Annotated in this window: 58 protein-coding genes and 1 pseudogene (2 of these 59 cut by a window edge); 40 read left to right on the top strand and 19 right to left on the bottom strand. The window is 36.2% G+C overall.

Annotation, left to right across the window (positions count from 1 at the left end; all coding sequences use genetic code 11):
* Nucleotides 1-411, bottom strand: the 5' portion of a protein-coding gene (locus LG296_RS10620; protein WP_107933257.1) for a uroporphyrinogen-III synthase. 405 nt of this gene lie to the left of the window's left edge; the window shows 411 of its 816 coding nt (coding positions 1-411); it begins with the start codon at nt 409-411; its stop codon lies beyond the left edge, outside the window.
* Between the two features lie 352 nt (nt 412-763).
* Between LG296_RS10620 and LG296_RS10615 the strand changes: the two genes are divergently transcribed.
* The 4 genes from LG296_RS10615 to LG296_RS10600 all read left to right on the top strand — a co-directional run bounded on the left by LG296_RS10615 (nt 764) and on the right by LG296_RS10600 (nt 6,126).
* Nucleotides 764-1,576, top strand: a complete 813-nt coding sequence (locus LG296_RS10615; RefSeq protein ID WP_107933259.1) for an N-acetylmuramoyl-L-alanine amidase — start codon at nt 764-766, stop codon at nt 1,574-1,576.
* 110 nt (nt 1,577-1,686) lie between these two features.
* Nucleotides 1,687-3,258, top strand: coding sequence for an alkaline phosphatase family protein (locus LG296_RS10610; protein WP_107933261.1), 1,572 nt, complete (start codon nt 1,687-1,689; stop codon nt 3,256-3,258).
* 186 nt (nt 3,259-3,444) lie between these two features.
* Complete coding sequence (locus LG296_RS10605) at nt 3,445-4,923, top strand: aldehyde dehydrogenase family protein (RefSeq protein ID WP_404426985.1); 1,479 nt, start codon at nt 3,445-3,447, stop codon at nt 4,921-4,923.
* 885 nt (nt 4,924-5,808) lie between these two features.
* Nucleotides 5,809-6,126 (top strand): hypothetical protein, encoded by a 318-nt coding sequence (locus tag LG296_RS10600; protein ID WP_235867584.1) that lies wholly within the window; start codon nt 5,809-5,811, stop codon nt 6,124-6,126.
* 32 nt (nt 6,127-6,158) lie between these two features.
* On the opposite strand, the gene LG296_RS10595 is transcribed toward LG296_RS10600, so the two are convergent.
* A complete protein-coding gene (locus tag LG296_RS10595) occupies nt 6,159-7,904 on the bottom strand; it encodes a B12-binding domain-containing radical SAM protein (protein ID WP_107933267.1) in 1,746 nt (581 codons plus the stop codon).
* A 209-nt stretch (nt 7,905-8,113) separates the two neighbouring features.
* Between LG296_RS10595 and LG296_RS10590 the strand changes: the two genes are divergently transcribed.
* The 3 genes from LG296_RS10590 (at nt 8,114) to LG296_RS10580 (ending at nt 10,363) form a co-directional block, all read left to right on the top strand.
* Nucleotides 8,114-8,548, top strand: a complete 435-nt coding sequence (locus LG296_RS10590) for a MarR family winged helix-turn-helix transcriptional regulator (RefSeq protein WP_202973771.1) — start codon at nt 8,114-8,116, stop codon at nt 8,546-8,548.
* Nucleotides 8,549-8,573: 25 nt separating this feature from the next.
* Nucleotides 8,574-9,200 carry a nitroreductase family protein gene (locus LG296_RS10585; RefSeq protein ID WP_107933269.1) on the top strand — a complete coding sequence of 209 codons (627 nt, stop codon included), beginning with the start codon at nt 8,574-8,576 and terminating at the stop codon, nt 9,198-9,200.
* Between the two features lie 233 nt (nt 9,201-9,433).
* Entirely contained in the window at nt 9,434-10,363 is a 930-nt protein-coding gene (locus LG296_RS10580; RefSeq protein ID WP_107933271.1) for a nucleoside hydrolase, read from the top strand.
* 52 nt (nt 10,364-10,415) lie between these two features.
* On the opposite strand, the gene LG296_RS10575 is transcribed toward LG296_RS10580, so the two are convergent.
* Nucleotides 10,416-11,030 (bottom strand): HD-GYP domain-containing protein, encoded by a 615-nt coding sequence (locus LG296_RS10575; protein ID WP_235867585.1) that lies wholly within the window; start codon nt 11,028-11,030, stop codon nt 10,416-10,418.
* 583 nt (nt 11,031-11,613) lie between these two features.
* Between LG296_RS10575 and LG296_RS10570 the strand changes: the two genes are divergently transcribed.
* Nucleotides 11,614-11,817 carry a hypothetical protein gene (locus LG296_RS10570; protein ID WP_107933275.1) on the top strand — a complete coding sequence of 68 codons (204 nt, stop codon included), beginning with the start codon at nt 11,614-11,616 and terminating at the stop codon, nt 11,815-11,817.
* Between the two features lie 172 nt (nt 11,818-11,989).
* Nucleotides 11,990-12,574, top strand: a complete 585-nt coding sequence (locus LG296_RS10565; protein ID WP_248283762.1) for an RNA polymerase subunit sigma — start codon at nt 11,990-11,992, stop codon at nt 12,572-12,574.
* 69 nt (nt 12,575-12,643) lie between these two features.
* Here LG296_RS10565 and qoxD read toward each other — a convergent pair whose 3' ends face one another.
* The 5 genes from qoxD to LG296_RS10540 form a co-directional block, all read right to left on the bottom strand.
* The gene (gene qoxD / locus LG296_RS10560; protein WP_107933277.1) at nt 12,644-12,925 is read right to left on the bottom strand and encodes a cytochrome aa3 quinol oxidase subunit IV; all 282 of its coding nucleotides are present in this window, start codon (nt 12,923-12,925) and stop codon (nt 12,644-12,646) included.
* Between the two features lies 1 nt (nt 12,926).
* Entirely contained in the window at nt 12,927-13,523 is a 597-nt protein-coding gene (qoxC, locus tag LG296_RS10555) for a cytochrome aa3 quinol oxidase subunit III (RefSeq protein ID WP_107933279.1), read from the bottom strand.
* A complete protein-coding gene (qoxB, locus tag LG296_RS10550) occupies nt 13,523-15,469 on the bottom strand; it encodes a cytochrome aa3 quinol oxidase subunit I (protein ID WP_107933281.1) in 1,947 nt (648 codons plus the stop codon). Before qoxB ends, qoxC begins: the two co-directional genes overlap by 1 nt.
* 60 nt (nt 15,470-15,529) lie before the next feature.
* A complete protein-coding gene (gene qoxA, locus LG296_RS10545) occupies nt 15,530-16,450 on the bottom strand; it encodes a cytochrome aa3 quinol oxidase subunit II (protein WP_107933283.1) in 921 nt (306 codons plus the stop codon).
* A 318-nt stretch (nt 16,451-16,768) separates the two neighbouring features.
* Nucleotides 16,769-16,909, bottom strand: a complete 141-nt coding sequence (locus LG296_RS10540; protein ID WP_181417970.1) for a hypothetical protein — start codon at nt 16,907-16,909, stop codon at nt 16,769-16,771.
* Nucleotides 16,910-17,074: 165 nt separating this feature from the next.
* Here LG296_RS10540 and LG296_RS10535 point away from each other — a divergent pair, with 165 nt between their 5' ends.
* The gene (locus tag LG296_RS10535) at nt 17,075-17,593 is read left to right on the top strand and encodes a hypothetical protein (protein ID WP_107933285.1); all 519 of its coding nucleotides are present in this window, start codon (nt 17,075-17,077) and stop codon (nt 17,591-17,593) included.
* Nucleotides 17,594-17,846: 253 nt separating this feature from the next.
* Here LG296_RS10535 and LG296_RS10530 read toward each other — a convergent pair whose 3' ends face one another.
* A complete protein-coding gene (locus tag LG296_RS10530; RefSeq protein WP_181417971.1) occupies nt 17,847-19,304 on the bottom strand; it encodes a M20 family peptidase in 1,458 nt (485 codons plus the stop codon).
* A 318-nt stretch (nt 19,305-19,622) separates the two neighbouring features.
* Between LG296_RS10530 and LG296_RS10525 the strand changes: the two genes are divergently transcribed.
* The 18 genes from LG296_RS10525 (at nt 19,623) to LG296_RS10440 (ending at nt 38,676) form a co-directional block, all read left to right on the top strand.
* Entirely contained in the window at nt 19,623-20,789 is a 1,167-nt protein-coding gene (locus LG296_RS10525; RefSeq protein WP_107933288.1) for an acyl-CoA dehydrogenase family protein, read from the top strand.
* A gap of 248 nt (nt 20,790-21,037) precedes the next feature.
* A complete protein-coding gene (locus tag LG296_RS10520; RefSeq protein WP_248283763.1) occupies nt 21,038-22,249 on the top strand; it encodes an MFS transporter in 1,212 nt (403 codons plus the stop codon).
* 104 nt (nt 22,250-22,353) lie between these two features.
* On the top strand, nt 22,354-23,904 hold the full coding sequence (locus LG296_RS10515) for a class I adenylate-forming enzyme family protein (protein WP_107933290.1): 1,551 nt from the start codon (nt 22,354-22,356) through the stop codon (nt 23,902-23,904).
* A 34-nt stretch (nt 23,905-23,938) separates the two neighbouring features.
* The gene (locus LG296_RS10510) at nt 23,939-25,978 is read left to right on the top strand and encodes an ABC transporter ATP-binding protein (RefSeq protein ID WP_268968868.1); all 2,040 of its coding nucleotides are present in this window, start codon (nt 23,939-23,941) and stop codon (nt 25,976-25,978) included.
* A gap of 50 nt (nt 25,979-26,028) precedes the next feature.
* Nucleotides 26,029-26,922, top strand: coding sequence for an ABC transporter permease (locus LG296_RS10505; protein ID WP_404426984.1), 894 nt, complete (start codon nt 26,029-26,031; stop codon nt 26,920-26,922).
* 41 nt (nt 26,923-26,963) lie between these two features.
* Nucleotides 26,964-27,869 carry an ABC transporter permease gene (locus tag LG296_RS10500; RefSeq protein ID WP_107933296.1) on the top strand — a complete coding sequence of 302 codons (906 nt, stop codon included), beginning with the start codon at nt 26,964-26,966 and terminating at the stop codon, nt 27,867-27,869.
* Between the two features lie 33 nt (nt 27,870-27,902).
* On the top strand, nt 27,903-29,528 hold the full coding sequence (locus LG296_RS10495) for an ABC transporter substrate-binding protein (protein ID WP_107933298.1): 1,626 nt from the start codon (nt 27,903-27,905) through the stop codon (nt 29,526-29,528).
* A 74-nt stretch (nt 29,529-29,602) separates the two neighbouring features.
* Entirely contained in the window at nt 29,603-30,571 is a 969-nt protein-coding gene (locus tag LG296_RS10490; RefSeq protein WP_235867588.1) for an MBL fold metallo-hydrolase, read from the top strand.
* A gap of 179 nt (nt 30,572-30,750) precedes the next feature.
* Nucleotides 30,751-31,515, top strand: a complete 765-nt coding sequence (fabG, locus tag LG296_RS10485) for a 3-oxoacyl-ACP reductase FabG (RefSeq protein WP_107933302.1) — start codon at nt 30,751-30,753, stop codon at nt 31,513-31,515.
* Between the two features lie 18 nt (nt 31,516-31,533).
* Nucleotides 31,534-31,983, top strand: a complete 450-nt coding sequence (locus tag LG296_RS10480; RefSeq protein WP_107933304.1) for a MaoC family dehydratase N-terminal domain-containing protein — start codon at nt 31,534-31,536, stop codon at nt 31,981-31,983.
* Nucleotides 31,980-32,378, top strand: coding sequence for a MaoC family dehydratase (locus tag LG296_RS10475; RefSeq protein ID WP_107933305.1), 399 nt, complete (start codon nt 31,980-31,982; stop codon nt 32,376-32,378). Before LG296_RS10480 ends, LG296_RS10475 begins: the two co-directional genes overlap by 4 nt.
* Before the next feature lie 85 nt (nt 32,379-32,463).
* A complete protein-coding gene (locus LG296_RS10470; RefSeq protein WP_107933307.1) occupies nt 32,464-33,639 on the top strand; it encodes a thiolase family protein in 1,176 nt (391 codons plus the stop codon).
* Nucleotides 33,640-33,677: 38 nt separating this feature from the next.
* Nucleotides 33,678-34,256: a TetR/AcrR family transcriptional regulator gene (locus LG296_RS10465; RefSeq protein ID WP_107933309.1), complete on the top strand. Its 579-nt coding sequence runs from the start codon at nt 33,678-33,680 to the stop codon at nt 34,254-34,256.
* A gap of 49 nt (nt 34,257-34,305) precedes the next feature.
* On the top strand, nt 34,306-34,767 hold the full coding sequence (locus tag LG296_RS10460; protein WP_107933310.1) for a peptidoglycan recognition family protein: 462 nt from the start codon (nt 34,306-34,308) through the stop codon (nt 34,765-34,767).
* A gap of 133 nt (nt 34,768-34,900) precedes the next feature.
* On the top strand, nt 34,901-35,221 hold the full coding sequence (locus LG296_RS10455; RefSeq protein ID WP_107933312.1) for an SCP2 sterol-binding domain-containing protein: 321 nt from the start codon (nt 34,901-34,903) through the stop codon (nt 35,219-35,221).
* Nucleotides 35,222-35,600: 379 nt separating this feature from the next.
* A complete protein-coding gene (locus LG296_RS10450) occupies nt 35,601-35,924 on the top strand; it encodes a hypothetical protein (RefSeq protein ID WP_107933314.1) in 324 nt (107 codons plus the stop codon).
* Between the two features lie 212 nt (nt 35,925-36,136).
* On the top strand, nt 36,137-36,916 hold the full coding sequence (locus LG296_RS10445) for a gluconate 2-dehydrogenase subunit 3 family protein (protein ID WP_107933316.1): 780 nt from the start codon (nt 36,137-36,139) through the stop codon (nt 36,914-36,916).
* Between the two features lie 44 nt (nt 36,917-36,960).
* Nucleotides 36,961-38,676 (top strand): GMC family oxidoreductase, encoded by a 1,716-nt coding sequence (locus LG296_RS10440; protein ID WP_107933318.1) that lies wholly within the window; start codon nt 36,961-36,963, stop codon nt 38,674-38,676.
* A 54-nt stretch (nt 38,677-38,730) separates the two neighbouring features.
* Here LG296_RS10440 and pabB read toward each other — a convergent pair whose 3' ends face one another.
* The 3 genes from pabB to LG296_RS10425 all read right to left on the bottom strand — a co-directional run bounded on the left by pabB (nt 38,731) and on the right by LG296_RS10425 (nt 41,408).
* Nucleotides 38,731-40,470, bottom strand: coding sequence for an aminodeoxychorismate synthase component I (pabB, locus tag LG296_RS10435; protein WP_107933320.1), 1,740 nt, complete (start codon nt 40,468-40,470; stop codon nt 38,731-38,733).
* Nucleotides 40,470-41,048, bottom strand: coding sequence for an aminodeoxychorismate/anthranilate synthase component II (locus LG296_RS10430; protein WP_107933322.1), 579 nt, complete (start codon nt 41,046-41,048; stop codon nt 40,470-40,472). Before LG296_RS10430 ends, pabB begins: the two co-directional genes overlap by 1 nt.
* 150 nt (nt 41,049-41,198) lie before the next feature.
* Nucleotides 41,199-41,408: a hypothetical protein gene (locus tag LG296_RS10425; protein ID WP_107933324.1), complete on the bottom strand. Its 210-nt coding sequence runs from the start codon at nt 41,406-41,408 to the stop codon at nt 41,199-41,201.
* 131 nt (nt 41,409-41,539) lie between these two features.
* On the opposite strand from LG296_RS10425, the gene purU reads away from it, so the two are divergent.
* Nucleotides 41,540-42,445: a formyltetrahydrofolate deformylase gene (purU, locus tag LG296_RS10420; RefSeq protein WP_107933326.1), complete on the top strand. Its 906-nt coding sequence runs from the start codon at nt 41,540-41,542 to the stop codon at nt 42,443-42,445.
* A 78-nt stretch (nt 42,446-42,523) separates the two neighbouring features.
* Here the strand turns inward: purU and LG296_RS10415 are convergent, their stop codons facing one another.
* On the bottom strand, nt 42,524-43,348 hold the full coding sequence (locus LG296_RS10415; RefSeq protein ID WP_107933328.1) for an EcsC family protein: 825 nt from the start codon (nt 43,346-43,348) through the stop codon (nt 42,524-42,526).
* A 211-nt stretch (nt 43,349-43,559) separates the two neighbouring features.
* Between LG296_RS10415 and LG296_RS10410 the strand changes: the two genes are divergently transcribed.
* The 6 genes from LG296_RS10410 to LG296_RS10385 all read left to right on the top strand — a co-directional run bounded on the left by LG296_RS10410 (nt 43,560) and on the right by LG296_RS10385 (nt 49,109).
* A complete protein-coding gene (locus tag LG296_RS10410; RefSeq protein WP_107933329.1) occupies nt 43,560-44,300 on the top strand; it encodes a hypothetical protein in 741 nt (246 codons plus the stop codon).
* A gap of 159 nt (nt 44,301-44,459) precedes the next feature.
* Complete coding sequence (locus LG296_RS10405) at nt 44,460-45,110, top strand: NAD(P)H-binding protein (RefSeq protein ID WP_181417972.1); 651 nt, start codon at nt 44,460-44,462, stop codon at nt 45,108-45,110.
* A gap of 248 nt (nt 45,111-45,358) precedes the next feature.
* A complete protein-coding gene (locus tag LG296_RS10400) occupies nt 45,359-46,858 on the top strand; it encodes a malate:quinone oxidoreductase (RefSeq protein WP_107933333.1) in 1,500 nt (499 codons plus the stop codon).
* A 174-nt stretch (nt 46,859-47,032) separates the two neighbouring features.
* Entirely contained in the window at nt 47,033-48,328 is a 1,296-nt protein-coding gene (locus LG296_RS10395) for an arsenic transporter (protein ID WP_107933335.1), read from the top strand.
* A 14-nt stretch (nt 48,329-48,342) separates the two neighbouring features.
* Complete coding sequence (arsC, locus tag LG296_RS10390; protein WP_107933337.1) at nt 48,343-48,765, top strand: arsenate reductase (thioredoxin); 423 nt, start codon at nt 48,343-48,345, stop codon at nt 48,763-48,765.
* Nucleotides 48,766-48,803: 38 nt separating this feature from the next.
* Nucleotides 48,804-49,109 carry a helix-turn-helix transcriptional regulator gene (locus LG296_RS10385; protein ID WP_107933339.1) on the top strand — a complete coding sequence of 102 codons (306 nt, stop codon included), beginning with the start codon at nt 48,804-48,806 and terminating at the stop codon, nt 49,107-49,109.
* A 198-nt stretch (nt 49,110-49,307) separates the two neighbouring features.
* On the opposite strand, the gene LG296_RS10380 is transcribed toward LG296_RS10385, so the two are convergent.
* From LG296_RS10380 to LG296_RS10355, 6 genes and pseudogenes are all read right to left on the bottom strand, one after another.
* Complete coding sequence (locus tag LG296_RS10380; RefSeq protein ID WP_107933341.1) at nt 49,308-50,312, bottom strand: hypothetical protein; 1,005 nt, start codon at nt 50,310-50,312, stop codon at nt 49,308-49,310.
* 235 nt (nt 50,313-50,547) lie between these two features.
* The gene (locus tag LG296_RS10375; protein ID WP_107933343.1) at nt 50,548-51,159 is read right to left on the bottom strand and encodes a methyltransferase; all 612 of its coding nucleotides are present in this window, start codon (nt 51,157-51,159) and stop codon (nt 50,548-50,550) included.
* A 35-nt stretch (nt 51,160-51,194) separates the two neighbouring features.
* Nucleotides 51,195-52,013 carry an MsnO8 family LLM class oxidoreductase gene (locus LG296_RS10370; RefSeq protein ID WP_404427984.1) on the bottom strand — a complete coding sequence of 273 codons (819 nt, stop codon included), beginning with the start codon at nt 52,011-52,013 and terminating at the stop codon, nt 51,195-51,197.
* A gap of 368 nt (nt 52,014-52,381) precedes the next feature.
* On the bottom strand, nt 52,382-53,659 hold the full coding sequence (locus LG296_RS10365) for an IS110 family transposase (protein WP_107937930.1): 1,278 nt from the start codon (nt 53,657-53,659) through the stop codon (nt 52,382-52,384).
* 116 nt (nt 53,660-53,775) lie between these two features.
* Nucleotides 53,776-53,967, bottom strand: a pseudogene (locus LG296_RS10360) (LLM class flavin-dependent oxidoreductase); the annotation flags it as partial.
* Nucleotides 53,968-53,984: 17 nt separating this feature from the next.
* The gene (locus LG296_RS10355) at nt 53,985-54,269 is read right to left on the bottom strand and encodes a DUF3219 family protein (protein WP_107933347.1); all 285 of its coding nucleotides are present in this window, start codon (nt 54,267-54,269) and stop codon (nt 53,985-53,987) included.
* A 465-nt stretch (nt 54,270-54,734) separates the two neighbouring features.
* On the opposite strand from LG296_RS10355, the gene LG296_RS10350 reads away from it, so the two are divergent.
* From LG296_RS10350 to LG296_RS10330, 5 genes are all read left to right on the top strand, one after another.
* A complete protein-coding gene (locus tag LG296_RS10350; RefSeq protein ID WP_235867589.1) occupies nt 54,735-55,202 on the top strand; it encodes a spore coat protein in 468 nt (155 codons plus the stop codon).
* A 26-nt stretch (nt 55,203-55,228) separates the two neighbouring features.
* Entirely contained in the window at nt 55,229-55,654 is a 426-nt protein-coding gene (locus LG296_RS10345) for a spore coat protein (protein ID WP_107933349.1), read from the top strand.
* Between the two features lie 249 nt (nt 55,655-55,903).
* Nucleotides 55,904-56,104 carry a spore coat protein gene (locus LG296_RS10340; protein WP_107933351.1) on the top strand — a complete coding sequence of 67 codons (201 nt, stop codon included), beginning with the start codon at nt 55,904-55,906 and terminating at the stop codon, nt 56,102-56,104.
* 150 nt (nt 56,105-56,254) lie between these two features.
* Nucleotides 56,255-56,911: a ribonuclease H family protein gene (locus LG296_RS10335; RefSeq protein WP_107933353.1), complete on the top strand. Its 657-nt coding sequence runs from the start codon at nt 56,255-56,257 to the stop codon at nt 56,909-56,911.
* Between the two features lie 152 nt (nt 56,912-57,063).
* Nucleotides 57,064-57,671: the beginning of an acetyl-CoA hydrolase/transferase family protein gene (locus LG296_RS10330; protein WP_107933355.1), read on the top strand. Its footprint extends 898 nt past the window's final position; the window shows 608 of its 1,506 coding nt (coding positions 1-608); the start codon lies at nt 57,064-57,066; the stop codon falls past the right edge of the window.

Genomic DNA, 57,671 nt, shown 5'->3' with positions numbered 1-57,671 from the left:
TTTATCTTTTAAATCATGGTCGTGCATTTCACGGAGTAAGCCTGAAATACTACCATCATCATCTCTCACAATAGGAACCAATCCTCTCTTTTTCAAAGCGTTTGCTGATTTATAACCTCGTATAGCAATATTCATCTTTTCAAGAGCTGCTTGCAAAGCTGCTTCTAACCCCATTTCAGCAGCGACTTCAAATAATTTTTCAAAGCCGATACCTGTTGTGAAAATGGCCCATTCAAAGTGACCGTTTATAATTTCTTTTACTTCAGAGCCAATAAAACTTGAATCAAAAAATACAGTTCCCTGTGCAGGGCGATGGACAGCACTTCCACCAAGCTGTCTAATAATATTTATTTGTTCATCTATTTTTCTTGTCCCTAATAACGCGATGCACTTGTGATTTAATCCACTCATCCAACATTCTCCTCATTAATTAATAATTCTATCTTAACAAAAAAATGAAAAAAAAAGAGAGTGTGTTAGGGAATAATACATTAAAGTACGAAATTAAAGCGAATTTTTTAACAAAGTGTGGAGTGCTTCATATTATAAATCATTAAGAGTGGATACATGTGGTATGCAGGAAGCTATTTAGCTGTATTAAGCGTGGGTATATTAATAAGTCAAAGACAAAAGATTATGGCTTATTGTTCCTTAAGGGTCTCTTTTAGCTCAAGTTTTTCATATTTATATAAATAGAATGGTGATTTTCTCATTCTAACAGTATGAAATTTTCAGCATATACTATTTCCAAGGGTGATGGAGAATGATAAAAGTTGGATATGATGCGGGACATGGTTATAATACGCCTGGTAAACGTACGCCAGATGGGGAAAGAGAATGGTCTTTTAATGACAAAGTAGCTCGTGCCTTTGCTAATGAATTAGCCCTGTATAAAGGAGTTATGACAAGAAGATTCGACGACCCTACTGGTCAAAGAGACGTCCCTTTAAATGAGAGAACAAATGGGGCAAATAATTGGGCAGCCAATTATTATATTTCCTTTCACCATAATGCTCTTGGAGGGCGATGGGGAAATCATACAGGCATTGAAACCTTCGTTTATACAACTCCGCAGCCTCGCAGTGTTGAATTAGCCGAAGCGATTCATCCGGCTGTGGTTAAAGCTTATGGTCTTAGTGATCGAGGCATTAAACGAGGGAATCTTCACATAGTTCGCGAAACAGCAATGCCAGCAATCTTAATCGAGGGTGGCTTTATGGATAGTTTGGTTGATATAACTAAGCTTCGTAATGATACAGTTCTTGCCAATGCAGGAAGGGCTGTCGCTCAAAGCTTTGCGAGGTTTGCTGGGTTATCTAGAGTAACAAGTCCAGAGGAGGAGTTAACTATGGCACAGTACGAGGAATTAAAACGATTAATCGAAGCTCAGGCTAATAGAATACAGGTTTTAGAAGCAATGGCTGGAGTTAGAGAACGTGCAGTTGCACCTGATCATAGAGTGGCATGGGAATGGGCTATAGATCAAGGCTTAGTTAATGGCTCTAATCCGAATAGACCATTAACTCGTGAGCAATTTGCTACAATCGAATATAGAAAAGCAACTCAAGGAATGTAATAGATAAAAAGATACAAAGATCAGCGCAATTTGTGTTGGTCTTTTTTATTTGTGCATGTAATTTCGTTTAAAACACATAATTAATATATTCTTTTAAAATAGGTGGTTACATGAAAAGTAAAATAATTAGTTATTTATTCATATTTGTCATTCTATTGGCAGTTGCTGGCGTTTCGATTTCAATGACCCCAACTAAAAACTTAGATGAAGTAGATATACACACATCTAATAAGCCAGTCATCTTGCTCACAGTAGATTCTCTTATGAGTGAGCCACTACAGAAGATTATTGAGGAAGGTGATGCTCCAGCCTTATCTTTTTTAATGAATAATGGTCATTATCTATCGGATGTTATAAGCTCTTATCCAACGATGTCTGTGACAATTGATAGCACAATCCTAACAGGAACCTATGCAGATCAACATAATGTCCCAGGGTTAATTTGGTTCAACAATGAGGGAAATCAAATGATCAGCTATGGAAGTGGGATGCGGGAAATATGGCATAATGGTGTGAAAAACGTAGTCAGGGATAGTATTATCAATTTGAATAATGAACATTTGAACCCAAAAATTAAAACGATTTACGAAGAGCTTGCGGACTCAGATATAAAAGCTGCATCTATAAATGGTTTAATTTTTAGAGGAGATACAACCCACCATTTGAATGTTCCCAGAATGCTATCATTCGTGAACCTCCTTCCAAAGAATATTGAGGTAGATGGACCGCAGCTTTTTTCTCTAGGGGCTTTATCACAATATAATTCGGCTAATGATAAGCATAAATTTATATGGAACCGTATGGGTCTTAATAATAATTTTACCGTAAGCGAATTAAAGTATCTAATAGAACAAAATAAATTGCCTCCCTTTACTCTTGCATATCTACCAGATCTCGATATGAAGGTGCATAAAAATGGACCAGAAGAGCTAAAGGCAATAAAGGACGTAGATCTTTCCATTCAAGAGCTTCTAAATCAATTTCCATCATGGGAAGAGGCGGTTAAAGAAGTAGTATGGGTTGTAATGGGCGATAGTGCACAATCGCTTGTTGAGAAGGACAAGAAAGAGGGACTAATTGATTTAAACGAATTACTGAATGATTTTTCATTTTGGAATAAGAAAAATCCAGAAGGGCAGTTAGCTATCGCAATAAATGAACGTATGGCCTATATTAACCTAATAGATGAGAATATGGATATTGACTCAATAATCGAGATACTAAAAGAGGACAAGCGAATTGGCTTTATTTCATGGGCTGATAATAATGGCAATTATGTTGCTAGTCCTGAAAAGGAAACCGTTCTATCGTTTTCAACAAAGGGAGACCAAAAAGATTTATTTAATCAAAACTGGCATCTAGAAGGTGATCTATCAATTTTGGATATTTCAATTTCAGAGGATGAAACTATTCAATATAGTAGCTATCCAGATGCCCTAGCGAGACTAAATGGAGCGCTGCATTCCCATGAGGGGCGATTTATAATAGTAGATGCCAAGCCTTCCTATGAATTTATTGAAGAGCATAGTCGTGATCATGCAGGGGGAGGGGCACACGGCTCGCTTCATGAGGTTGACTCAATTGTACCCCTAATAATTGCCGGAAGTGATGTGAAACCGAAATACAATCGCCTAGTTGATTTTAAAAATTGGTTAATAGAAATTGTTGGTCCATCAATATAAGTTTGGTGGGCTTTTCTTTTTCATATTTTTAAATTTTTATAATTGAATAATTGTGGTAATGGATTTTCATACTACTCTTTGATGGATGAGAACAGATAAATTTTTATCCTGATTACTAAGGAGAATGGCTAGAAGCTTTTGTAGGACAAGTTTTCTAGTAAGAATAAAATTTGGAGGTATATGAAATTGACTAAAGAACCGATTACAGTGGCTGCGATTATAAACGGTGAGAAAATACACACAGAAAAGAAAATACAGCGAGAAAATCCAACCCATCCAAATGAAATTGTAGGTTACGCGCCAAATAATACAAGAGAAGAAACAATTCAAGCTATTGATGCAGCTTTTAATGCTTTTAAAACTTGGGCATGGACTGATGTGGATGATCGTATTAATAGAATGAGAACGGCTATTCAAAAAATCAAGGATGCAACTCCTGAAATTGCTGAATTATTATCCCGTGAGCACGGTAAAGCACTTTACGATTCTCAGGGTGAAATCGCCATTTCTCTTATGTGGATGGAGTTTGCCTGTGATCATGTTAAAAAAGTGACAGCACCGGAAACGATGGAGCATGAAAATGGCAAGACAATAATAACGCATGATCCAATCGGAGTAGTTTCTGCAATCACCCCCTGGAACTACCCACTATCCCTTTCTACTATCAAAATTGCACCTGCTTTGTTAACTGGGAATACGATGGTTTTAAAGCCAAGCCCATTAGCACCTTTAGCGGTAAGTCGAGTTACAGAAATTATTGCTGATGAGTTTCCTCCTGGTGTGTTAAATCTTGTAAATGGAGATGCCGAAGTTGGTGTGGAGTTAACTTCAAATGAAAAGGTAGCAAAAATCGCCTTTACAGGTGGAACAAAGACTGCTAAGCATATTATGAAAGCTGCATCTGATACTATTAAGAAAATGACATTAGAGCTTGGTGGTAATGATGCAGCAATCGTCTTAGAGGATTTTGATGTAAACGATGAACGCGCTTTAAGAAGAATGGTCATTTCAAACTTTTTAACAGCCGGACAAATTTGTATGATTGCTAAACGAGTATATGTTCATCGTTCGATTTATGATGCTTTTGTAGAGAAATATATCGAAGCAGCCAATAAGTGGATACGAGTAGGGGACCCGTTTAACCCGGATGTTACTGTTGGTCCTGTTAATAATAAGAACCAAGTAGACTATGTGAAGAGCCTAATTGAAGATGCAAAAAGCAAAGGGGCAAAGGTTATTCCATTAGGTACAATTTTAAATCCAGAATTGATGGAAAACGGTTACTTCCTGCAACCGACTCTAGTATTAGATGCGGACTATCAGGATCCAATTGTAGTGGAGGAGCAATTCGGCCCTACTGTACCAATCCTACCATTTGACGATGAAGAGCAAGTAATTGAACTGCACAACGAAAGCATTTATGGTTTAACGAGCTCTGTTTGGGGGGAACAGGAGCATGCGATTAGTGTAGCCCGCCGTATTGAAGCAGGAACAACAATGATTAACACAGCTGCTGTTCAAGGGCTAGATGTTCGTTTCCCATTTGGTGGAGTTAAACAGTCAGGGGTTGGACGTGAATATGGTGAAGATGGTATTAAATCCTACACTGAAACACACGTCATTAACTTACCAAACAACTTAGAATTGCCGTATATTCCAGAATAAACATATCAAAGCATCTGTAAATTTTTGTAGATGCCTTTTAATATTAAGCGGAAAAGGGTGAGGAGAAAGTACAAGGAACGCTTTGCTACATTGTGGAGCTTAGAGTTATGTTGGAATGTCGTAAACGAGTGCGGATTGCTACAGTGTGGAGTGAGAATTCAGTTATATCGTAGCAATGGTGAATGGATTGCTACAGTGTGGAGTGAAAATTGAGTTGTATCGTAGCAATCATGGATATATTGCTACCATCCGAAGTGAGAATTCAGTTATATCGTAGCAATCAGGAATGTTTTGCTACCATGCGGAGTGAGAATTGAGTTGTATCGTAGCAATCAGGCTAGCTTTGCTACCATGCGGAGTGAGAATTGAGTTGTATCGTAGCAATCATGGATATATTGCTACCATCCGAAGTGAGAATTCAGTTATATCGTAGCAATCAGTCAAGCTTTGCTACCGTGCGGAGCGAGAATCCAGTTGTATCGTAGCAATCAGGCAAGCTTTGCTACCATGCGGAGCGAGAATTCAGTTGTATCGTAGCAATCAGGAATGTTTTGCTACCATGTGGAGTGAAAATTTAGTTGTATCGTAGCAATCAAACAAGCTTTGCTACCATGCGGAGTGATATTCTACTCGAGTCGTCGCTATCTCATCACAAGCATTAATATCATCCCTTCAATTGAATATATATTCAGTATAAAATAGTATATTTCCCTTAAATTCACACAGAATAAGTAATAGTTATTAAAATTTTATTTGTTTTGTAGCTCACCTGTGTTTCGAAAGGAAGTTGGATTTTTGAACCTGTTTCGAGGCGATGCGCATAAAATTTATTGTCATCTAAAAAAGAATTCCGCTAGTATAGCTAGTTCAAAGTATTTAAAGGAAATGAAGGAAGTACGAGATTTTTATCAATCCATTACGAGTGACATATTAAAGCTAATATTTTATCGGCTGATTAAGGAGAAAAATGGGTCGGGCATGATCCCGGTATATGTTTCTTCGATTCCATTTTTATTTCTTATCTTTTCTAATAGCTTACAAAAACATTTATTTGCGCAGGGGAGCAAGTATTGGTTAATTTTTATTGTGATTTATCTTGGGGGGATTACCTTCAGTTTATTCTTGCATTTTCGAGAGAAGGCTTGGGCTGCATCTCATATTGAAATCATTCAGGATATATTAACCGAACGTAAAGATAATTAGAGCCTTTCTCTTAAAGAGAAAGGCTCCATTTTTTATTGAATCGCTTTTTGTAAAGTTGCAAAGTAGGGAGCTTGTCCGATGCGGAAGTAAGTGAGTAAATAGCCATCAAGAGCAATAACCTGTCCGTTTTGGAAGGCATTATAATCAATCGTAAATGGAATGATAAGTGAATGTTTAAAGAATTCCTTTTCACTTAAGTCTAATTGAGCAAATTCTTCACCTGCAAGAGATGGTGTTTCTTTTAATAAGCTATAGATTTCTTTTTGTACGTCACGAGAAACGCGCTCGTCCCACCAAAGCTTTCGAGGCTGGAATTGCTGTCTTGAAAGATAGTCAAGCTGCATCAGGCTTCGTACAATTTTCAAGTTAACATTAGGCTGAGTAGCTAAAAATTCCTCCAAACGTTTAAATAAATCCTCAAGCTGATGTCCGATTCGAGACCAGCCCTTATGCTCCCAGTAAGTTCCGAAGTTTTGGAAGAAATCAAATGGTGTTTCAAACACTTCCGTTACCAGATATTCAATCGTATTATCCATGCGATGGTCATTCCAATATTTCTCTAGTACATCTTCTGCGTGCTTGATGCGAATAATTTCATCAAATGTCAGGACATTGTTTGAAAAGATCTCGTATGGTGCCAAATCCACATATGTGTAGCCGTATTGCTCAGCCTGTACGCGAAGCCCTGTTCCGCGCAATAGCTTTAAGAAGCCAAGCTGAAGTTCCTCTGGGCGCATTGCAAACACATCATTAAAGGTTTGTCTGAAGCTATCATAATCTTCTTCTGGAAGACCAGCGATCAAATCAAGATGCTGATCGATTTTACCGCCTTCTTTTACCATTGTTACAGTACGTTTCAGCTTTTCGAAGTTTTGACGACGTTTTACTAATTCATTTGTTAAATCATTAGTAGATTGTACCCCGATTTCAAAGCGGAACAGGCCATGGGGAGCGTTGTCATTCAAGAATTGAATTACTTCTGGGCGCATAATATCAGCTGTAATCTCAAATTGGAACACAACACCTGGTTTATGCTCATCAATTAAAAATTGGAACATTTCCATTGCATAGCTACGGCTAATATTAAAAGTACGATCGACAAATTTAATCGTTTTTGCGCCATTGTCCATTAAATAACGAATTTCTTCTTTGATTTTATCTCGGTTAAAGTAACGAACGCCGACTTCGATAGAGGAAAGACAGAATTGACATGAAAATGGACACCCACGACTTGTTTCGATATATTGAATTCGCTTTCCTAAAGAGGCACGATCCTCCTCAAAACGATAAGGGCTTGGAAGCTCACGTAAATCGACCTTCTTTGGCTGAGCATGGATTTTCATCTTGCCATCCAGTAAATAACAAATCCCTGGTACATCTTCTAATGGTACCTCTCCATTAATATGCTGCAGTAATATTTTGAAGGAAAGCTCACCTTCACCCATTACAATATAATCTACTTCAGGAATTCTTCGTAACCAATCGTGAACATCATAAGAAACTTCAGGACCCCCTAAAATGATTTTCGTATTTGGCGAAACTGTTTTGAGCATTCGGATGACACCGATTGTTTCTTCAATGTTCCATATATAGCAACTGAATCCAACAACATCTGGTTTATGCTGATATAAATCAGAAACAATATTAAATGCGGGATCTTTAATTGTATATTCAATAATTTTTGGGTCAAATTCAGGCTGCGCAGAACCTTTTAAATAACGTAACGCCAAGTTCGTATGTATATATTTGGCGTTCAATGTTGTAAGAACTATCTTCATGAATGAATCTCCTTTTTTGACACTTATCAAGATATAACTATACGATTTTTAATGGGTAACGTCTAGGGATTATGTATTTTCAGGAGGGAAGGGGGAGTATCTCCAAAAAAATAATGCTGCATTTTATGAGCTATTTGCTTGAATAATTGATTAGTTGTAATACAATTGACTAGTCAACTATTGTTTGGTCATTGGTTAGGAGGGAAGTAATGCAACAATCATGCGAGGAGATAAAACATATTTTTTTAATGCTTAAAAATATTGATAGACAAGTCACCCAAAACTTTGAAAAGCGAACTGGGATTAGTTTGACTAGATATGAAATGTTGCACACATTACTAACTAAAGGACAGCTTTCTCAAATTGAGTTGCAGCAATTCTTAAAGATTGACCAAGCTGCAATTACGAGGCACTTAAAAATACTTGAAGAGAAGAGTTTTGTAATTCGTACTCGGAATAAGCAAAATAACCGTGAAGTGATAGTACAAATCACGGATACTGGTAAAAGTGTATTGGGGGACTGTGATTTAGATAGAAAGCAATTTTTTGATGAAATGTTTAACAATTTTACCGATCAAGACATAAAGCATCTTCAACTATTAGTTAGAAAACTTAAGGATAACACTGAACTAAAATTTATATAAAAGAACACTGAAAGAGGTTTGAAAAATGACAACTACACTAAAAACAATTGAACAATTAATGCATGAAAGAAACTCTGTTCGTAAATATAAAGAGGGTGTTGTTATTCCACATGAAAAACTACATACTCTATTACAAAATGCAATATCAGCGCCTTCATCGAGCAACATGCAACCTTGGCGATTTATAGTTATTGAAGATCAACAGGTAAAAAAAGAATTACGTGAAATCGCAAATAATCAGGAGCAAGTTGAGACTTCTTCAGCAATTATTGCAGTGCTGGGAGATCTTGAAATGTACAAAAAAGCAGAACAAATTTATGATGCAAATTTTGAGCATGGTTTTATGTCAAGAGAAATTGCGGATTTAATGATTAAAAATTCACTGGCGTTATATGGAGGCTTACCTGAAGAGGTATTATCAAGACTTATTCATTTTGATACTGGCCTGGTATCCATGCAAATTATGTTGTTAGCTAAAGATATGGGATATGATACAGTACCAATGGGTGGTTTTGACAAAGTTAAATTTGCAGAGAAGTTTAACTTACCTAAAAATGAAATTCCGATTTTGTTAATCGCAATTGGCGAGGCTGATGCTCCTGCATATGGGTCATCACGTTTACCTCTCGAACAAATAATAAGATACATATAGGAATCTCATCTATAAAATCTAATATTATTTATTACAGAGCCACAATCCATTACCAAATGGATTTGTGGCTTTTGTTATTCATTTATTTACTATTTAAAGGTTGAAAAGCAACAACTTACATATGACTCACGATATGTGTAGTTAATTATCAATTTTAAGTTTATGTTACATTACAATTTTTGGAATTCTTCTAAAAATGCTGAATATATATGAGGTAGAGAGGGGGATTTTCTATCACAAAGAAAATACTTTTGTTTTGTGACCCTGGAATTGACGATTCCTTGGCAATTATGTATGCAATACTTGATCCGGAAATTGAATTGGTTGGAATTGTTGCAAGTTATGGAAATGTCACAAAGGATCAAGCTACAGCGAATGCTGCCTATTTGCTAGAATTGGCGGGCAGAAGTGATATTCCTGTTATTCCGGGTGCATCGATGCCTGTTACAGAAGAAGAAACTGTATTTTACCCTGAAATTCATGGGCAAGAGGGTATAGGACCGATTCAACCACCTGAAAATTTTCAATATCGGATTTATCCATTTGATATGATTCGTCACATTATAGAAAAATATAAAGATGAAGTAATAATTGTCGATACCGGTCGTTCCACAACACTTGCTACTGCCTTTATTCTATTTCCGGAATATATAGAAATGGTAAATTCCTTTTATGTTATGGGTGGTGCATTTTTTGTGCCGGGGAATGCAACAGCACTCGCAGAAGCAAACTTTTACGGGGATCCTACTTCATCCAATTTTGTGTTGAAGTATGCTCATAATCTTACTATTACTCCTTTAAATGTAACGCAGCAAGCAGTACTTACAGAAGAAATGGTACGTGCCATTTCCAATAACGATAAAAATATGTATGCCAATTTATTAGAGCCTATATTCCAATATTATTTTGATTTTTATAAGAAATCTGTGCCAGGAATTCAAGGTGCTCCAATCCATGATTTACTAACTGTTATGGTTGTAAAGAATCCTAGTATTGTTGAGTACATATATTATGACGCAACAGTAATCGAAGCAACAGAGGCAAAGGGAATGTCTTATATCGATTATCGACCAACAGCGGAAAAAGGAAAGACTAGGATAGCAGTTAAGCTTCATTATGAGGCATTTATAGAAGAGCTGAGAAAGGTTATGGTGCAGGATTAATAGCCGCTTTTAAGCTTAGATTGAAAATAAGGAGCAAACCAGTTGACTTCAACTATGTTTGCTCCTTATTTGAAATAAGATTGTTCTGATCGAATAAACTTAAAAACACTTCTACAAGCTCTGGATCAAATTGCTTTCCTTTGTTTTTTCGTATTTCATTGATCGCATATTCCAAATCAAGCTCGTCTCTATATACACGTTTCGTAGTCATTGCATCAAAACTATCAGCTATAGCTACTATCCGAGCAAAAAGGGGGATTTGTTTGCCCTTTAATCCCATTGGATATCCATTTCCATCGTATCTTTCGTGATGGTATAAAACGATATCTAATACACCGTTTTTATGAAAATTAACTATATGCTTAATCATATTGTGTCCAAGTATTGGATGGTTTTTAATGATTTCATATTCTTCATCTGTCAATTTATCTTGCTTAGTCAATATATTTTCTGGTATTCCTATTTTTCCAATATCGTGAAGCAAGGCACCTTTACGAATAATCTCGCAACTCAAATTTGGCAAATTCAATTTCCTTGCGATTTGAACAGAGTATTTTGCAACGTTTTCAGAATGATGCAGAGTGTAGTGGTCTCTGGAATCTAATGCATTGGCGAGCGCGATTGTTAACTCTAAGTTATCCTCCTCCACCTTTTGTACATATTTCATTAAACCGGTTGATATGAGCATTATTATTAAATAGGTAAGAAAATGAATAAGAAAAACCCCAAAGGTAGATGTAGAATCTGTTATCAAAAAAAACCTGCAAGTTACTATGATAAATGTAAGCAATATTAAAAACCAAAGAGGCTTATCATAGAAGCCAATACCTAAAAATATCACAGAAAATATATATAATATGTAGAAATTACTTCCTCCATGAATAATAATGCTGTTTAAAATTACAGCAAGAGAAAATACAAAATAAAAACAATATCGAAAATAGAGAGGGTTATATAAATGACTACTAAAAAAATTTTTTTTACTCATAAATCCTCCATCAAAGCTATAACTTTAAACCAACCTAAGCTAATTATGTCCCAACTCATTTAATACTATGTACCAGGTACACAAACAATTTAGGAACAATTCTGAATATTCACATTTGTTTGTGTACCTGGCACACAAACAGCACACAAACATTTTTGACTAATTAGTGGATAAAATGTGACGAAATTGTTAATAAAATGTGGCTAAATTGTGAAGGAGGTTGTATACTATATATAAATAGTCCAAGAAGGAGTGATTTTCAATGTTCAATTTATACACAAAACTTTCTGGGATGCTTGTGGCTCTAGGTATAATTCTTGTTATTGCTAGCTTTTATATAAACTTCTCAATATGGTACGGAATTGAAATCGCAAAATGTGGTGGAGCATTATTTATCATGTTCTTATTTTTACAATTACTGTCTGAACATGAATCAGAAAAATCTAATCGAAGTATAGCTAAATAGAAGAAAAATTATCAAAAGAATCGCTATAAAAGCATACCGATATTAGGCATGGTCATTCAGAAATAAGAATGACTCATGCCTCTTTTCATTTTCAGCCAAATACCACCAAAAGATTTATTTCCAAATACTGGATAAATAGTATAATGAGGATATTAATAAAAAGGGGCTTACTATGTATAGGTTTATTTCACTATTATTGGCTTTTATTTTCGTCATTACAGGCTGCGAAAACAATTCTATATCTATGGTATCGGGGGAGACCGAGGAGCAAGAAGCACAGCTAGAATCTGAACAATCACCAAATCCACAAGAAACGGAAATTATTGAAGAACCACAAACACCTGTAAAGCTTTTCGAATTATCTGGAGCTGAGGATTTGGCATACAGCAATTTTCAAAAGAATTTTGACTTATCCCATTTAAAGCAGTTAGAGCCACTATCAATTGCAAAGATCTATGTTCAGGCTGGAATCGATGAAAAGTACAATCTGCAATATGCTCTATACACTGATAGAGAAGAGCTTATTTCATGGAGCAAAGAAGAAGATGAGGCCATTCCAAAAGCTGATAGAGGAACGAAGGAGCAGCAACTGAAAACCTTTAACAACATTGACAATGGAAATTTCATTCAAACGAGTGAGTACGAAGGCTATATCGAGTATAATCCAAATCCTAAAGAGGGAAATGGTAAATCAGGATTTCAATTAGTCATGAATAAAGATGGGATATGGCAAGTGAGCTTTATGCCAATACAATAAATGATACGAAAACAAAGAAAAAGCAAGAGCAGCCTGTTATGAGGTGCTCTTGCTTTTTTAATTACAGTATTACATATCCCAAAGAAGAATTAGCAGCGTACCAAATACGGTAACGAGTGCAATTACTACAGCATAAAGGATATTTGTATAGATGGCTTTTCCATCCTTAGACTCTCCAGCATGCATGAATACAACAATTTGTAGAAAGGCTTGGATAAAGGCCGTTGCTAATAAAATCGTCATACCAACTGTGAAGGTCATATCAGTAAAGTAAACTAATAATGCAATAGCAGTTAAGACTAATGATGCAACAAAGCCTATAACCTGTTTTGCAGGGAATAATTCTTTCATATTACATCATTCCTTTCAGATAGATGAAGCTGAAGATAAAGATCCAAACAACATCTAAGAAATGCCAGTAAAGAGAGAAAATAAATGATTTATTTGCTGTTTCTGGTGTTAAACCACGTTTTTTAACTTGAAGAATAATAAATGTTCCCCAGAATAAACCTAAAGTAACGTGAGCACCATGTGTTCCTAAAGTTGTTAAAAGTGCTGCAGTGAAGGCACTTGTTTGATAAGTTGCACCAATATGGTAGTAATGCATAAATTCATAAATCTCTACGCCCAAGAAGCAAAGACCAAGGAGTAGGGTAATTGTAAAGAATGTTAGCATTGCATTTTTGCGACCAAGTCTCATTGCATGAATACCAAGTCCGATTGTAAAACTACTTGTTAATAAAACAAGTGTTTCAATTAGAACAGGCGTGATTTCAAAAATTTCAGCAGGAGCTGGGCCAGAACCAGTACGGCCTTCAAGCGTGAAGTATGCTGTGAACAGGGTAGCAAACAGCATAATTTCAGCACCTAAGAAAATCCAGAATCCTAATATATTTAACTGATTTTGTTGAGTACTATACTCAAGAGGCTGCGAATTATCGATATGCATTATTTTGCACCTCCAAGTTTTTCTTCAGTTTCAATGATTTCCTTCACCGAAATATGGCGTCCATGATCTTTCTCGAAGGAACGCATTGCCATACAAATGAAGATACCGATAAGTGAAATCACTGCTGGAACCCATAATGCGAAGATGAATGAGAATCCGGCAACGAAGAAGATCATACCCATAACGAATGGAATTCCACTATTATTAGGCATATGAATTTCTTCTATTTCACCCTTAAACAATTCGTGACCATTTTTCTTTGAGTCCCAGAATGTTTCACTTGAACTGATTTGAGGTGTTCGAGCAAAGTTGTATTCTGGAACTGGAGTGTGAGTAGCCCATTCTAAAGAGCGAGCATCCCATGGGTCACTACCGATATCTCTTGACGAGTTTTTAAAGCTATAGTAAATGTTATACACTATTGTCACAAATCCGATTGCCATTAAAGCAGCACCAGCGAATGACAGCATATTTAATGCACCAAAGCCAGTTGCTTCAGAGTAAGTGTACATACGACGTGCTTGACCGTCTAAACCTGTGATATACATAGGGAAGAAGGCAAGTACGAAACCAACTGTTAATAACCAGAACGTAACTTTACCGATTTTTTCATTTAAAATGAATCCAAAGAATTTTGGCCAGTAGAAAGTTAAACCTGCTAGCATAGCGAATACTACACCAGGAATAATTGTATTATGGAAATGGGCTACTAAGAACATTGTATTATGATATTGATAGTCAGCCGCTGACATCGCTAGCATTACACCTGTAACCCCACCAATAGTAAATAATGGAATAAAGGCTACTGAGTATAGCATAGGGACTGTAAAGCGAATTTTCCCTTTCCACATTGTAAATAACCAGTTAAAGATTTTAACCCCTGTCGGAACAGCAATCGCCATTGTAGTAATAGAGAATATGCTGTTTGTTAATGCGCCTTGACCCATCGTGAAGAAATGGTGAGTCCAAACTAAGAACGACAGAAGTGAAATCAGTACCATTGACCAAACCATAGATGAATAGCCATATAGGTTACGTTTTGAGAAGGTTGAGATGATTTCACTGTAAAGACCAAATGCCGGTAAGATTAAGATATAAACCTCAGGATGTCCCCAAATCCAGAAGAAGTTGGCCCAAAGCATATCCATACCACCGTTATCTGTAGTAAAGAAATTTGTTGCAAATAAGCGATCTGTTGTCCCCATTAATAGTGCAACTGTTAATACAGGGAATGCGAAAACGATAATTACGTTAGCAATAAATGCCGACCAAGTAAACATTGGCATTTTCATTAGTGTCATACCAGGTGCACGCATTTTTAAAATCGTAGTACACATGTTAATACCAGTCATTAAAGACCCAATCCCTGAAATTTGGATCGCTAGCATATAATAATTCGTCCCTACAGATTCACTAAAATCGTTACCTGCAAGAGGGAAGTAGGAAGTCCAACCAGCGTCTGGTGAACCACCAATGACGAATGAGATATTAAATAACATTGCTCCGGCAAAGAATAACCAGAAGCTTAAAGCGTTTAAGCGTGGGAATGCAACATCTCGTGCACCGATTTGTAATGGTACGATTAGGTTCATAAATGCAAAGATAAATGGCATAGCCATAAAGATAATCATAACAACACCATGAGTTGTGAAAATTTCGTTATAGTGTTGTGCATCTAATAATTTCATATCCGGTGCAGACAGCTGAGCACGCATCATAATGGCATCAGCACCACCGCGGAATAACATAAGTAGGGCAGAGACTAAGTACATAATCCCGATTTTTTTATGGTCAACAGTTGTTAACCATTCGCGCCATAAATAGCCCCATTTTTTGAAATATGTTAAGCCTGCAAGAATACCAATACTAACTAAAGCAATGGCAACCATTGAGGCATAGATCGCTGGACTTGGATGAGGTATGGCAAATCGTTCTAAGAATTCCATCCTTTTTTCTCCTTTCAAGCTAAAATACTAGTCTTTGAAACTCATCTTTAGCTTTTCAAATTAATGACCGCTGTGGTCTGTTTCATCTTCAGTGTGATCTTCGTGATTTGTATGTTCATGACTTTCATTATTGTCTTCATCAGAAACTTCGTTATGTGCGTGTTCTGGAGCTGGACTAAATTCTAAATGAGTACCCGTAAAGGTCATTTGTCCAAGGTGACCTGGTTCTATTAATTTTTCAAATTCACTTTCAGTAATTGGTTTGGCAGTTTCGTGCACTTCCTTAACCCAATCATCGAAATCTGCTTGAGGCATTGCTGTTACGTTGAACGTATTTTCAGCGAAGCCTTTACCACTAAAGTTCGCATTTCGTCCCATAAATTCTCCAGCAGCATCTGCAGCTAAATGTAAAGTAGTTACCATGTCAGACATTGCATATTTCTGTCCACCAAGCTGTGGAATCCAGAAGCTTGTGATTGGACCGTGAGAATAAAGCTTGAATTCTAACGGACGATCTGTCGGAATATATAGGTAGTTTACTGTTTCAATACCTTCTTCTGGATAACTAAAGTGCCATTTCCAGTCAGAAGAGGAAGCATAGATTACTAAAGGTTCTTGATTTTCATAACCTTCTGGTGCTGATTCAACGATATAATTACTTTTTACAGAGACAAATGATAAATAAGCTACTATTAAAATTGGTACACCTACACAAACAATTTCAACCCATTTATTGCCGTGGATATGTGGTGGTTCGTAATCGTCAGGCAGTTTTGATTCACGATACTTAAATAGAATAAATGTTAAGATGACCATGACAACGATTACTATTACAGACATGATGCCGATTGATAACATAATATCATTCGCTTGTCTTTGGGCTTGTGGACCTTTTGGATCTAAAACTAAAAGTGGTTCACAACCAGCTAATATAAAGACAAATGCCATCATTGACGTTAATAATGTCCATTTTTTTCTCATAAAGATATTCACCTTCCCTTATTAGTCAAAAGAAAATCACCTGTTGACTTCCTCCAACACTATAACTCTATTTTAAGCATTGGAATAGTAAAAACATCGAGAAAAAAGGGAATTCACAAAAGGTTCACCATCTATTCAAAAGTTATTCACATAAAGTTCACGTTTTATCAATATGTAGTGATATTTGTAAGAAAATGGAATGAAAACGCGTTCATTTTCCTTTATTTGTATTAAATGAGGAGGTTTGAGTTGAATTAATTAAGGAGATATTATATCTAAATAAAAAGATCTCTATAAAAAGAGATCTTTTGGTAAGGGTTAATCGTTAATCTTATTATCTTGGTATTCAATTTTCTTTAAAGCTTTTTCAAAATTTTGCTCCTGTGAAATTTCTTCACGGTTATTGATTTTCTTTGGTTTTTTCATTTTTCTAAATGTATTACGTTGCCATTTTGACATTTCTTCACCTCCCCTATGTATTTTGCGCTTATTTCAAATTGTAATTCCTCAGCAAGTTAAACAATAAAAATGAATTTTGTTACAGATTTTCTTTAATTTTTAATTGATTAGCCCTTCCAATTCACTTTACACAGCATTAACTAGTAAAGAGAAGGAGGGCTGAGAATGGGTTTGGACTGGAATTCCAATAAAGATACAAATGATGATCGTGGGAACAATCGGATAGAAAGTGAAGTGATTTTTGAGAGGAATTCGCTCATCATCGGTCAAAATTTTTGTGTGAATGCCACGATAGGTGGAGAGCAAAAGCTGATTATAGAAGAAGATTCAATAACTGAAAATAATCAAGAGGATACAACCATTGATGATTCCTCTAATTTTTTTCCTGAAACTGACACGGTAGAGGAACCTCCAAAAAATCAAGATTACACACTCATATATGCAGCCCCAGCATCACCCATGCGTGCGCCACTTCTTATAACAGTAATAGCGCGTAATTTGTCTGACAATGATGTCTTAATAAGTATGGAAGATGATGATGAGGTGCTAGTCGAAGAAATTGTTCCTGCCAATTCAGAATTAGCATTAACTGCTCAAAATGCATTATTTATAAGAGCGCTAGCACTTGAAGAAAGTCATGTGCAATTTTTTATTAGTGTTTATCATCCAACAAATCCATATTAATCTAACAGTTTGTTTTATTTGATTTTTCATATTAGTCAGCTCACCAATAATCTCAGGACTTACATCTAAAAGCCGAGAATATATCTTCTACATATTTAGAAGGTTGCAAAAGAAAATTATCAGAATTCCTAATATAAACTTTTATAGGGCAAGTTAATATATAGTAAAAAGGTTGGTAAAAAATCCAACCTTTTAATTTTTCAATTGGAAAATATAAAAAAGGCAATCGCCCATGACGAATGCCTAAAGATAATTATTGATTAGTTACTTTCATAATTTCTACATAGAATTTAATCGCATTAATATAGTTTTCACTACTTATGTGTTCATTGGTGCCATGCATTCTGTTTAAATCTTCAGATGTAATTTGAACTGGCAAGAAGCGGTAGGTATTGTCAGAGATAATATCATAATGCTTAGCGTCTGAACCAGCGAACATTAAATATGGTGCAATGATGGCATCATTATAGACATTTCGTGCTGCTTGTTGAATTGCTTTAAATTGAGGACCGTCTGTTGATGATACACTAGAACTTTCTGAACCAGTGACTGTAACTGTAATCCCATCATCATCTATAGTTTTAACAATAAATTCTTTCACATCCTCTAACGAATCTCCTGGCATTAATCGTAAATTTATTATTGCGGTTGCTTCTTCAGGCAACGCATTATATTGTTCACCAGCATGGAAGATAGTAGGGGCGATGGTTGTACGAATTAGTGCTGCTGTAGCTGGCTCCTTAAGCAAAATCTGCTCAATTATGGACTTGAATATAATTTTATTTGAAAAGACATATTTCATGCCAAAGCTCATTTCTGGTGCAACAAATTCAAATAAGTCATTGCCGGGACCTCGTAATTTCCCTTCAAATTGAGTTTCTTCTAGTGCTGCAATAGCGCTTGCAATACGCCCGATATTTGTTCGATCTTTAGGCTGGGAGGAATGTCCACCACTACCTTTTATCGTCAATTCAGCAGTAGCAGAGCCTTTTTCAGATATTCCAACAACCCCAACTGGTTGGTCAACTCCCGGCACCATATTTTCAACTATAGCACCGCCTTCATCTAGAACAAAGTCAAATTGTATTCCTCGTTGTTTTAGACTATCTGCAATGGCTTTTGCTCCTAGCTCGCCACCGATTTCTTCATCAAACCCAAACATAAAATAGATATCTCTCGAAGGTGTAAAGCCTTCTTTAAGTAAGTATTCAGCGGCCTCTAATATTCCGATAACACCGATTTTATCATCTAACGTTCCACGCCCCCAGATTAACCCGTCTTGTACGGCTCCACTAAATGGGTCTTTTTCCCAATTACCTTCTGTTCCACTAAGGACTGGTACGACATCATAATGGCTGGTTAGACCAATGGGTTTAGTATTAGGGTTTGTGCCTTCCCATTTGTATACAAGAGCGTAATCATTGATGGTCTCTAACTCTAGATTTTCGTGAACGGTTGGATAACTATCCATTAAAAAAGAGATGAATTTGTCAAACTCCTGTAAATCAAATTTTTCACGTTCTTGATAGGAAATAGTTTTATACGTAAGCGCTTTCGAAAACTTCTCTATAGCTGCATTTTCATCAAGTTCCACGGAGCTAGGAACAATAGGTGGTTGTTTTGAGGCTGTTAAAAATGTATTCGTTAATGTAAAACCGATAAATACAACTAATAGTGCAAGCAGGATAAATAGAAATTTCTTAAATTTCATGACTAATTTCTCCATTCAAAAGTATTAAATTAATATTCTATTAATTATACGATTAATCCTGCAAATATATGAGATATGACCAAAAGATAAGTAATCATCAAAGAGGATACCTAGCTGACATTACCATCTTTGGTAGGAACTTTTTTATGATTAAATCCAGAAAAATAATAATTAGTTTCTTAATGAAAACGCTTTATTTTTTTCGCATAAGTGATTTGAAATTTACATACCGTGTTGTAACTGAGTATTCCGAAAAATTGTGAACATTGTTTAACAATTTTCTACTCAAATAATTTGACTTTAAGGAGATGGATTTGAATGGATTTTACATTAACAGATGAGCAAAAAATGATTCAAAAAACAGTTCGTGACTTTGTAAATAAAGAACTTAAACCATTAGAGCAAGAGGTATTAAAAAACGAAAGAGAAGGTAGACCTGGAATCTCACGTGAAAAGGTAAAGGAATTACGAGAAAAAGCAAAAGAGATTGGCTTCTGGGGCATCAATACACCTGAGGAATATGGTGGTGCGAATTTAGGTCCGATTATGTCGGTATTAATAGCTATGGAGTTAGGTAGAACTTTTGTGCCGTTTAACTTTGGTGGTACAGCTGACAACATTCTATATTTATGTAACGAAGAACAAAAAAAGAAATATTTATTACCTACCATCAATGGGGAAAGACGTTCATGCTTTGCATTAACTGAACCAGGTGCAGGATCTGATGCTAGAAGTATTACAATGCAGGCTGTAAAAGATGGGGATCATTGGGTTTTAAATGGAGAAAAGGTATTTATAACAAACGGAAATGAAGCAGATTTTGCGATGGTTTTTGCTGTTACTGATAAAGAAAAGGGTGCAAACGGCGGTGTAACTTGCTTCTTAGTTGATAGAGAAATGGGCTGGACATCTGAATATATTTATACAATGGGTGAATGGGGCCCAGCTACTCTTGTATTTGATAATGTACGTGTTCCAGAAGAAAATATTTTAGGCGAAATAGGGCAAGGGTTTAACCTGGGGATGCAATGGATTGGTCAAGGGCGATATATGATTCCAGCTGGGGCAATTGGTGCATCAGAGAGATTATTACAAATGGCCATCGATTATTCAAAAACTCGTGTTACTTTCGGGAAGCCGATTGCTGAACGTCAAGCAGTACAATGGATGATTGCAGATTCAGCTGTTGAAATTGAAGCAGCAAAATGGATTGTCTTTAGAGCTGCATGGATGGCTGAAAATGGAATGGATGCACGTCATCAGTCTTCAATGGCCAAATTAAATGGTGCAATTATGGCAAACGAGGTTGTCGATCGTGTTCTTCAAATTCATGGTGGAATGGGTTATACGAAGGAATTACCAATCGAACGTTGGTATAGAGAGCTTAGACTGTATCGAATCTTTGAAGGTACTGATGAAATTCAACGTCGAACAATTGCACGTAACCTATTAAAAGGGCATGCAAAAGTGGGAGAGTTATTATAAAAAAACAAGAATTGCAAAGAACTCGTTATCAACATACTATCTGGTCAGTTATTATACCCTAATAATACTAACCGGTTAGTTATACTAAGTATTCTTGAATGAATATACCGTAAGACAAAAAGTTCTTCCATATTTTTGAGTTATTTAGTGCTTGTATTAAGGGGCATGCACTAAATAAAAGTGACAAAAACGGAAGAATGCTTCATCTTCCGTTTCTGTTCTACCATAGTGAAAGAAGATGAGAAGTTATGATGGATAGGAAGGCATTCTTTTTACTAGGATTCATAATGTTTTTGACGATGACAGGTTATGGAATAGTGCTTCCTACTTTACCTTTTTTAGCAGATGATTTAAACCTAACTTCAGTCCAAATGTCATCATTGATCATTATCTGGGCTATTGCACAGCTGATAACTGCACCAATTTGGGGACGTTTGGCAGATAAGATAGGAAGAAAACCCGTATTAATAATGGGTGTTTTTGGCTTTGGAATCGCCTTTTTACTATTAATTTTTGCTCAAAATTATTGGCAATTGCTGTTAGTAAGGCTAATTGGTGCCGCGATTTCATCAGGTGCACACCCTGCCGCTTTTTCAATGGTGGCAGATCAAACTAAAAAAGAGTATAGGAATCAGGCTATTGCTAAAATGGGTGCTGTAAATGGGCTCGGTTTCCTTTGTGGTCCGGCTATTGGGGGACTCTTTTCTCCGCTTGGTGTAGTGGTACCATTTATGATTGCTGGAGTGTTGGCATTAATCACACTTCCATTTGCACATTTCTATATCCAAGATACAAAAATTAGTAATGATGAAAAGGAAAGCGACGGTGAGGATTCTACTTCAACAGAGGATATAACTTTTTGGCAATCGCTTTTAATGGTAACTAAAGCTGGATATTGGAATCACTATACGATTATTTTGGGTTTATCGATCGCTGCTTCTAGTTTCTTTGGTTTACTTGGGTATTTTATGATTGAACGCTTCGATGCTACTCCAATATTTGTAAGTTTAGCCTTTAGTGCGCAGGCAGGTACATCTGTTATCGTGCAATTCTTTCTACTTAAGAAATGCTACGATCTTTGGGATGAAGAAACCATTACAAAATTCGGCTTAGTCATTGCAACAATCGGTTATTGCTTTATCAGTTTTGCGCCATTTATATGGGTTGCCCTAATAGGGTGTATCTTCACCGGTTTTGGTCAGTCATTAGTTCGTCCAACAACAATCGCGTTGCTATCAAAACGAAATGAGATGGGGCAAGGCATTACGATGGGACTCCAACATTCTATGGATAGCTTAGGAAGAATATTAGGTCCGCTTTGGGGGGGATGGGTATTTGTATTCCTGGCATCAGCTCCATTTATAACTTCCGCAATTATTACAGCTCTTCTTCTTGGAATAACATTTCTTTCTGCTTCACAACGAAGAATTCATATTCCCTTACCATTTAAAAGACACTAGTAACTCATATTAGAGAATAGTTGGCTCCTTATAAATGAAAGTGTTTTATATATTTGAATATAAAATTTTACTATGAAAATAGTAAATAAATTTAGGAGGGTAACATGCTACTAACTGAATTATTAGGGGAAAATATTAAAAAGTTTGGTGAGTATAACCTTCTTTACTATAATGACAAATCTTACACAAATTGTGAGACAGAGATTATATGTAAAAAAGTCTCAAGTCTGATTCATTCACTTGGTGTGGAAAAAGGGGATCGAGTACTTATTTGCATGCCGAATTGTCCAGAGGTCATCTTTTCTTATCAGGGTGTATTAGGTGCAGGAGGCATCATCGTTCCAGTTATGTACCTCCTTCATGAAAATGAAATTAACTTTATACTGAAAAATTCTGAAGCAAAAGTGGTCATTACATCATCACTTCTCTTACAAAAAATTACGAATGCTGCAAATGGATTAAGTGAAAAACCTAAAGTTATTTGTATCGACCAACCAAATGAAAGTGATATGCAAAAAGGTACCGATATTATCGAATGGGATAAAGCACTGGTGAATATGCCTATCTATGAAAATGCTTCTTTAGATTTAAAAGAATCTGATGTAGCAGTTATCTTATATACATCTGGTACAACAGGAGTACCTAAGGGTGTTATGCTTACACATAAAAATCTATATGCCAATTCTATGTCAGGATTAGCTTTACGAGATGAAGAGGATACAAGAGGCACTACAATCGGTGTTCTTCCATTAGCACATATTTATGGGTTTGGAATTATGAACGGAATGTTCTTGCTTGGAAGCTCTGTTGTAATCTTCTCCAAATTTGAGGCAGAGGAAGTATTTAAAGTAATCGAAAAGTACAAGGTAAAATCCTTTGCGGCAGTTCCGGCTATGGTGCATGCAATGCTTTACCACCCCAATGCTGAGCAATATGACTTGTCTAGCTTAGAAACAGTAGGGTCTGGATCAGCTGCTTTAGCCATAAGTTTACGCCATAAATTTAAAGAAAGGTTTGGCGCAGAGGTAAGGGACGCTTATGGATTATCAGAGGCTTCGCCAGGAGTAGCATCTCAACGAAATGGGATGCCTATTAAAGAAGGCTCTGTGGGAGTTCCAATGCCAGGTGTACAAATAAAAATTGTCGACGAGCAAGGGCAAGAGCTACCAGTTGGTGAAGTGGGAGAATTATTGGTTTTAGGTGAAAATGTAACACCAGGTTATTTTAGAAATGAAGAAGCAACTAAAAAAGCGCTGCAAAACGGATGGCTTCATACAGGTGATATGGCAAAGGTTGATGATGAGGGCTATTTGTATATTGTCGATCGTAAAAAGGATTTAATTATTCGAGGTGGATTTAATGTATATCCGCGAGATTTAGAAGAATTATTAGTGAAGCACGACGCAGTGCTAGAAGCCGCAGTAATTGGTGTCCCTTCAGAGAGGATGGGAGAAGAAATCCTTGCCTGTATTGTGAAAAAACCTGGAGCGAATGTAAGTGAGGGTGAATTGATTGATTATTGCCAAAAAAACCTGGCAAAATATAAAACCCCACGCCATATTGAGTTTATCGAGGAGCTGCCAAGAAATGGAGTGGGTAAAATATTGAAAACAAAGCTAAGAGAGCATTTTGCTAGACTTACTTTAGATAACTAAAGCTATGAAACTAAAGATGAAAGGAGGAATTTTATTGGCCCAAAACGCGAATACACTCTTGAAAGTGGAAGACATGAAAACGGTATTTAAAACAAGAGAAGGACATCTAGAGGCAGTAGATGGGGTTTCCTTTAGTATTGCAAAGGGTGAGACTGTAGCCATTGTTGGCGAGTCAGGATCAGGTAAAAGTGTATCTGCTCTTTCCATATTAAGATTACTAGATAGTAATGGTGAAGTGATTTCAGGGAAAATATTATTCAATGATTTGAATTTGAAGGATTTGAGTAATGATGAGATCCGGAAAATTAGAGGAAACGAGATTGCTATGATTTTTCAGGATCCAATGACGTGCTTGGACCCAGTGTATACTATCGGAGATCAAATTATTGAGACCATCAAAATTCATGAAGACCTAAGTAGAACGGAATTGCGTCTAAGAGCTCTGGAATTATTGAAGCTAGTTGGGTTGCCTGATCCTGAAAGTAGAATCGATGCTTTTCCTCATCAATTATCCGGTGGACAGAGGCAACGGGTAATGATTGCTATTGCTCTTGCATGTAGACCAAATCTAATTATTGCAGATGAGCCAACTACCGCTCTAGATGTGACAGTCCAGGCACAAATCATGCAATTGTTAAAAGACTTACAAGATCAATTTGGAACAGCCATTATTCTAGTGACCCATGATTTAGGTGTTGTTGCAGAAATGGCTGATAAAGTAGTTGTTGTCTATGCAGGGCAGGTTGTCGAGCAATCAAATGTGAAGGATTTGTTTAACAAACCAGTGCATCCATATACAGAAGCACTATTAAAAAGTATTCCGAAAATAGATACAGATAAGAATCGGAGACTGCAAACGATAAAAGGGAATGTACCAAGCTTGAAGGATATGCCAACAGGCTGCCGTTTTCATCCTAGGTGTCCTCTTGCTACAGAAAAATGTAAAAATGAGGAGCCGCCATTATTCGATGTTGAGAATAATCGGGTAAGTAAGTGCTGGATTGCAGATCCTAATCTACAAGAAGCATGGGACATTCCAATTAGTACAGACCATAATGAGGCTGATTTTGCCATCAATGAGCATTTAGTTAGTAAAAATAACCTATTAGAAGTAATTAATTTGAAAAAATACTTCCCGATTACAAAAGGGGTTTTGTCTCGAACTATTGGTCACGTTAAGGCTGTTGATGGGGTATCGCTTGCTATAAATAAGGGAGAGGTACTGGGTTTAGTAGGCGAATCGGGTTGTGGTAAATCAACCGTAGGACGTTTAATAACAGGGCTTATAGATGCTACCGATGGTGATGTAAGCTTTGATGGAAAGCAATTAGCAAATGTAAATAGAAAAGATAAAAAAGGAATTAGGAAAAGAATACAGTTTGTTTTTCAGGATCCATATAGTTCCTTGAATCCGCGGATGACGATAATGGATATAATTGGTGAACCCTTGGAAGTTCATAATTTAGCAAAGGGTGCCAAGAAAAAAGAAAGAGTCGGAGAGTTACTTGAAATTGTAGGTTTATCCAAAAACGATATGTTTAAATTTCCTCATCAATTTTCTGGGGGACAAAGGCAAAGAATTGGGATTGCCAGAGCATTGGCAACTGAACCAGAGCTATTGATTTGCGATGAGGCAGTTTCAGCATTGGATGTCTCTGTTCAGGCACAAATACTCAACCTACTAAAAGATTTACAGCTTAAATTGGGATTATCCTATTTGTTTATCTCTCACGATTTAAATGTAGTTAAGTATATTTCGGATCGAATTGCGGTGATGTATTTGGGAGAGATTGTTGAGGTATCAGATTCGGAAGAGTTATTTAAGGAACCACTGCATCCATATGCAAAGGCCCTTATATCCGCAGTCCCAGTACCAAATCCTGATATAGAACCTGATAGAATCATTTTAAAAGGGGAAGTGCCAAGTCCCTCTAACCCTCCTGAAGGGTGCAAATTCCATACGAGATGCCCATATGCGATGGATATTTGCAAGAAACAAAAACCAGTAATGAAGGCTCAATCGGAAGGTCATATTGTTTCATGTCATCTCTATGGGGAGGAGCATAGGACATGATTGAATATATTGTCAGGCGCTTAATATTCGGAATATTCGTTCTATTTATTATGACTACTTTTATTTTTATCATCATGAGGGCAGTCCCTGGTGATGTTGTAACTCTCCAGTTAGCGAATTCAGGTGCTTCAGCAGAACAAATGGAGGCATTAAAGGTTGAAATGGGGCTAGATAAGAGTGTATTAGGACAGCTGGTTGACTGGGGAACAAATGCTATACAAGGCGATTTAGGAAAATCCCTTTGGTCAGGACATCAGGTGTCACAAATTATTCTAGAAAGACTTCCGGTCACTATTCAATTGGCGATTATGTCAATAATTTTAGCCATTATTATTGGAATACCGATAGGGGTAATATCAGCTGTAAAACAAAATACATTTATCGACCACTTTTTAAAAGTCATTTCTATAGGTGGTTTATCCATACCTAATTTTTGGTTGGGGCTAATATTGCTAACAGTATTATCCTTAGCTTTAAATTGGATACCACCACTAGGCTATCAATCATTTGCTGAAAATCCCATTGTAAATCTACAGCAAATGTTTTTACCGGCAATCTGTCTGGCGATTACACTCAGTGCAAGTATCGTCCGTATGACTAGGTCGGCCGTTCTTGAAGTATTGCATTCTGAATTTATAAGAACTGTGCGAGCAAAGGGTGCTAAAGAAGGGATTGTAATATTCAAGCACGCGCTTAGAAATTCTTTAGTTTCTGTTATTACACTAATCGGTTTACAGGTGGGTTATTTACTGGGTGGAACTGTCGTTCTTGAATCGATATTTGCACTTCCAGGTTTGGGCAGTCTAATTTTTGAATCGGTTTTGGTAAGAGATTATCCGATTGTTCAATCGACAGTGTTGGTGTTTGGTGCGATGTTTTTACTAGTGAATCTGATTGTAGATGTTATGTATGGATGGGTAGATCCACGAATTAGAGCTAAATAATATAGTCATTATTCTTGTTTCAAGAAAAGGAAGTGATTCACATGTCCCAAGTTCAATTAGACTCTGAGTTGCCGAAAGAGAGGATTTCAGCAGGCAAGAATTTGCATCTAAAAAAATTTAAAGAGGACTGCAAACGATTTATCTACACACAAAAAATCGGCTTTGTATCGCTCTTAATCATCCTAATAGTGGTCGCAGTTGCAATTATTGCTCCAATCATCGCACCCTTTGACCCAATAAGCCAGGATCGTGCAGCTTTTTTGGCAGCTCCAAGTGCTGATCATATTATGGGAACTGATGATTTAGGTCGAGATGTGTTTAGTCGCCTTGTTTATGGTTCTCGTATCTCCTTACTTGTTGGAATTGCAACAGTTGTCATTTCAATTTTTTTAGGAACAATGATAGGAATGATTTCAGGTTACTTCGGTGGAATTGTAGATATGATTATTCAACGGATAATGGATGCCATCATGTCAATTCCTGCATTGATTCTAGCTTTGTTTATCGCGGCGCTGCTTGGACCTGCTATACAAAATGTGATTATTGCACTGGTGATTATAGAAGTACCCCGATTTGCCAGGATTGTACGAGGGGAAATGCTGAGAATTCGAGAATCAAATTATGTTGAAGCTTCCCGTTCCGTAGGGGCAGGTTCGTTTAGAATCATCTTGAAGCATGGATTACCGAATATGATGGCACCTATTATTGTTATGGCAAGTCTTGCCTTTGGTCAAACGATTATAGCAGAGGCATCGCTTAGTTTTCTTGGAATAGGAACACCACCCCCCAATCCTTCTTGGGGACTAATGCTGAGTGATGCGAGCAGATATATGGAAAGTGCGCCATGGCTTGTACTTTTCCCAGGCTTAGCATTAAGTATCTTGGTATTGGCATTTAACTTATTTGGGGATGCACTTCGAGATTTCCTAGATCCAAAAATGTCTTAGCTCGTTAAAAAGAATTCCATGGGAGGAAATGATATGGAGAAAAGGTTGAAATCGATAGTAAGTTTATTGATTTTCGGGATATTGATAGTGGTCTTGAGTGCATGCTCCTCTAATAATTCAACTAATGAACCAGGTACTGATAATACTGAGGAAGCAGCATCCTCAGAGCCTAAAAGTGGTGGAACATATACAATATTATCTGCCGCGGATCCAGATATGCTAGATCCTCATCGTCAGTCATCCATCTACACTCATATGATGGCAGGTCTAGTTTATAACAAGCTAGTATCCTATGAAACAGGACCAGGTGTTGACTATACAGATTATAATGTTGTACCAGATTTAGCTGAGGATTGGACTATCTCTGAAGATGGAAAAGTTTATACTTTCTTCCTTCGCGAGGCGTACTGGCATGATAAGGAACCGGTAAATGGTAGACAGGTTACAGCAGAGGATGTTGTAGCCACAATGGAAAGAATTATTTCTCTACCTGGACATCAAGCGGCCCTGCTTTCGGAGGTAGAAAGTATTGTAGCTCAAGATCCTCAAACTGTAGTTTTCACTTTGAAACAACCATTTGCGCCTTTCTTAAACTTTATGGCTAACCATTTTATGTGGATATTACCGAAAGAGGCTATGGAGGGGAAAGTAGATTTAGCAACAGATGCAATTGGAACAGGTCCTTTTGTATTAGAAAAATGGGAGGATAATGTGCAAGCAACATATAAAAAAAATCCGAACTACTATGAGGAAGGTAAACCTTATCTTGATGAAGTAATTTATAAAGTGGTGCCAGATCAAGGATCTAGAATCGCAGCGTTTAGAACAGGGCAGGCAGATGGAATTGGTCAATTATCACCTGAACAGCTCACTCAGCTCCAGAAAACGAATCCAGATATCACTATTTTTGATGCATTATTCCCTACACAAGAACAGCTTTATATGAACATGGAGCGCAAGCCTTTTGACGATATACGAATTCGCAAAGCGATAAGCATGGCTGTCGACCGTCAATCTATGGTAAATGCAATCTATGGAGGCGGGGAAACGAGCGGACCTGTTAACCCTTCTTTAGGAGATTGGGCATTACCTTTGGAGGAACGTGAAGCCTTACAACCATACAATCCGGAAGAAGCGAAAAAGCTTTTAGCAGAAGCAGGATATCCAAATGGTTTTGATACAACAATGATTGTTACAAATGGTTACGGAGAACAATTAGTACGTGTTGCTCAATGGGTTGCAGAGGATTTAAGAAATATCGGAATAAATGTAGAAATCGAAATTGTCGAATATGCTGCCTACTTCTCAGAAAGATGGCCAAAAGTAGATTACGATATGGGGATAGGCTATCAAACCTACTTCCAAGAGCCAGACGAGTGGCTTCGAACACAGCTTCATACAAATGGTTCACGAAATTGGTACAACATAAGTGATCCAGAATTAGACAAAATGCTTGACGAGCAACGACTTATCTTAGATGTAAACGAAAGAAAAGAATATGTACATGAAATTCAGCGTTATGTATTAGAAAACTTGGTGAATCCAGTAACATTAACTACTTACTATACAACTACTCCAAGACATGCTTATGTAAAGGATCTATATCCACACGCTTCTTATGGGTATGGCTATTTGAAGGATGTTTGGATCGATAAATAGAATCTATTTATAAATTACTAGCTTTCATGAAAGGTATGTGAGAACACATTCTTATAAAAGAAGGATTGAGTACATTGCAAAGAGTAGAAAGATTGGAGTTAACAACCAACTTTCCAATTGGTCCAGTATATTCATATGTTGTTTTTGGAGAGAAATTAACCCTTATCGATGCAGGGCTAAAAAATAAGCAAGGCTGGGATGAGTTAAATAAGGGGCTCCATCTGTTAGGCTTAGGGCTAACAGATATCGAGCAAATTGTGATAACTCATCATCATAATGATCATACCGGCATGGTGGATTGGATTCTAGAAAAAAATCCATCAGTCTCTATCTACGCACATAAGGATACTGAAATGATTTTAAAAGATGAGAGCTATCTAGCATGGAGCTCGGAATTTTTTGAGAGACTATTCCTAGAATTTGGTTTAACAAAGGAATTGGCCATTAAATGGGCATATCGTAAGGGACACCGTGATTACTTCCAGCTTGCTACGGTTGATGAAGTGCTTCAAGATGGCGATTCTGTGCCAGGTTTGCCTGGTTGGAAAGTAATTGAAACACTAGGACATTCTCAGGATCATATTTCTCTTTATTGCGGAGATACTCAGCAGTTTATTTGTGGTGATAACATCATAAAAGGCGTACATGGCGGGATATTTTTAGATGCGCCTAAACAAGGAGAAGAGCGAGCTAAGCCCTTGCTGCAATACCTAAATAATTTGGAAATATGCAGAAAGCTTCCAGCAAAAGTAACTTATTCAGGACATGGCCCTATCATTGATAATTTAAATGGGGCAATTGATGGACACATCAATAATATTGAAAACCGAGCAAATCGTGTCATCAATACCTTGAAGAAATTAGATAATAGTGCAACAGGACTTGAAATCATCCAAGACATGTACCGAGGTAGATATGAAAAGGCTGTGATCACCTTTGTTTTTGAGATTGTTAGTGTTCTTGATATGCTCCAAGAGCGAAATATTGTATTTGCAGAAAAACTAAATGGTGTCTATCAGTACCGATTGATAAATGGAGATTAAATCTATTAAAAAGTCCTAAGTGAGAAGTGCTTCATTCAAGGAATAATTTTCAATTTGGATGCAGTCTACAAATACTCAATCTCATTTTGAAGAAAAAACGCTGCCCTCAGAATATTTCTATAAAACTATTAATAGAATATTAGGACATAATTTTAGTATATAAATAGGAGGAATTTAATTTGACACAGAGGTTTGATAATAGAGTTGCTTTTATTACAGGTGGTAGCCGTGGAATTGGCAAAGGAATTGCAGAGACTTTTGCTGAAGAAGGGGCTAAGATTGCCATTATTGATATCAATGAAGAAGCCTTACAGGAAGTTGAAGCAGAGTTTAAGGAAAAGGGCATCAACATTTTGGCAATTCAAGCAAATGTTGTGAAAGCAGCAGAAGTAGAAGCTGCAATGGAGCAGGTAGTGAAAGAGTTTGGTTCTATTGATATATTAGTCAACAATGCAGGAATCATCCGAGACAACTTACTTTTCAAAATGACAGATAGTGACTGGGATCAAGTAATTGATGTTCACTTGAAGGGTGCATTTAATACAACGCGTGCTGCACAAAAGTATATGGTGCAGCAAAAGTACGGGAGAATCATTAATATTTCTTCAACTTCAGCATTAGGAAATCCAGGGCAAGCCAATTACTCCGCTGTAAAAGCTGGTTTACAGGGGCTAACAAAAACGCTTGCCAAGGAGCTTGGAAAGTTTGGAATTACTTCAAACTCAGTTGCTCCAGGATTCATAGAAACTGATATGACAAAGGCAACAGCAGAAAGAATAGGTGTGTCCTTTGAAGATTTCTTAAAGGGAGTAGCGAGTAAAATACCAGTTGGGCGAGCTGGAAAACCAAGTGATATTGCCAATGCAGTAGCCTTCTTTGCAGACGAAAAATCTTCTTTTGTTAACGGTCAGGTAATCTATGTGGCAGGTGGGCCAACAAATTAATAAAAAGGAGTGTGACGCATGTATACAGATTATATCGGTCTAACTTCAACCAAGGTTAAGAATGTAGTTGAACGAGAGCTTGTTAGACGCTTTGCCGATTCGATTGGAGATAATCATCCAATTTATATAGATGAAGAAACGGGGAAACAATCTAGGTTTGGTACCAATATTGCACCTCCTACCTTCCCTCGAGTTTTAAGATCTGGGACAATTGATGGTCTAAAATTACCCTTGAATGGCCTGATTCACGGAGAGCAAATTTATCATTATGAAAGACCGCTATTGATAGGAGAAGAAGTCTACTGTTATTCAAAAATAGAAGATTACTATGAAAAAGAAGGTAGTACAGGGAAAATGGGCTTTCTAAAAATGAGAAGATATGGTGAGGATTCGAACGGACACTTAATCTTCACCGAGGAATCAATCACCATCATCACTGAAACCGTTAGGAGGTCATTGAACGTATGACAGTTTTAAAGGAAATCAGTATTGGTGAATCACTTGAAACAATCCTTAAACCTGTAAGTAGAATGGATTTAATCAAGTATTCAGGGTCTTCCGGAGATTTTAACCCAATCCATACAATAGACGAGGAAGCTAAGAAAGCGGGTTTGCCAGGGATAATTGCTCACGGTATGTGGACAATGGGGAATCTTTCAAAACTTTTTACTCCTTACTATGAAGACGGGTATATTACAGATTATAATATCCGCTTTTCTGGAATGGTGTTTTTAAATGATGTACTTACATTAAAGGCGGAATTAGTGGAGAAAATTGACCAATCACTACTCTTTGATGTAAAAGCCGTAAACCAGCATGAAAAAGATGTCGTTAAGGGAAAAATAAAATTTGAACTTTGCTAATGTTAGAGGGTTTGTCTCTATTAAAATAAACTAAAAGAGGCAGCCCTCCTTTTAATTCAAAGTAAATATATGAGAGGAAGGGTCTATGAAAAGAGACGCTGTAATTGTATCAGCAGTGCGTACTGCAATTGGGAAACAAGGTGGGACTTTGGCGAGTATTCCTGCCCACTATTATGGTGGGGAAGTCATTAAAGAAGCGGTTAAGCGTGCAAATATAAATCCTGAACTAATCGATGATGTTATTTTAGGAAATGTTCTTAGTGGTGGTGGCAATATTGCTAGATTGACAGCATTACAAGGTGGTCTATCTGTGAACATACCGGGGTTAACAATTGACCGACAATGCGGCTCTGGAATCAATGCTGTTGCGTTAGCTGCGCAAGCTATTGAATCTGGTGCGGGTGATATCTATGTTGCTGGTGGTATTGAAAGTATGAGTCGTGCACCCTATCAATATGAACGTCCTGAAAAAGCCTATAGCTCTATCCCTCCAAAACATCGAAAATCCCTGCTTGCACCTGAGGAAATCGGTAATCCTGCAATGGGAACTACTGCAGAAAATCTAGCGAAAAAATATGAGATAACTAGAAAAGAGCAGGATGAGTATTCATTAAGAAGTCAGCAAAGAATGGCAAGAGCCATCGAGGAAGGACGTTTTGATGAACAAATCGTGCCGATAAGTATTCCTGTACGTAAAGGAGAGCCTGTACTCTTCAACAAAGACGAACATCCACGTCCCAATTCAACTTTAGCTGCTTTAGCTAAATTACCTCCTGCCTTCGAAAGAGATGGTACGGTAACAGCAGGTAGCAGTTCAGGCCTAAATGATGCGGCATCAGCGCTAGTCGTCATGTCTCGTGAGAAAGCTGAAGAATTAGGAATTCAGCCACTTGCGACAATTAAAGGTGCAACAGTAGCAGGAGTTGACCCAAACATTATGGGAATTGGACCTGTGCCAGCAACGAAAAAATTAATGGAAAAGCTTGGTCTATCTTTAGCCGATATGGACATTGTTGAACTAAACGAGGCTTTCGCTGCTCAAGTGATTGCCTGTGACCGAGAATTAGAAATAGACCCAGAAAAGCTGAATGTAAATGGGGGAGCAATTGCTCATGGGCACCCATTAGGAGCAACAGGTGCAATTTTAATAACAAAGGCAGTTTATGAGTTAAAGCGATCTGCTGGTAAGTATGCCCTCATAACGGCATGTATTGGTGGAGGGCAAGGAATCTCTTTAGTAATTGAAAGGGAGCCAAACTAAAAATGTAACAAAATCTATTTTTTGAAGGGAACAATATTATGCGAGGAAGAATTATTAAAGAAAGTATAGACCTTTTTGATAAGAAGGGCTTCAGTAAAACTTCCATACAAGATATTGTTGATACGATAGGTGTAACAAAGGGGACCTTTTATTACTATTTTAAAAGTAAACAAGAGCTTTTAATGGATATTCATCAAAACTATATAAAAGAGCTTTTAAAGGAGCAGGAAGTAATTCTTAATGATGAATATATTAGCTGTAAAGAGAAGATGAATAGGCTAATTCATTTAATTATCAAAAATATAAAAGTGCATGGAAAGAGTGCAAGGGTTTTTAATAGAGAAGTTCGCCATTTAGATGAAACACAGGTGCTATTGGTCAATAAATATAGAAAAGACTTTCGCTTTAATCTGGAAAAGCTAATGGAAGAAGGTATTGAAAGGGGAGAATTCAGAAATCATTTAAGAAGTGATATCGTGATTTTTGGAATTCTTGGTATGGTTAACCGTTCTTACAATTGGTATAACCCGGACGGAAAGGTATCTGAAGAGGAGCTTGTATCAATATATATGGATTTAATCTTAAATGGAATAAAAGCAGATACAAATAGTCAATGATATAGTGGAACAAAAATAATTTAATCCCAAGAATCACAGTAGGAGAGCTATGAAAATTATACAAAAAAACCTTCACTTTTTAGAACCCTTTGAATCACTAGAAAAAGTACAACATATCATTGTTCACCATACTTCAAGAAAACATATGACAGCCGAGGAATGCCATGATTTTCACCAGAAAGAACGAGGCTGGAGTGGGATAGGCTATAATTATTTTATAGAAAAAGATGGATCCATTATTGAAGGTAGAGGACAACATGTAGGAGCTCATGCCTATGGACATAATCGCACCTCCATTGGAATTTGCATGACAGGAGATTTTGATAGTGAGTCACCAACAAACCAACAGTGGACATCCTTTCTATGGCTATGTGGTTATATGTTGAAATTATATAATTTAACCCCCTTACAAGTACTTGGCCATCGAGAGCTTGAAGGAGTGCAAAAAAGCTGTCCAGGTAAACTCATCAATATGGCTGAGGTTCGTAGTCAGGTAACAGAATACATTTAGATTTAGTCTCGTCAGTTGAAAAACTGTCGAGATTTTTTTGAATTGTTAAAAAATAGATGTTAATTTTAGTATCTCATTGTTATGATGAAATTAATGGGGATGTATCTCAAAAATTGTTCATGGGGGCGAGTTAATGTCGTTAGCAATAATTAAAAAACTATTCGAAAAAATTGAAAAAGATGGATGTGGAATCAACGGATATGAAAAGATTATTCAATTTGAATTTACTGATTTGAAGGAGTCTTACAATGTAAAGTTTCTTGGAGAACGTGCTGAACTGATTGATATAAGCGAAACTCCTTCGGCTACAGTTCAGATTACAAGTGAAAATTTTGAAAAACTAACAAACGGCCAGTTGAATCCAAATACAGCCTTTCTATTCGGTAAAATAAAAGTATTTGGTGATATGAGTCAATTACTTAAGCTTAGTAAGATTCTTGAATACTATAGCTAATTATAATGGAGTTATAGCTTGTACTTAAGCTTTAACTCTTTTTTTGTTGAAATAAAAGGAATTATTGCGAATTATATAGAATTATGTAATATGCAAAAAATATAGAGGAGATGATGTTTTGAAAAAACGAAATCTAGTTGCCTTTATTTTATTTTTTCTCCTAATGTTAGTTGGTTATTTTTATTCAAACCATCCGATAATAGAAAAAGGAGCTTTAATTGATCATTTTAATATTGAATATTTCAATTAATTTTATTTTTACATACATTAAGTAAAAATGCGTTGAAACATTTAATGGATACTTTTAATGAATACTTTTAATGAATAATAAAACTGAAATCACACATAATAACTCCAAATCAAATTGGAGGTTATTTCATTGAAAAAACTTTGGTACGTACCATTCTTATTAATGCTCTCTTTATCTTTAGTCGGCTGTAATACTGACAATGCAACAGATACTGAGACAAGTGATAATGTTAATGAAACAACGGAAATTATTGAGGAGGATTTAGAAGAGGTTCAGGAGAAATCCCTTCGAGAAAATAATGATGCAAATATGGATACAGAATTAGAAAATGAACCAGAAGACACGAATACAGGTGGAAATTCTGAGCAGCACCCTCCTGTAAGTAACGATGTTGGTGGTCAAGGTGTGGAAGACGAAGGTCAAAATACCGATGCAAATACAGTAGCTGACTAAATAAAGAATAGAATCAATAAAAAAATCGGTCCTCTTAATGGGGGCCGATTTTTTTTATTAATAAAAGTTGGATAATTAATAAAAATTTTGGATTTAAAAGTATTAAAAAGTAAATTTGATACAAAATACTGGTGAACTATATTATTTTTATTACTTATTAAAAGTAAATAGAATGGTTTATTAATTTCAAAGTTAAATTAGGAGGTTGCTTTATGGCAGAACAAGATAAAAAGGATCCACTACTAGAGAAACGTACATCCAGACGTTCATTTCTTAAAAATTCTGGTTTAACAGTCGGAGGATTAATTGTCGGTGGTGCAGTTGGAACATTAATTGGTAAAGAAACAAATGAAACAACGACAACGGAAGATCCAAAACAAACACCATCCCCACAAGGGACAGGGAATGCAAATGCCAATGCTGCATTAATGTTCTTTACACCTAATCAATTCGATATAACAAATGCAGCCGTTGAAAGAATCTACCCTGCCGATGATAACGGACCAGGTGCAGAAGAACTATTAGTAGCTTATTTTATAGACCATCAATTAGCTAGCGGCTGGGGAACAAACGCAAAGGAATATATGTCAGGTCCATTCTATCCAGGCGAAGAAACTCAAGGTTATCAAAGTAGTTTAAATCGTCAAGAAATCTTTACTATAGGCCTAGAAACAATTGAAAAACATAGTGCTGAGAAATATAAAAAATCCTTCCTTGAATTATCAGGAGAAGAGCAAGATGCAGTTCTAACAGATTTCCAAGATGGAAATGTTGAGATGAAAGGAGTTTCTTCAAATTACTTCTTCAATTTACTTCGTTCTACAACAATTGAGGGAGTATATGCTGACCCGTTGTATGGAGGGAATGCAAGTATGGCTGGCTGGGAAATGAAGAAATACCCAGGGCACCAAATGAGTTACTTTAACATGATCGAGCAAGACGAGTTTGAGGAAATTGCGCCAAAATCTTTATCCTCACAACACAATCATTAATCTTAAATTTTAAATTAATTAACAAATTACAGGAGTGATAGAGAATGGCTACGACATTACCTAAAACGGATGTTGTGTTAATAGGCGTTGGTTGGACAGGCGGAATTTTAGCAGCTGAGCTTACAAAAAAAGGGTATCAGGTAGTTGGTCTTGAACGTGGAAAAGGCCGTAAGACATCCGATTTTTTAATGGTTCATGATGAACTTCGTTATGCACTACGTTACGATTTAATGCAGGATTTATCCAAAGAAACGGTTACATTTAGAAATAACGAAAAAATGCGAGCTCTTCCAATGCGTCAATACGGTTCTTTCTTATTAGGAACGGATGTGGGTGGCTCTGGAGTCCACTGGAACGGTCAAACATGGAGATTCCTTCCATATGATTTCCAAATTCGAACAATGACCGAAGAACGCTATGGAAAAAATAAAATTCCAGCTGATATGACTCTTCAAGACTGGGGAATTACTTACGATGAGATTGAACCATATTTTGACCAATTTGAGCAAATGGCAGGTATATCAGGTGAAGAAAATCCCCATGGTGGACCTCGTTCAAATCCATATCCAACGGGTCCAATGAAACAAACGCCAGCAATGAATTTATTTAAAGAAGCTTGCGAGAATCTAGGTTACAAACCATTTATACAACCATCTGCAAATTTATCCGAAGCGTATACAAATCCTGATGGTATTTCTCGTGCAGCATGTCAATATTGTGGTTTTTGTGAGAGATTTGGTTGTGAATACGGGGCTAAAGCTGATCCAACTGTGACAGTTCTACCAGTAGCAGAAAGTACAGGAAAGTTCGATCTACGCACACATGCAAATGTAGTTGAAATTCTGCATGAAGGAAATCGAGCAACCGGGGTACGATTTGTTGACACACAATCAGGTGAAGAGTTTATTCAGCCTGCTGAAGTTGTAGCTGTAACAAGTTATGTGTTAAATAATGTTCGTTTATTATTGCAATCAGGGATAGGGAAGCCATATGACCCTAAAACAGGAACTGGTGTAATAGGTAAAAACTATGCATATCAAAATATGTGTGCTTCTACTACAGGCTTCTTTGAAGAACGCGAATTTAACGTTTACGCTGGTGCAGGTTCACTAGGTATGACTCTTGATGAATTTAATGGAGATAATTTTGACCATTCTGATTTAAATTTCCTCCATGGTGCCAATATTTTCTTAGGACAACTTGGAAAGCGCCCAATTCAAAATAATGCTGTAAAACCTGATACACCAAGTTGGGGAGCGAAATTCAAAGAAGAATCAGTTAAATATTATAACCGTTCTATATCATTTAACGCACAAGGTGCTTCTATGCCATTCCGTTATCATTATTTAGATTTAGACCCAACCTATAAGGATGCATATGGAAATCCATTACTACGAATGACGTATGACTTTAAAGAGCAAGATAACGAGATGTCCAAATTTATGGCATCAAAAACTGAAGAAATCATGAAGGAAATGGGTGCATCTGAAATAATTGTAGCGAAAGAAAAAGGTCCATATAATATCGTTCCTTATCAATCTACACATAATACTGGTGGCGTAATTATGGGAGATAACCCAGACACAAGTGCTTTAAATAGTTATTTACAAATGTGGGATTATGAAAATGTTTTCGTTCCAGGTGCAAGTGCATTCCCGCATAACTCAGGCTATAACCCAACTGGCACAGTAGGAGCCTTATCCTACCGTTGTGCAGAAGGTATTGATTTATATCTAAAGAATGGTGGTTCTTTAGTATAATTACACAAAAAGAGAATGTAATCTCGAAAGAAGACATTCTCTTTTTTTACATAGTTATATAATTTTAACCTTTATCCATTTTCGTACACTGTTGATAAACCAAATTTCAGAACAATTTTCTAAATCAGTTAGCTTCAGAACTTTTTCTTCGATTTCACCCTCGCTCAGCAATTTTTCACGGAAGGTCCCAGCTAAAAGTCCGCTATGAATCGGTGGGGTATAAAGAATTCCCTCCATGTTCACGACAATATTTCCGTTTGTAAATTCAGTAATTTCATGATCTTCGTTCCAAAGTAAAACATCATATACATCAGTTTGTTGGAGTTGTGTATATATATCGCGATTGGTTGTTTTATGATATAAAAACAATTCTTTTTTATTGATAGGGTATGCTGCTAATTTGACAGTCTTTTCAACGGCTCTTTCAACTAAAGGGTGTGCTTCAATATTCAGCTGCCCGGATTTTGTCATGAGCAATCGAAGTTTAAACTCCCCAACTGGATACTCTTTTGCAACATCTTTGAGAGCAGATCTGACTTCCTGCCGATTAAACGGAAATTTAAAGTATTTCGATGATTCCTGAATACGATCAAGATGTTCTTCAAGTAAAAACAATTCTCCATTAACTAGTAGAATGCTTTCAAGCAAATCAAAAATAGGCTTCTTTTGTTCAAGTAGGCTAGCTTTTGTTAAAACCTCCTCATATTCACCAGAAGCTGTCGAATCCCATGTAATACCGCCTCCTACACCATAGGTAGCTTGTTCAGTATTTTGGTTGAGAACTACTGTACGAATTGGTACATTAAAAATTGCTTCCTTCTTTGGTGTGATATAACCAATAGCCCCACAATAGACATCTCGTGCAGCTATTTCAAGCTTCGAGATAATATCCATCGTACTAATTTTTGGAGCACCAGTAATTGAACCACATGGGAAAAGGGCCTTAAACAAGTCGAAATAGGTAGTATTAGGTCTTACCTTTGCAGTAATTGTAGAGGTCATTTGGTGAACAGTAGGGTAATGTTCAATTTCAAAAAGTTTTGGTACCTGGACAGTCCCTTGCTGTGCAATGACACTTAAGTCATTTCGCAGTAAATCCACAATCATTACATTTTCAGCTCGATTTTTTTCTGACTCATAAAGCCATTTTGCATTCTCTTCATCCTCTGCTACTGTTCTGCCTCTAGCGATCGTTCCTTTCATCGGTCGAGTAGTAATATGATGATCCTTCAAATGAAAGAAAAGCTCAGGTGAGGCAGACAAAATACTAAATTCTCCTGTATTGATATATGCACAATAATTAGAAGATTGAGCTTGTTTTAATTTAGTGAAAAAGGCGATGTCGTCCCCTTTAAATTGTGACTGCAGTCGAATTGTATAATTAGTTTGATAGGTATCACCATTTTCGATAGAGGACTTAATGGATTCGATTGAAGCATTATAATTCTCTCTTGAAACATCTGGTGACCATTTTGAATTTTCATAGCTTCCATTACTAGTAATACCTTCTTCAATGGGTTCTGAAAAGATTCCGAACCAGAGTAAAGGCATATTCGGATTTTCACTTACCTGAAAGGCAGAGTCAAATGCAGGAGCACTTTCATAAGAAACATATCCAGCCGCATAAAAGCCTTGCTCCACGGCTTCTTGGATTTGCTCAAAGCATGGAAAAATATCCTCTATTTTATTTGCCACAATCGTTTTAATCGGATTTATAAAGGTTACTGGCTTGACTTCACCAGTGGAAGTTGCAAATTCAAATGATAAAAGTGGTTGTTTATTATTCGTTTTCATTATGTAATCCTTTGTGTTTTAGTAAAGAAATTTTGAATCATTTTAAGTCCATTTTCTGTAAGTATTGCTTCGGGATGGAATTGTACACCTTCAACATGGAAATGCTTGTGTCGAATGGCCATGATTTCTCCGCCTTCTGTTTTAGCACTGATTTCAATCATGCTTGGTAAGGTTGCCTCATCTACTATTAATGAATGATATCTTGTAACAGGTGCAGGGGAGGGGATATCATTAAAAATCTGTTTTCCATCGTGAATGATTATATCCACTTTTCCGTGCATAGGCTGGTTAGCTTTATGTACTTTTCCTCCAAATGCCTGTGCAATTATTTGATGCCCTAGACAAACTCCTAATATAGGTATTTCTTGATGAAGCTCTTTCACAATTTCCAAGCAAATACCAGCAGTATCTGGGTTTCCAGGACCAGGCGAGAGAAGGATAGAATTAGGCTGCATTTTTCTAATGTCATCCAACGTAAGCTCATCATTTCGAACAACTACGACTTCCTCACCAATGGATTGAATATATTGGACTAAATTATAAGTAAATGAATCATAATTATCGATGACTAGTATCAATTTAATAGTCTTCCTTTCAAGGTGAGTAATATGAGACCTATTATAGAAGAATTGGACAAGAAATGCGAAGAATTTGAAAATTATTAAGTGCAGAGGGAATAATAAAAACAAGAAAATCCCTCGATGTAAAAATCGAGGGATTAGTTAGGGTTATTTATTGTCATCTAAGAATTTCTCAACTTTTTTCATAATTGAGCTATTCTTAATTTTGTTCAAAAGTGGGTTTTTCTCCATCCCATATTCCTCATTTGACTTAGTCGAGTTTTGATGAGAATTATTTGATTTGTAGGCACTGCTTTTACTTTGTAAATTACGGTCATCAAAGTTTGAGTATTCGTCAAAATCCTTCTTTTCGCTCATTATCTCATCTCCTTTCAACCTTAATATGCGAAATTTTGTGTAAATTATGTAAACAAAACGCCAAACTGTTGCTCATTATTTGAAAATGATAGATAATAAAAAAATTAATGATAAGTAGGAGTGTACATAAGATGCAAGTAGAGCAAGTTAAGAGAGAGAACAAACAATTAGGTTCAAGAGCAGAGAATAGAGCGAGGCTATTAGTTAAATGCCCTGACAAACCAGGTATTGTTTCAGTCCTATCAAGTTTTTTGTGGAAACATAAAGCCAATATTATTGAATCCAGTCAATATTCAAGTGATCCAGAAAACGGAACTTTTTTTATTCGAATAGAATATACTTGTGACAAGCTGCTGTCTAAGGTTCAAGAGATGGAGCAGGAATTTAAGCAAATTGCTGACAATTATGAGATGACCTATCATTTTCATTATTTAAGTAACCGTCAACGATCAGCTATATACGTTTCAAAGGAATTACACTGCTTATTAGAATTACTTTGGGAATGGCAAAACGGAGATTTAGAAACGGATATTGCAGTTGTTATAAGTAATCATGAGGATGCACGTCAGATTGTCGAGTCTTACGGAATCTCATTTCATTACTTACCGGCAAATAAGGATATTCGCAAAGAAGTAGAGGCAAAACAAATTTCCCTAATGGAAGAATATAATGTAGATTTACTAATTTTAGCTCGTTATATGCAGATTCTAACGCCGGAATTTGTAAATCATTTTGAAAATAGAATTATTAATATTCACCATTCCTTCCTACCAGCGTTTATAGGTGCTAACCCTTATGACCGTGCCTATAAAAGAGGGGTGAAGCTGATTGGTGCTACTTCACATTATGTAACAAACGATTTAGATGAGGGACCAATCATTGAACAGGATGTGGAACGTGTGGACCACCGAGATGATGTTGCAACTCTAAAGAAAATCGGTCGTAAAATTGAGCGTCGTGTATTAGCTAAAGCAGTGAAATGGCATTTAGAAAATCGAATCATTGTAGAAGGAAATAAAACAATCGTATTCCATTAAAATATAACGACCATTCAAAAAGCTGGAAATCTGTATCGTAGGATTTCCAGCTTTTTTATAATTTGAAATAAAATCAAGCTATTCTATTGTAGGATTTTTCACTTTTTCTAGCTCATGTAGCTTTTCATAAATTCGTCTTTTTCGATACAACATTTTACCTGCTTCAGAGACATCGTCCATCATGCCTTTGTTGATGATTGCACCAAAAACCATGCCGGCAATTGGGACCATTTGAAATAGCTTTTTCCAACCGAAGTTATCGCGGTATGTGAAGAATACCTCCTGCCAACCCTTTAGCTGACTTATCATGCTCTCTGCAGTATCTTTTTTCTTATTCAGCATGGAAAGCTCGTTTAAGATTGCTTCTTTTCCTACAATGTCTGCTGAAGCGAACTGCAAGCATTTTACTATGAAAACCCGTTCTTGTTTCTCATTTGGGTTATAGCCATGAATAATCGCAATCTCCTGTAGGGTTTTTAAAGCCATTCCTAAAATAACAGGAATATCAATTACTAGTGTGAAAACGCCCCCAAAACCAGTGGATGCCCCTTGCACTGTGGCTAATTTACTTCGTTCACTTTGTAATTTTTCGCTTAATTGAATCATATCCTCAATAGGCATTTTTCCAATATCCTCGAAGGTATCAATGGAATATGAAGTGTTTTTTTGAATTTTTTTCAGCATTAGCTTTTCACTTATTAAATATTTGCCGCCTGTATGAATATAGCTTCCTAATTCATTAACCAAAATCCCAATTTTCGCTTGTATAAATTTAGGTGTGAGCTTATCGATTACTTTAAAGGGAAGTCGACCAATCTTCTCCCAAAAAAATAACCCTTTTTGGTCATCCTCCCATTTTTCGATTTCCACTAAATAATGTTCCAATTGTTCTTTTGATTCCAATATCATTGCTCCTATCTATATTTTACGTAGGGTATAGTTTCTTTACGTTAGTAGGTGACAGAATGTTTCATTTTTTAGTATGTACATTTTTGTCAAAGTCTTTCTTAAACTAAATTAATTTGAAATGAATGACATATAAAATTAAATCGTATATATAACTGATATGTATTTAAAATTCTAGAGGAAATGGTAACAATAGGGGAGGGATGAAATGGAAGATGGTACTCAAACTGAGCTTAAGCAAATCCATGAGCATTTTAGAGACTCATTATTAATCGATAAATTTGACCCACAGCTTGAATTTTGGCAAAAAAGAAGGTTAGAGAAGACCCAAAGTGAAACGAGTGAAGATTCAATTGTATGGAATGTTTTTCGTTCATTTAACCAGATTGATCGGAAGCTTTGGATTGAACAGTTATTTTATAAAGCATTTCAAAAAGAGTTTTCTCATTCAACTGAACAGATAGAAATTAAACTTTGGAAAAAAATCCGCCAGCCCCAAAGTCTTGCTGTTAGTGAAGGGAAAACTGATATTGATATCATCATCGAGTCGGATACGTTTGTATGGTTTATAGAGGCAAAATACAAGTCGGATATTAGCCTAGGTCATAATGATAATGCGAAAAGAGATGAGCTAATAAGGATGATTGATGGTGGTACGAATTATGCAAAAAAGAGAGACTTTTACTTTTCACTATTGATATTAGATAAATATAATAGTCCAATGGGATTTAGAATGGTAAATGAATACAAAGACTCGACTGAAAAGGTCATAGGCTTACTGCCACATCGTCAAGAGCTTCCAATGCTAAAAGGTGTAAGTGTCTTTTATTGGAAGGATATTCAAACCTTATTTAAAACTGTGTATTTATATAGTAAGAACAAATATGAAAGATATATAGCTGATCAGGCAAGCTATTGGTTATACGATAAAATCAGAGAAGATAATTAGTTATATTGAAATAGGGATTTTTCTGCCGACATATTAATAAAATTGTCGGTTTTTTTGTTTTGGTTTTATTCTACATAAAGTAGCTTAAAATTATGGTTAAATTTATCATTTTTAGGCCATTCTGTAGGTAAAACATTTAGATTAAAGGTTGTGAGGGAATTGAATATTCTCGTATTTGGAGCCAATGGTCCATTAGGAAGACAATTAATTCAATACATACTTAACAATGCAAAACACACGGCTATTGCTTTACTAGAAAATAGAGCTCAGTCGGCTTATTTTACTGAAAAAGGTATTGAGAATTATTTATATAGCACAGGTGATTCTCTAGAAGTCATTCTGTCGACAGCTCCTAATGTTGATGCCATCGTAATTGCTGAGCACATTATGGATGATCTCGTGTCAGAAACGATAGTCGAAATTGATGAAACCATTAAATTATTAGAAGCACTGAAGAATACTCCTCTCAAACGAATGGTTCATATTAGTTCATTTGAAACTCGTAAAGAAGAATGGATTCATTTACCTGTATACTTTCGACCGATAATGATTAAGAATTATTATGTTGATCAGTGGTTAAGGCAGTCATCACTTGATTATACAATTATCCATCCTGGAAATTTAAATGATAAAAAAGGGACAGGATTTGTAAAAGTGGATGATAGAGATATTAGTATTGGTGATATTTCTCGTGAGGATGTTGCGAAAATAGTCCTTGCATGCTTAGAGAATCAGTCAACCATTCGAAAGGAATTCAAGGTAGTATCAGGAAAACAACCTATTGAGGACGCCATAAATATGGTAATTTAATATTTGGATTTTTAAAGTCTTTAAATTAAAGATTCCGTGATTTACTAGCCTTTGTGGATAGAATGCTATTTATTTCACCTTTTATAAACTAAAAATTTATTATATAATAGTAGATATTTTAATCTAAGAAAAAATGTATTATAATGTTATACGGTTATAATTAATACAGAGAAGGTGGGTTCTTAGGTTTACGCCTAGAAAGAATCACCTACATCTTTGCAAATATAGGGGAGATAAGGAAGGTAATTATGAGTACTAGATATGAAAAAACAGACGTTATCTTAATTGGTGCTGGCGTAATGAGTGCGACTTTAGGGACAATGCTTAAAGAATTAGCACCTGATTGGGAAATTAAGGTTTTTGAATCACTTGACAAACCAGGTGAGGAAAGTTCTAACGAATGGAATAATGCTGGTACAGGGCACGCTGCACTTTGTGAGCTAAACTACACACCACAAAAACCAGATGGTACAGTTGAAATAATAAAAGCAATTGATGTAAATGAACAGTTCCAGCTTTCAAGACAATTCTGGTCATACCTTGTAAAGAGTAACTTAATCAGTAATCCAGAAGATTTCATTAAAGCAATCCCACATATGAGCTTAGTTATGGGAGAAGATGATGTAAACTTCTTAAGAAAACGTTTTGAAGCGCTTTCAGCTAGTCCATTATTTAAAGGTATGGAATACACTGAGGACGCAGCAAAACTAAAAGAGTGGATGCCACTAGTAATGGATGGACGTGAAGGAAACGAACCTCTTGCGGCTACTAAAATCGACAGTGGTACTGATGTAAACTTTGGTGCTTTAACACGTATGCTTTTCGAACACTTAGTGAAACAAAACGTTGAAGTTAACTACAAGCATTCAGTTGCTGATATTAAACGTTCAAACGATGGCATGTGGGAAGTAAAAGTGCATGACTTAGATGGCTGTAAAATGGAGTACCATAAAGCAAAATTTGTCTTTATCGGTGCTGGTGGCGCAAGTCTTCCATTATTACAAGCAACTGGTATTCCTGAATCAAAACATATCGGTGGTTTCCCTGTAAGTGGTTTATTCATGGTATGTAATAATCAAGAAATCGTAGAACAACATCATGGTAAGGTTTATGGAAAAGCTAAAGTTGGTGCACCACCGATGTCTGTACCTCACTTAGATACACGCTTTATCGATGGTAAGAAATCATTATTATTTGGACCATTTGCAGGTTTCTCACCTAAATTCCTAAAAACTGGTTCTAATATGGATTTAGTTGCTTCAGTTAAACCTAATAATCTGTTAACAATGTTATCTGCTGGTGTTAAGGAAATGTCATTGACTAAGTACTTAATTCAACAAGTAATGTTATCAAACGAACAACGCTTAGAAGAGCTACAAGAATTTGTTCCAAACGCTAAACTAGAAGATTGGGAAATTATCGTAGCTGGACAACGTGTTCAGGTTATTAAAGATACAGATGCTGGAAAAGGAACACTTCAATTTGGTACTGAAGTAGTAACTGCTGCTGATGGTTCAGTAGCTGCATTACTTGGAGCATCTCCAGGTGCATCTACAGCTGTAAAAGTAATGTTAGACGTTATGAACAAATGCTTCCCAGATCGCATCAAAGAATGGGAGCCAAAAATTAAAGAAATGATTCCGTCATACGGTCTAAATTTATCAGATAACGAAAAATTATTTGATGAAATCTCTACTTCAACTTCAGAAGTTCTTGGACTAAATGAAAAAGAAGTAGTTCACAACTAATTTTCGATAGATATAGAACCATCAATCTGTGAATAATATTGCAGATTGATGGTTTTTTTTAGGTCTAAACAAAACAATTGAATTGATTTTAATATATAAGTAAATTATTATATAAGAGGTTAATTATATATTGTTTATAACTTGATATATTTACGGTTTAGGAGGAATTCTGCATTGTTTACAGCTGTTTTAGCAACACTTATTTTTTTAGTTACACTTATTTTCGTTATTTGGCAACCCAGAGGACTTAATATTGGTTGGACTGCGTGTGCAGGAGCAATTGTTGCACTGGTCGCAGGTGTTGTAGATTTTGGTGATGTGGGGGAAGTAGTAGGAATCACATGGAACGCTACAATCACATTCGTAGCCATTATCCTTATTTCATTGATTTTAGATGAAATCGGGTTATTTGAATGGGCGGCATTACATATGGTTAGAGCTGCAAAGGGCAATGGCATTAAAATGTTTGTATATGTCAGTATTTTAGGGGCAATTGTGGCTGCATTATTTGCAAATGATGGAGCGGCATTAATCTTAACACCAATAGTATTGGCGATGGTTCGTAATTTGAACTTCCAGGAAAAAATGATTTTCCCATTTATTATGGCAAGTGGGTTTATCGCAGATACTACATCTTTACCGTTTGTAGTTAGTAATTTAGTAAACATCGTATCTGCAGATTTCTTTAATATTGGATTTTTAGAATATGCAGCAAGAATGCTTCTACCAAATCTCTTTTCACTCGTAGCAACTATTACAGTGCTTTTAATTTACTTCAGAAAAAGTATTCCAAAAAATTATGAGCTTTCTAAATTAAGACAGCCTAAAGAAGCTATTAAGGATTTAAAAATGTTTCAGCTATCTTGGTATGTCATGGCATTGTTATTAATAGGTTACTTTTCGAGCGAGTTTATGGGAATCCCAGTTTCCTTTGTAGCGGGAATCATTGCAATATTCTTCTTATTGATGGCTAGAAAAAGCAAAGCTGTAAATACAGCAGAAGTTGTAAAGGGTGCACCATGGAATGTTGTATTTTTCTCAATAGGAATGTATGTAGTTGTGTATGGTCTTGGCAATGCTTGGTTAACACATTCCTTAGCAGGAGTTATAGAATATTTTGCTGAACAAGGATTGTTTGTAGCAACGCTTGCAATGGGCTTTATAGCTGCAATTCTTTCCTCTGTCATGAATAATATGCCAACTGTTATGATTGACGCACTAGCAATTGCTGAAACGAACACAACTGGAATTGTAAGAGAAGCTCTAATTTACGCCAATGTTATCGGCTCTGACTTAGGACCAAAAATTACACCGATAGGTTCTTTAGCTACACTTGTGTGGTTACATGTTCTTTCACAAAAGGGTGTTAAAATTTCATGGGGTACTTATTTTAAAACGGGAATCATTCTTACAATACCAATTCTATTTATCACATTAGTTGGTCTGTATATAACGCTAATTCTATTCTAAAAGGAGCTTTTATCATGTCGAAAAAAACACTATATTTCTTATGTACAGGGAACTCTTGCAGAAGCCAAATGGCAGAAGGCTGGGCAAAAAAGTTACTACCAGCTGACGAGTGGGAAGTGAAAAGTGCTGGAATTGAGGCACATGGAGTAAATCCAAATGCAGTGAAAGCAATGAGAGAAATAGAAGTAGATATTTCTTCACAGACTTCAGATATTATTGACCTAGCAACATTAAATAACGCAGATTTAGTAGTTACCTTATGTGGGGATGCCAACGATAAATGTCCGGTTACACCACCTCATGTAAAACGTGAGCATTGGGGATTTGACGACCCTGCAAAAGCACAAGGCTCAGAAGAAGAAAAATGGGCTTTCTTTGAGCGAGTTCGTGATGAAATAGGCGAGAGAATCGAACGTTTTTCAAAAACAGGAAAATGATTTATATGTAGTTAAAGAATATAAAACGGGGTGAACGTATGGACCTTCAATTACTGGAAAAACAACTTAAGGCAGTATCAGATACCAATCGTTTAACTCTTCTAAGCTGCTTAAAATCTGGAGAGGTTTGTGTATGCGATTTTGTAGATGTGTTAGGAATTTCTCAGCCAGCAGTCAGTCAGCACCTAAAGAAATTAGAGGAAGCCGGCATTATTACTGCACGCAAGCTTGGAACCTGGAAGCATTATAGAATTGTTGAAAATCCATCTCCAATTATCAAAACTGTATTAGATCAATTAGAAGAACGCGAACTATGTAATTGTAGACCAAGTTCTTCGTGTTAGGTAAATATATAATTATAGCCGATTTTGTATCGACAAGAGTTGATACAAAATCGGCTTTTTTAATTGTAGGGGAGAGTTAATTGCTTTTATGTGTTATTTTGGGATTTAATTGCTTAAACTAGCCACTTTTTGTCGAATTCCAGCCACTTTCTTCAATAATCTAGCTACTTCAAAAAATCTATACCTGCTAACACATTTTTAAGCTTCTTCCTCAAAATATATCTTATAATATTTACGATTCGTCGCCTCGTCGTAGCCAATTTCGATTAACTCATCAACCTGTTCGATGTTTTGGACATTTACTTGGATTTCGATATTGGAATCTAGCTTGATTTTACGTTTATAAGTTTTTTCAGCCTTTTCAATAGCAAATTCAGAGATTACCGTTTCATATGGCTTTACCGAATTGACGATGATATCCTTTTGTGTTGAGTCAGCCTTTTTGAAAACCGAATCTATATAATTGTCGACGTGGAATTCTTCTTCGTTTCTAAAATAATCGAGAGTTTTATTTAATAGGCCTAGTTTTTCAGTGTTTGTAAAGCTTTCTTCCTTTAAAATATACTTCTTGCACTCTGTCAAAGCTAAATTAGTTTTATGATAATCCTCATCTGCTACTTTAATCTTTAAGAAGCGTTCTTGCCAGTAGACAACATCTTCTTTTCTTTTTGTTTTAATAAATACAGCTGGCTTCTCGTCAGGGCCCATGTCAACTATGACAGCTACATTATTAATTTTCTTTACGTTAATCCCATCAATACCATTAACAACCATTTTATTTTCATCGTTTTTAACGTCTAAAAAGATTTCCTTTTCATCGATTTTAACAATCGATAGGGCGTTTTTTGTTTCGTTGTTCCAAATGCAATTGTTGAACAAGCCGATAAACAATTCACCGTTTTTAATATTTGGATGCTGGGATGCACTATGTAAATGCTTTGCGATATTATTAGATTGTTCTAGGAAGCTAGTATTATCATTAAATATCTTTTTTGCGTAAGTATAGATTTCGTTTAAATTGACATCTGTTTCATGGAAAAATTCGTATTGCTGGTCTAAGTCGATTTTGTTAAATGCTAGTTGTGTAAAGGCTGCTTCCAGCAAGACTTCTGGCTGGGGAAAGGCTTCTTCACCCAAAATTAATGTATCACTTACATAATGTAGGATGTACTGCGTTAACTTACTTTCACTTACTTCTAACACTCTTATTCACCTTCTAAATTAAAATCTCTAGAGAATATACCATAACATATACCTTTAATATTTTCATAGCTTTTCATAAAGCTAATAATTGCCAACGATAAATCAGCATTTTAAACTATACGTTCATTTTAAAATACTATATAATTATTTATAGAATACAAGTGATTCAAAATAAAAAACCGTTTTCCGTTAGGTGTTTGGCTACACTTAACATAGGAAAACGGTTTTTTATTTTTTACGCTAGAGATAAACGATAGATTAAAAATCTTTCGTAAGTGTTTTTGCCATAAAGCTTTGGAAGCGGCACTTCTTTTATCAATTCAAATGAGGTATGCTGCTCTAAATAATATCTGTAATCATCAGAAGCATAATAAAAGATTAAATCAATTTCTCGTTTATTGATCTCAACCGATAATAAAATATTGTTTAAGACCTTCATAAAAATTTGTACAGAGAAGGGATTAAAGAAATAAAATCGATTATCGGCATTTTGGATTTTATAATCTTCTGCTAAGCAATTGTGGAATTGAATTGTTTCTGGATTCCTATTTGTTATTTTTAAGTAGCTATCTCGATTTTTTATAGCTTCATCAAGAAAGGCTTTGTTCATTTCAATTCCTACTATAGGAACTTTGAATTTGTAATTTAGATAAATGTTCAACCGTCCTTTGCCACAGCCAAAATCAACAATATAATCACTTGACTGAACCTCATAGTGCTTAAATAGCTCATCTAAAGCAGCATAAGGAGTAGGCTCATAAGGATGGTAGTGGAGTGAATGATTGACCTCTCCTTTAGTTCCTTTAGTATTTATATTTAATAATTTTTCATAATAGTCTTCCTTCACAGCTGTATATCTCCAATCAGTGCCTCTATTATTAACTAATAACCTAAAATTTCTTCTGCTAAAAGTTTATAGGATTCCATACGTTCATTTGGGGAGTGAGTGATTGTAAGAATCATAAATTCCTCAACATTATATTTAGCTTGTAATTCAGCTAAATTATTTTTAACCTCTTGTGGGTTACCAATAATCATTTTTTGCTTTACAGTGTTAAAATGGTCTTTTTCTTTATCGGTTAATTCGATTGCCTTTGCTTCTTCAATGGAAGGAACTCTTTGACCTTTTCCTCGGTTCTGAAGTATTTGCCAAATAATTGAGCTCCAGGCGATTTCCTCAGCTCTTTCACCAGTAGCTGCACATATTACAGGGACTGTTAGTAAAACTTTAGGAGCCTCTCCAAATTGATTGGACTTAAAGGTTTTACAATACTCTTCAATTATCAAATTAGCATCTACATCACTCATAAATTGTCCAAAGGCATAGGGTAAGCCATTTTTAGCAGCGAGTTGAGCACTTTTTGCACTAGTCCCCAGCATCCAAGGGATAGGTGTTTTTTGTGGGACAGGAGAAGCTTTAATTTTAGAGAATTGATGATCTTCAGGAAAGTCGTTCTTGAGAAAATGCAGTAATTCATCAACTAGGTCTGCCATCTTAAATACCTGCTGCAAAAAGTTATCCGACAAAGCATTTGTTGCTTCAGCAGAGCCACCTGGTGAACGTCCAATTCCTATATCAACTCGATCTGGAAAAAGGGTAGCTAACATATTATAAGTTTCAGCAATCTTATAGGGTTTGTAATGGGGGAGTAAAACAGCACCACAACCTATACGAATATTTTTCGTTTTTCCTCCCTCTATAAATGTTGATGTACCAACGGTTTAAGCCATTGGTAGTGCATCAAAAAAATATTTTTCGACAAAGTTTACTATAATATTTTCATATTATGTGAATCTATTCCAATACATGGGTACGCTACGCGGTCACTACTGGTAAATGTTAGTAAGTAGTGCTAGGAATTATGTGATGCACAATGGATCTCTGCGTAGCTTATGATGACGTACCCTCCCATGTCTCTGGGCATCTGTGTGCCTACATTCCTTCGTTCGGTCTAGTCATAAGGCAGAGGCTAGCGAAGCTCCTATAGGGACTCGAGGTCGAATGGAAAAAATAATGCCAGCTTCTCCGTGTCATCCTGTTGTCTAGGTCTATCAAGGGGATGTAGAACTTACATAGCCTCTGCGAGACTAGGAATATCCTTCATCATTCGCTGTGCGTCAAACGCTTTGTGCTTGGTGCTAATTCCGTGTAAAACTTTTAGTAACTTTCCGCATAGAACCACGATGGATTGCTTCTTACGTAACGGATTAACCTGACGGTTAGTGTAGTACTCATGTAGCTTTCTAAAGGCTTCATTGTGGCGAATCATTGGCATCATCACTCGGAAAAGGAGGGCGCGTAGTTTTCTTCTACCACGTTTAGATATACGTTTTTGACCTTTGTGCATACCGGATGAGTTTTCACGTAACGTTAATCCCGCAAGCTTAATAATTTGGCGTGGATCATCGTAGTGTGAGAAGCTTCCGATTTCAGCTAAAAGGTCGACAATTGTAGTATCGCCTAGTCCTGGGACCGTTGTGAGCCATTCGTATTCCACTGTTGTTTTAACAAGGTCAACTAACTGCTCTGTGATGCTTTCTATTTCTTGTTCTAACTGATTGTAACGGCGGACGAGTGTGGCAATTTCATAACGGGCCATCTCACATCCTTCTGTTACGCCGATAGAGGTAGCTGCGACTTCGATTAGACGCTTTGCTTTCGGTTTCTGAGGAGATTTCATCCCCTCTACTTTTTTGAATAATACAAGTAGCTCATCAACCTGTTTCTGATGTAGGTCGCTTGGGAATGGGGTGCAATCAAGTGCAGCCAGTGCCATTTTTCCGAACTTCGGAAATACTTGTGTAAATTCAGGAAAATAGCGGTCTAGCCAACGAATCATCATGTTCTTAACAGCACCGAATTCCTCAACTAACTTTTCTCGAAACGTGGATCCTACTCGGAGTTCAGCTTCCATGGCCTTCAAAATACGTGGGTAGCTGAAACGTCCATCCTTAACGAGTCTAGCGATTACAAGGGCATCCTTACGGTCGTGTTTGGTAGGTAGATTATCATCTAGCTCCTTTGAACGCTTGACATGCATAGGATTAGTCATGACAAGTGGAATCCCTCGTTCTTGAAGAAAATAGGCTAAATTGAGCCAATAATGGCCCGTAGGTTCGATTCCAACAATGACTTCCGTTTTCTCGGATTCTGTCATAGCTACCAAAATCCGTTTGTAGAAAAATTCAAAGCCATCTCTGGATTGTGAAACTGAGAAAGATTTTTGGAGCACTCGTCCTCGGTCATCTACAAAGCATGCGTAATGTGTACGTTTTGCAATATCGATACCGATTACAAGTGTTTTTTCGGTGACTTGATTAATTTTTTGATTTTGTATAAAATCCATTATGGAGTCCTCCTTGGTTACTAAATTAGGGGTCAATTTCTGCAGATTTTGACACCCCGTATCATACCAAGAGGGCTCTTTGTTGTTCAAGTCCCCGAAAATCCTTCTAACAGGAATGCTCCTATTAAGCCTAGCATTACTTCAGGGGCTGAGCATGCCAATCCTGGTAAATCGTGATGCTCGGCAATCCAGTATCTTGTATAGCCAAATTTGTCGCAAGCTTCGGCAAGCTTGAGTGATTCAGTTAATGCATCACCTGCAGTTTGGTTAGAAGAGATTGGGGACTGATCTAATATACTTAGCTTCATGTGAGTGCACCTCTTTCTTATTCCTTCACTTCTAGTAAAGACACATGATAATCTCCAACCTGCCCGTTTTCATAAAGATTTGTAATAGAAGTTGAGTATTCTTGAATTGCTCCTTTAAATGATAAGCCCTTTTCAGGAACACTAATATTAAAGATTCCTTCATATAAAAGGGTTGAGATGTCATGATAATCCTCACTTGTCACTTTAAAATCGATAATTATTTTATGTAAACCAGATATAGTTACTTCTTCATATTTCTCTATTCCGATAACCGTATCATTTAATGTAATTTTATTAACCAAAAAAATGCCTCCTTTAGAAAATAATATAGAGAATCATATCACTGTATGAAATGGTAGAGCAAATTAAAGGGATTGTTAGAAACTAGACTTCTGTCATAAAAATTAGAGATAAATGTCCTTATTGTAAACATTCAATATCAAATCTATAGCATTTGCCATATCCCGGTTAAATTACTCTAATAGCCTAGTGATTTACCTTACTATCCTTTGCTATTCAAAAAATAGGCTATTAAAAACTTTATAGAAAATTTTAATAATGATGATATTCAACTATACCAACTATTTAAATATCCATATTCTATTAATGTCAAGTTGATAATAGGTTACAGCTTGAATCTACCAGGAAAGGAGGAGACATAAATGGGACGTTGGAATTGTACAAAGTGTAATCAAAAAAATTCAAAGAGAAAAATGAATTGTAAGCACTGCTATACTCCTTGTGGATCAATGGAGGAGGAAAGTGTGATGGCTATGGAAACTGAATCTGTGATGGTAATGGAATCAGTAATGGCTATGGACAATAGACAGGTAAGGTATATGAGAGATAACAATAGTGAGGATGCTTTAGTTGACCAAGGGTATGATCAAATCTTTTTAATGGAACAAGAATCAGATGAATTAATTTGGATTAAAGATTCTTGCAATGTTAATGTAAGCACTACTGATACTCAGGGTGCTGTTTCTCTTCAAGTAGGATTACAGCTTGCTATTGCCTTAGTAATTAGCATTTCTCTTGGAGATTCAGAACAAGGCCGTGCAGTAGCTCAAGAAATCTTCCAAAAATTTGATGACGAGCAATCAAACAAACAAAGAATTTATATTGAAAACAGTAAAGATGTTGATATTCACACAACAGATACTGATTTATCACTGAACATTCAGGCTTTATTAGATGTACTACTTACATTAGTAGTGAGAATTGATGTACTTTAATTTCATATAAAAAGGAGGGGAATATAATGGCAGAAACTAAGTGGAGAGCTTTAGACCATTGTGACGACCACAAAAATGATGCAGATGTTGATCAAGAGAATACACAAAAACAAATAACAAAGCAAGAATCCAACGAATGGATTATTGTTAGGGATTCTGAAGGTGTTGAAGTAACAACTACAGATACGCAAGTTGCTTTAAATCTACAACTAGGTATTCAAGCAGCGATCGTCGCAGTTATCAGTATAACTATTGGTGATAACGATCAAGGGAATAACGTGGCTCAAGACTTAAAACAGTTTATGAAAACTAAACAGAGTAATAGGCAAAAAACAATTATTGAAGGCAGCAAACACGTCAAGGTAAAAACAACTGATACTGACATAGCTGTAAATATTCAAGCACTACTTCAAATCCTAGTTGCTATTGTAGCTAGATTAGATGTGTTATAGGAATTGAATATAATATTGTAGTTCTTTGAAACATTTTAAAAAAAGTATTCCACGCAACGTTAATGAAACCCATATGTTGCGTGGAATATTCTTTTACAGAACAATTTGTTTAATGTCATCATTCATTTCGAATTATTTATTAGGTGGTAAATTATTAGTTTTTTGTGTATAAGAATACAAAAATCCATCCGTTTCTATCTGGTTTGCATATACTGATAAAAAACGGGAAATTCGAAAAGGAGTGATCATATGAGTGAAAATCCAAAGGCTATCCCGAATAAGGTTGTTGACTTACTTGTAAGTGAAGTATTACGAAAAAACAACGTTAATATTGATAGTGCCAAGTCTAACTTAAATGACGAACAAAAAAAAGCAATTAAAGACTTAGTAGAGGAATTAAAAACGCAAGTAGACTCATTTGTAAATCAATCACCAGATAAAAAGGAATAAGGACTACTAAAACGCCTCGAGAATGAGGCGTTTTTTTTTTAGGAGTTCATCAAATAGAATAGTTTTCCTTCTATTATAAATACCTACAGGTTGAAATTATCTAAGTATGGGTCATAATATCAGTAAGTAGGATATTTTAGGAGGGTTTCCATGAAAATTACAATTGAATGGACATATAAAACAAAGAATGGTATTGAAACAGTATTCCGCTCCGATGAAATGCCGCCTGCCCATGCATTAAGTATTGGGGAAGATTTAGAGAAAACGGGAAGAGCAAAAAAGTTACAGTTTATAGACCAAAATGATAGTACATGGTTGGCGAAAGAACTCAAAAAATACATTAAAGAAATTGATACAGAACCACATAATGTTCGAGTATATTTTGATGGTGGCTATGATATTCAAACGAAAAATGCCGGATTAGGGATTGCTATATATTATGAACAAAATGGAAAATCGTATAGGTTAAGGCGCAATGCACCGGCTTCGGGGTTAAATTCTAATAATGAAGCAGAATACGCTGCACTCCATTTAGCTATTGTCGAGTTGGATTTGTTAGATGTACATCATCAAACTGTTCAATTTTTGGGAGATTCACAAGTTGTAATTAATCAGATGAACGGCGAGTGGCCAGCATACGAGAAAGATTTATCAAGCTGGGCAGATCGAATTGATGAAAAGCTAAATGAGCTCGGTATTACTCCAGAATTTGAGCTAGTGCCAAGAAAATTAAACTCTGAAGCAGATAGACTAGCTACTCAAAGCTTACAAGGAGTGGGTATTACAGGACAAATAGAGCTCCAATAACCACCGTGATTATAAGATAATATTATTATGTAAACTTCAGACGTTTTCCTATTTTTCTCCTCCTTTAGGTCTAATTTTACTTCTATTAGCATAAATAAAATGGGTGAGAGAATCTATTATATTTTTATTTTATGAGAATAGGGGGAGATGAAATGGAAGAAGCAGTTGTTAAAAGAATTGGAATAAGTAACTTAGTTAGTAAGGTTATGTCAGCAGAAGAAGCTGCTGCCTTTATTCAAAATGGTGCAATTGTTGGGATGAGCGGCTTTACACGAGCAGGGGATGCAAAGGTAGTTCCTTTAGCTTTAGCAGAACGTGCAAAAAATGAAAAGTTAAAAATTGATGTCTATACTGGTGCTTCTCTAGGTCCAGAAGTGGACCAAATTCTAGCACAGGCAGGAGGCATTCGAAAACGTGGCCCTTACCAAGGAGATTCTGTCATTCGAAATTTAGTTAATACTGGTGAAGTATTATATGTAGATGCTCATCTTTCACATAATGCAGAGCTAGTACGTCAAGGGATTATTGGTCCAATTGATTTTGCCATTATTGAAGCTACTGCAATTACAAGTGAAGGCTACCTGGTGCCAACCACATCAGTTGGAAACTCGCCAATTTTTGTAGAGCATGCGAAAAATATTATTGTGGAGTTAAATTTAGCTCATTCGGATTCATTGGTTGGGGTACATGATATATATGTTCCACAAATGCAAGGTGATAGAAAACCAATTCCAATTTTAAGCCCTACAGACCGAATTGG

Source organism: Ureibacillus chungkukjangi (genome assembly GCF_044795995.1).
In the GTDB taxonomy this organism is placed as follows: domain Bacteria; phylum Bacillota; class Bacilli; order Bacillales_A; family Planococcaceae; genus Ureibacillus; species Ureibacillus chungkukjangi.
Note: the sequence above shows the minus strand (reverse complement) of the source record. Positions and strands in the feature narration are given on the sequence as shown.

Coding starts and splice junctions, on each gene's coding strand:
- qoxA (WP_107933283.1), bottom strand. CDS start 16,450: ATGAGAAAAAAATGGACATTATTAACGTCAATGATGGCATTTGTCTTT.
- qoxB (WP_107933281.1), bottom strand. CDS start 15,469: ATGGAATTCTTAGAACGATTTGCCATACCTCATCCAAGTCCAGCGATC.
- LG296_RS10345 (WP_107933349.1), top strand. CDS start 55,229: ATGGCAGAAACTAAGTGGAGAGCTTTAGACCATTGTGACGACCACAAA.
- pabB (WP_107933320.1), bottom strand. CDS start 40,470: ATGAAAACGAATAATAAACAACCACTTTTATCATTTGAATTTGCAACT.
- LG296_RS10350 (WP_235867589.1), top strand. CDS start 54,735: ATGGCTATGGAAACTGAATCTGTGATGGTAATGGAATCAGTAATGGCT.
- LG296_RS10400 (WP_107933333.1), top strand. CDS start 45,359: ATGAGTACTAGATATGAAAAAACAGACGTTATCTTAATTGGTGCTGGC.
- LG296_RS10540 (WP_181417970.1), bottom strand. CDS start 16,909: ATGTCAAAATGGCAACGTAATACATTTAGAAAAATGAAAAAACCAAAG.
- LG296_RS10445 (WP_107933316.1), top strand. CDS start 36,137: ATGGCAGAACAAGATAAAAAGGATCCACTACTAGAGAAACGTACATCC.
- LG296_RS10515 (WP_107933290.1), top strand. CDS start 22,354: ATGCTACTAACTGAATTATTAGGGGAAAATATTAAAAAGTTTGGTGAG.
- LG296_RS10465 (WP_107933309.1), top strand. CDS start 33,678: ATGCGAGGAAGAATTATTAAAGAAAGTATAGACCTTTTTGATAAGAAG.
- LG296_RS10535 (WP_107933285.1), top strand. CDS start 17,075: ATGGGTTTGGACTGGAATTCCAATAAAGATACAAATGATGATCGTGGG.
- LG296_RS10495 (WP_107933298.1), top strand. CDS start 27,903: ATGGAGAAAAGGTTGAAATCGATAGTAAGTTTATTGATTTTCGGGATA.
- LG296_RS10425 (WP_107933324.1), bottom strand. CDS start 41,408: ATGAGCGAAAAGAAGGATTTTGACGAATACTCAAACTTTGATGACCGT.
- LG296_RS10480 (WP_107933304.1), top strand. CDS start 31,534: ATGTATACAGATTATATCGGTCTAACTTCAACCAAGGTTAAGAATGTA.
- LG296_RS10335 (WP_107933353.1), top strand. CDS start 56,255: ATGAAAATTACAATTGAATGGACATATAAAACAAAGAATGGTATTGAA.
- qoxC (WP_107933279.1), bottom strand. CDS start 13,523: ATGCATATCGATAATTCGCAGCCTCTTGAGTATAGTACTCAACAAAAT.
- LG296_RS10520 (WP_248283763.1), top strand. CDS start 21,038: ATGATGGATAGGAAGGCATTCTTTTTACTAGGATTCATAATGTTTTTG.
- LG296_RS10600 (WP_235867584.1), top strand. CDS start 5,809: ATGAAGGAAGTACGAGATTTTTATCAATCCATTACGAGTGACATATTA.
- LG296_RS10615 (WP_107933259.1), top strand. CDS start 764: ATGATAAAAGTTGGATATGATGCGGGACATGGTTATAATACGCCTGGT.
- qoxD (WP_107933277.1), bottom strand. CDS start 12,925: ATGAAAGAATTATTCCCTGCAAAACAGGTTATAGGCTTTGTTGCATCA.
- arsC (WP_107933337.1), top strand. CDS start 48,343: ATGTCGAAAAAAACACTATATTTCTTATGTACAGGGAACTCTTGCAGA.
- LG296_RS10410 (WP_107933329.1), top strand. CDS start 43,560: ATGGAAGATGGTACTCAAACTGAGCTTAAGCAAATCCATGAGCATTTT.
- LG296_RS10440 (WP_107933318.1), top strand. CDS start 36,961: ATGGCTACGACATTACCTAAAACGGATGTTGTGTTAATAGGCGTTGGT.
- LG296_RS10475 (WP_107933305.1), top strand. CDS start 31,980: ATGACAGTTTTAAAGGAAATCAGTATTGGTGAATCACTTGAAACAATC.
- LG296_RS10590 (WP_202973771.1), top strand. CDS start 8,114: ATGCAACAATCATGCGAGGAGATAAAACATATTTTTTTAATGCTTAAA.
- LG296_RS10385 (WP_107933339.1), top strand. CDS start 48,804: ATGGACCTTCAATTACTGGAAAAACAACTTAAGGCAGTATCAGATACC.
- purU (WP_107933326.1), top strand. CDS start 41,540: ATGCAAGTAGAGCAAGTTAAGAGAGAGAACAAACAATTAGGTTCAAGA.
- LG296_RS10460 (WP_107933310.1), top strand. CDS start 34,306: ATGAAAATTATACAAAAAAACCTTCACTTTTTAGAACCCTTTGAATCA.
- LG296_RS10595 (WP_107933267.1), bottom strand. CDS start 7,904: ATGAAGATAGTTCTTACAACATTGAACGCCAAATATATACATACGAAC.
- LG296_RS10455 (WP_107933312.1), top strand. CDS start 34,901: ATGTCGTTAGCAATAATTAAAAAACTATTCGAAAAAATTGAAAAAGAT.
- LG296_RS10565 (WP_248283762.1), top strand. CDS start 11,990: ATGTATAGGTTTATTTCACTATTATTGGCTTTTATTTTCGTCATTACA.
- LG296_RS10470 (WP_107933307.1), top strand. CDS start 32,464: ATGAAAAGAGACGCTGTAATTGTATCAGCAGTGCGTACTGCAATTGGG.
- LG296_RS10575 (WP_235867585.1), bottom strand. CDS start 11,030: ATGAAATATGTACAAAAGGTGGAGGAGGATAACTTAGAGTTAACAATC.
- LG296_RS10340 (WP_107933351.1), top strand. CDS start 55,904: ATGAGTGAAAATCCAAAGGCTATCCCGAATAAGGTTGTTGACTTACTT.
- LG296_RS10525 (WP_107933288.1), top strand. CDS start 19,623: ATGGATTTTACATTAACAGATGAGCAAAAAATGATTCAAAAAACAGTT.
- LG296_RS10610 (WP_107933261.1), top strand. CDS start 1,687: ATGAAAAGTAAAATAATTAGTTATTTATTCATATTTGTCATTCTATTG.
- LG296_RS10505 (WP_404426984.1), top strand. CDS start 26,029: ATGACTACTTTTATTTTTATCATCATGAGGGCAGTCCCTGGTGATGTT.
- LG296_RS10585 (WP_107933269.1), top strand. CDS start 8,574: ATGACAACTACACTAAAAACAATTGAACAATTAATGCATGAAAGAAAC.
- LG296_RS10365 (WP_107937930.1), bottom strand. CDS start 53,659: ATGGATTTTATACAAAATCAAAAAATTAATCAAGTCACCGAAAAAACA.
- LG296_RS10530 (WP_181417971.1), bottom strand. CDS start 19,304: ATGAAATTTAAGAAATTTCTATTTATCCTGCTTGCACTATTAGTTGTA.
- LG296_RS10570 (WP_107933275.1), top strand. CDS start 11,614: ATGTTCAATTTATACACAAAACTTTCTGGGATGCTTGTGGCTCTAGGT.
- LG296_RS10500 (WP_107933296.1), top strand. CDS start 26,964: ATGTCCCAAGTTCAATTAGACTCTGAGTTGCCGAAAGAGAGGATTTCA.